The organism is Enterobacter sp. 940_PEND (assembly GCF_001059415.1).
GTDB classification, from domain to species: domain Bacteria; phylum Pseudomonadota; class Gammaproteobacteria; order Enterobacterales; family Enterobacteriaceae; genus Enterobacter; species Enterobacter cloacae_M.
Genome location: NZ_JUMS01000058.1, coordinates 1 through 56843, shown reverse-complemented (window position 1 = coordinate 56843; position 56843 = coordinate 1). Strand labels below are relative to the sequence as shown.

Genomic DNA, 56843 nt, shown 5'->3' with positions numbered 1-56843 from the left:
TTCACGCGCATCTGTTTCATTCTTACTTCTTAACGAAATTAAGTAAGCGAGCGAATTAAAATATGAAAACTTACCTGGCTCAACTTTACTGTCATAATATTTTGAAGATAGTTCACGACTTTTTGCGATCTTGTACGCTTGCGTGACAGGAATAGTCCTTATCAACTGGCTATACAGTTCGCTATTAAAATAAAATTCAGGCACTTCAATTTTGGTTGTTGAATTGGTATCTAATTTTGTGATCACCTTTGCAGGTGATGTCTTCTTCGTATCAGTTCTTTCTTCTTGAATAATTTTAGTATGCGTAACGCGAGAAATTAAAGCCATTCTCTCCAGCTCAGCCTGAGCTTCTTTGGCTATTAACTCTTTACGCAATCTTTCACGCTCCAAAGTCTTCTCATTCAATGGCAGGAAACTACGATTTTCATGGCTAATGGTAAACTGATTCGGCGGGATAGTTTTCTTGAAAGATCTAACCTGAATAGATTTTCTATAATTTTCGCGTGCAACTCTCCTCTCCTGCTTAAATATTGAGCGAGGTTCCTTTAGACTTTGTCCAGGCGTATCCTTAGTTCTATTCCTGATCTCATAATTTAATGATTTAATGATTTCCGAAATTTCTTTCTTCTTCTCGTTAGATGTTACCGGATCGTTTATTTTTTCAGAGTATTCATTTTTTACCCTGATCAATTCAGGTAGAGACATTTCTTGAGCATGAAGTTTTCTTTTGGTTTGTTTTTGCTGTTCTCCAGCACTTGATGCAACAAGTTTGGTGATAGCGCTTTCAGGCTCGCTATTTTTCGCAGCATTCAACAAAGCATCAGCAAGAATACTATTCTTCATCAGCAGTTACCCTTCCTTGAAATCTAACATACAAATCTCTACCAGAGCTTCGCCCATCACGCATCTACACCACCCCTATCGGATTAATCTTAGATTAACCAAGGTGCATACAACGCGCAACTAACAGATTTTGGACAATAGAAGCCATAAAGCCCCGTTAGTGGTACAAGCAACAAGCGGAGCGTAGCGACTTCATCAGATTGTCAGAGGGATCACACCTTATCAGGGTGCTCGTGTACCGTCAGGAGCGTGAGCGAAGCGCTGGCAGAGCCTGCATATCGTGTGCAGGTACGTTTACCACTATACACCTGTTTACGCAGCCACAAGGCCGCACATCGGGCTTAAAATGCGTGTGATCGGTCTGGTGCAAGAGACAATGCCCGGATCAGGCTTTTCCTTCACGTTGTGCTATCGCGGTGTGAGGGCTACAACTGCCGCCGCCGAATAGTTATACTCTTACTTCCATAGTAACTATCCGTGACAACTAACAGTGTACCTTGTGTTGGTAAATCGTCGTTCAATGGTAGAACGAACACGACAACTTATGTTAAGTAAGTTGTTGAAAGCAAAACGAGTTTTATCGAAGTTTTGCCACAAGGGGAGAGATCTGGAGCGGGCGAAGGGAATCGAACCCTCGTATAGAGCTTGGGAAGCTCTCGTTCTACCATTGAACTACGCCCGCTTTGAGGTGCGTAAAGCATTATAGACCTTACGCACCTTCATACAAGCCTCTTCACAACTAACCGGCGATTAAATAATCACTTAGCACTTCGGTTTGCTGCCGGGCGCAGGAAGATAGCGCTGCGGATCGATGGCCGTCGCCTTATAGCGAATCTGGAAATGCAGCTTCACCGCGTCCGTACCGGTGCTGCCCATGGTGGCAATCTTCTGCCCGGCTTTGACGTTTTGCCCGTTGTTGACCAGCATCGTGTCGTTGTGCGCATAGGCCGTGATGTAGTCTTCTCCATGCTTAATCATGATCAGGTTACCGTAGCCGCGCAGCTGGTTGCCGACGTAAACCACCTTCCCGGCGCCGGAGGCATAAACCGGCGTACCGCGTGCAGCCGCGATATCAATACCCTTATTGCCACCTTCAGAGAGCGAGTAAGGGGCGACCACTTTACCGCTGGCAGGCCAGATCCAGCAGCGCTGACCGACCGGCGGCCAGGATGATTGCGGCACCTGATAGGACGGCGTCACTTTGGCGGCTTTGCCTTTCGAAGAGGATTTTTTACCCGATGACGATCCGCCGCTAACCTTCAGCTTCTGCCCCACCTCGATGGTGTAGGGTGGTGAGAGATTATTCAGACGCGCCAGATCCTTCACGCTGGTCCCCGTTGCGCGCGAAATCCGGTACAGCGTATCCCCGCGCTTAACGGTATAGACCGAACCGGAATAGCTGCCCATATCCGAAGATTTGCTCCCTGAACAGCCCGCCAGCAATAGCGTCAGCGTCAGGCAAAAAATGGCGGTGATGGGGTTTCTCGTCAGGCTTCCTGCAAACAAAACAGATCCTCGGTCAGCGTGAATGGCGCACTATGATAACAGCCAAAACGAATATGGGTCATGCCCTTTTCCGCTCTACGCGCCAAACCGTTCGTATAAGAATGCAGTATAATGATCCGGCTGATGGTGCTGAACCACTCGGCATTTTGGCACTGGAGCATGAATGAGTATTCAAGAACACGTTATTTTGGTAAACGACCAGGGAATGGTGATTGGCACTCAGGAAAAATATGCCGCGCACACCTTACATACCCCGCTGCATCTGGCGTTCTCCTCCTGGCTTTTTAACGCAAACGGCGAATGTCTGATCACCCGGCGCGCCTTAAGCAAAAAAGCCTGGCCCGGCGTCTGGACCAACTCCGTCTGCGGCCACCCGCAGTCCGGCGAAGAGACGATACAGGCGATAATTCGCCGCTGCCGCTTTGAAGTAGGCGCTGAGCTAACCGATATCACCGCCGTCGCCCCTGAATTTCGCTATCGGGAAACCGACCCGTCCGGGATCGTGGAAAACGAAATTTGCCCGGTATTCGCCGCCCGCATCACCAATGACGTGACGATAAACGAAGATGAAGTGATGGACTATCAGTGGGTTGAACTGGACGCGCTATTCCGGGCGCTGGACGCGACGCCCTGGGCGTTTAGCCCGTGGATGGTCATGGAAGCGACGACCGCCCGCGAAAAACTCAAAGCCTTCGCGGCGCAATAAAAAAGCCCCTTTCGGGGCTTTTTTAACATCTTAACGCCTTATTTCACCGGGCGCATCGCCGGGAACAGGATCACGTCGCGGATGGTATGGCTGTTGGTGAACAGCATCACCATACGGTCAATACCAATCCCCAGACCCGCCGTTGGTGGCAGACCGTGTTCCAGCGCGGTCACGTAGTCTTCGTCGAAGAACATCGCTTCGTCGTCGCCTGCCGCTTTCGCGTCAACCTGGTCCTGGAAGCGCTGAGCCTGGTCTTCCGCATCGTTCAACTCGCTAAAGCCGTTGCCGATTTCACGGCCGCCGATGAAGAATTCAAAGCGATCGGTGATCTCCGGGTTCTCGTCATTACGACGCGCCAGCGGAGAGACTTCAGCCGGGTACTCGGTAATGAAGGTCGGCTGAATCAGGTGCGCTTCGGCCACTTCTTCGAAGATCTCGGTCACGATACGGCCCAGACCCCAGCTCTTCTCAAGCTTGATACCGATGCTTTCGGCGATCGCTTTCGCAGAATCGAAGTTATCCAGATCGGCCATGTTGGTTTCCGGACGGTACTTCTTGATCGCTTCGCGCATGGTCAGTTTTTCGAACGGCTTGCCGAAGTCGAAGACTTCTTCACCGTAAGGAACCTGGGTGGTACCCAGAATGTCCTGCGCCAGGGTGCGGAACAGGGATTCGGTCAGCTCGATCAAATCTTTGTAATCCGCATACGCCATATAGAGTTCCATCATGGTGAACTCTGGGTTATGACGAACGGAGATACCTTCGTTACGGAAGTTACGGTTGATTTCGAACACGCGGTCGAAACCACCGACCACCAGACGCTTCAGGTACAGTTCCGGCGCGATACGCAGGTACATGTCCAGGTCCAGGGCGTTGTGATGGGTGATGAACGGACGCGCAGACGCGCCGCCTGGGATCACCTGCATCATTGGGGTTTCCACTTCCATAAAGTCGCGGTTCACCATGAACTGGCGGATACCGGCCATGATCTGAGAGCGAATTTTGAAGGTCTTACGGGATTCATCGTTAGAGATGAGATCCAGGTAGCGCTGACGATAGCGCGCTTCCTGATCCTGCAGGCCGTGGAATTTGTCCGGCAGCGGGCGCAGGGCTTTGGTCAGCAGACGCAGCTCGGTGCAGTGGATAGACAGTTCACCGGTCTTGGTTTTGAACAGTTTACCTTTCGCGCCCAGGATATCGCCCAGGTCCCACTTCTTGAACTGCTCGTTGTAGATGCCTTCCGGCAGGTCGTCACGGGAAACGTACAGCTGAATACGGCCGCCCACGTCCTGCAAGGTCACGAAGGAGGCTTTACCCATGATACGACGGGTCATCATGCGGCCTGCAACGGCCACTTCAACGTTCAGCGCTTCCAGCTCTTCGTTCTCTTTAGCGTCGAAGTCAGCGTGCAGTTGGTCTGAGGTGTGGTCACGACGAAAATCGTTCGGGAACGGCACGCCCTGCTCGCGCAGCGCTGCCAGCTTCTCGCGGCGGGTTTTCAGTTCGTTGTTAAGATCGACTACCGCGTCAGCGCCCTGTGCTTGTTGTTCAGACATGTTGGTTCCTCATAACCCTGCTTTCAAACTTGCTTCGATAAATTGGTCCAGGCTGCCGTCCAGCACCGCCTGCGTGTTGCGGGTTTCAACCCCGGTACGCAGGTCTTTGATGCGGGAGTCATCAAGGACGTAAGAACGGATCTGGCTGCCCCAGCCGATGTCGGACTTGTTGTCTTCCATCGCCTGTTTCTCAGCATTTTTCTTCTGCATCTCCAGCTCATAAAGCTTTGCTTTCATCTGCTTCATGGCCTGGTCTTTGTTCTTATGCTGGGAACGGTCGTTCTGGCACTGTGTTACCAGCCCGGTTGGAATGTGGGTAATACGCACCGCTGATTCCGTACGGTTAACGTGCTGACCACCCGCGCCGGATGCGCGATAAACGTCGATACGCAGGTCCGCCGGGTTAATTTCGATATCAATATCTTCATCAACTTCCGGATAAACAAACGCGGAGCTGAAGGAGGTATGACGACGGCCACCGGAGTCGAACGGGCTCTTACGCACCAGGCGGTGAACGCCGGTTTCGGTACGCAGCCAGCCGTAGGCGTAATCGCCAATGATCTTGATGGTGACGGATTTCAGACCCGCAACTTCACCTTCAGACTCTTCGATAATTTCGGTTTTGAAGCCGCGCGCTTCTGCCCAACGCAGGTACATGCGCGTCAGCATGCTGGCCCAGTCCTGCGCTTCGGTGCCGCCAGAACCTGCCTGAATATCGAGATAGCAATCAGCGCTGTCGTATTCGCCGGAGAACATACGGCGGAATTCCAGCTGCGCCAGCTTCTCTTCCAGCACGTCGAGTTCTGCTACGGCTTCGTTAAAGGTTTCTTCGTCGTCGGCTTCGACGGCCAGCTCCAGCAAACCGGAAACATCTTCCAGCCCCTGGGCCATTTGATCCAGCGTATCTACGATAGCTTCGAGAGAGGAACGCTCTTTACCCAGCGCCTGTGCGCGTTCAGGTTCGTTCCAGACGTCCGGCTGTTCCAGCTCGGCGTTTACTTCTTCAAGACGCTCTTTCTTGGCATCGTAGTCAAAGATACCCCCTAAGAACGTCAGAGCGCTCCGTGAGGTCCTGAATACGGTTTTTTACCGGATTAATTTCAAACATGGTCTGTTTTCTTTTATGGACTTGTCAAAATGCGGTGATAAGAGCGGGATTGTACCGAATCCACGCCCTTTTTTATAGAGATTACTGCCGCTAAATTGGCCAGATATTGTCGATGATGATCTGCAGGGTGCGGTTACCGCGAAACTCGTTGATGTCCAGTTTGTACGCCAGCTCGACCTCGCGCACGCCGTTGTCCGGCCAGATGGAGGTATCGACGTTGAAGGCAATGCCGTCCAGCAGCGGTCCACCGCCCACGGGCTCGACCATCACTTTCAGATGACGTTCGCCGACGATGCGCTGCTGCAGCAGGCGGAAACGCCCGTCGAACAGCGGTTCCGGGAACATCTGTCCCCACGGACCGGCATCGCGGAGCATTTGCGCCACGTCCATCGTCATTTCAAGCGGTGAAAGCTCGCCATCGGACACCACTTCCCCCTGCAGCAGGGCCGGATCAATCCAGTCGGTGACCAGTTCACCAAACAGACGCTGAAACTCGTCGAATTTCGCCACTTCCAGAGACAGGCCTGCCGCCATCGCATGGCCGCCGAACTTGATCATCAGACCCGGATACAGCGTATCGAGACGCTCCAGCGCATCGCGCATGTGCAGCCCCTGGATTGAGCGGCCAGAGCCTTTCAGCGTGCCATCACCCGCGGGGGCGAACGCGATCACCGGCCGGTGGAAACGTTCTTTAATACGCGACGCCAGAATGCCCACTACGCCCTGATGCCACTCGGGATGGTACATCGCCAGGCCGCCCGGCAGCGTATCGCCGCTGCGTTCAAGCTTTTCGCACAGGGTCAGCGCTTCGGCCTGCATCCCCTGCTCAATCTCTTTACGGGTCTGGTTCAGCGCGTCCAGCTCGTTGGCCAGCACGCGCGCTTCACCGATGTTGTCGCACAGCAGCAGCGCCACGCCGACGGACATATCGTCCAGCCTTCCGGCTGCGTTAAGACGCGGCCCGAGAGCAAAGCCCAGGTCGCTTGCCGCCAGCTTGAGCGGGTCGCGGTTGGCGATTTCCAGCAGCGCCTTGATCCCTGGACGGCACTTGCCCGCCCGAATGCGGCTTAAGCCCTGCCAGGTCAAAATGCGGTTATTAGTATCGAGCGGTACCACGTCCGCGACGGTGCCCAGCGCCACCAGATCGAGATATTCGGCCAGATTCGGTACGGCAATACCGCGGGAGTCGAACCAGCCCTTATCGCGCAGCAGGGTACGTAACGCCAGCATCAGATAAAACGCTACGCCCACGCCTGCGAGAGATTTCGATGGGAAATCGCAGTCGCGCAGATTGGGGTTAATAATCGCTTCCGCATCCGGCAGCGTTTCGCCCGGCAGGTGGTGATCGGTGACCAGCACCGGGATCCCCAAAGCGTGAGCATGATCGACGCCCGCATGGGAGGAGATCCCGTTATCGACGGTCATGATCATCTGTGCACCACGGGCGTGGGCCTGATCGACCACTTCCGGGCTGAGGCCATAGCCGTCTTCAAAACGGTTCGGTACCAGATAGGTGACGTTATCGCAGCCCAGCGCGCGCAGGCTGAGCACGCTCAGCGCGGTGCTGGTTGCGCCGTCGGCGTCGAAATCGCCCACCACCACAATCCGCGTTCCCTCTCGAAGCGCGTTGTAGAGTATTTCGGTGGCTTTTTCGATACCGCTCAGCTGCTGCCAGGGCAGCATCCCTTTTACGCTGCGTTCAAGATCCTCAGCGCGACGCACGCCGCGGCTGGCGTAGAGGCGCTTAAGCAGCGCCGGGAGATCGTCCGGTAAATCAACGGGTTCAACCGCCTCGCGGCGGCGCAATTTTATTGGGGCTTTCACGCGGATTATTTACCACCAAACTGTTTCTGGTGCGCGTCGAGGAACTCTTTCATCTCTTTCGGTCCCTGATAGCCCGGAACGACATAGCCGTTGCTCAGGACAATCGCAGGCGTACCGCTCACGCCAAACTGCACGCCGAGCGCGTAGTGGTTAGCGATATCAATGTCGCAGGAGGCTGGCTTAACGCCTTTGCCGTTCATGGCGTCATCAAACGCTTTGTTGCGGTCTTTCGCACACCAGATCGCCTTCATGTCCTGCTCTGGCTGGCTCTGCACGCCCGCGCGCGGGAAGGCCAGGTAACGCACGGTGATGCCCAGCGCGTTGTAGTCTTTCATCTCTTCATGCAGCTTGTGGCAGTAGCCGCAGGTGATGTCGGTGAAGACGGTAATGACGTGTTTTTCCTGCGCCGCTTTATAGACGATCATCTCTTTTTCGAGCGCGTTCAGGTTTTTCATCAGCAGCTGGTTGGTGACGTTCACCGGCTGCGCGCCGCTCACGTCGTACATTGGCCCCTGAATAATGTGTTTGCCGTCTTCGGTGACGTACAGCACGCCGCTGTTGGTGAGTACCGTTTTCATGCCGGCAACCGGTGCAGGCTGAATATCGCTACCAGTGACGCCAAGCTTAGCCAGCGACTGTTTGATGGCGGCGTCGTCCGCATGGGCGAAACCGGTAAATGAGGCTGCCAGCAGGGTGAACAGCGCGAAAGTCTTTTTCATATGTGATCCTGTTACAATTCGTCGGCACTCACGCACGAGGGTGGTGCTGTTGGTGTAGCTGCCGCAGGCGTTCCGTCGCGACATGGGTGTAAATTTGCGTCGTGGAAAGATCGCTGTGGCCCAGCAGCATCTGCACCACGCGTAAATCAGCGCCGTGGTTTAACAGATGCGTCGCGAAGGCGTGACGCAATACGTGCGGCGAAAGCTTTTCACTGTCGATACCCGCCAGTGTGGCGTAATGCTTGATGCGATGCCAGAACGTTTGCCGCGTCATCTGCTGGGCGCGCTGGCTCGGAAACAGGACGTCGATAGAAGTACCATTTAGCAGCCACGGACGACCGTGCTCCAGGTACGTTTCCAGCCAGTAAACCGCCTCTTCACCCAGCGGAACCAGCCTTTCCTTATTTCCTTTACCAATGACGCGCACTACGCCCTGACGCAGGCTGATGTCGCTCATCGTCAGACCAACCAGTTCCGAAACGCGCAAGCCGGTAGCATACAATAGCTCAAGCATGGCTTTATCGCGTAACTCCAGCGGCAGGTCAACAGCCGGTGACTGTAATAATCTCTCAACTTGTGCTTCGCTGAGATCTTTCGGCAGCCGCTGCGGGAGCTTAGGAGATGCCAGCAGCGCGCTGGGATCGTCTTCGCGGATCTTCTCACGGTAGAGGTGCTGGAACAGCCGACGCATGGCGCTGAGCAAACGCGCGGAACTGGTAGCTTTGTAGCCCCCTGCGATACGTTCCCCCAGCAGCGCCTGCAGGTCGTCACGCTGCGCGCTCGCAAGGGATAACCCCCGGTGCGCAAGCCATTCCACCAGCATGGTGAGATCGCGACGGTAGGCGCTAAGGGTATTCTCGGCCAGATTTTTCTCCAGCCACAGCGCGTCGAGAAACTGTTCGATCAGTGCGAGATCCTTTTCCACATCAGCCCCTTTGATTTTGCAGTCAGGCCATTATGCCTGATTGCGACCGGTTTCTGGTACACTACGCGCAAAGTCAAAGCAAGTATTGAGATAGTTACGCGATGAATATTGGTCTGTTCTATGGTTCCAGCACCTGCTACACCGAAATGGCGGCAGAGAAAATTCGCGACATCATTGGCCCGGAACTGGTGACGTTGCATAACCTGAAAGATGACGCGGTCGCGCTGATGGAACAGTACGATGTCCTGATTCTTGGCATCCCAACCTGGGATTTTGGTGAGATACAGGAAGACTGGGAAGCCATCTGGGATCAACTCGATTCGGTCAATCTCGACGGCAAAATCATTGCCATGTACGGCATGGGGGATCAGCTGGGCTACGGGGAATGGTTCCTGGACGCGCTCGGCATGCTGCATGACAAGCTGGCGCCGAAAGGAGTATCGTTTATCGGCTACTGGCCAACCGAAGGTTACGAGTTTACCAGTAAAAAACCGATTATCGCCGACGGCGAGCTGTTTGTTGGACTCGCGCTGGATGAAACCAACCAGTACGATCTCAGCGATGAGCGCCTGCAAAGCTGGTGCGAGCAGATTCTGGGCGAAATGGCTGAAAAGTTTAGCTAACGCGCATTACCCCTGCGTCGTTTGTTGCAACAGCATCCGGCGCAGGTCCCGCCACTCGGCAGCATCCATACTGTCAGCCGCCAGCCACAGATGCTGGCAACGCCCGCCGTCCACCTTGCGTAACCGTAACATCATGCCGCAGTTGAGCATCCAGGGCATACCGAGAATATCCCACTCTTTACCCTGCCAGCGCAGGCGGGAATCCATCAGTAATTTAATCTCTCCCTGACGGGCATTAATGCGACGCTGGCTGCGTACGCTGTCAAAAACGACAAACGACAGTAACAGCAGCCACAGCGGCGTATAGCTCAGCGGCCACGGCATCAGTAAAACAAAGGCCGCAACCAGGCCGTGGAGCAATAAAGACATCCACTGCGAGCGCCACGAGACGCGAAGATCAGATTGCCACAGGACCACGTTCCCGATTCCGTGTTTGAATTAATTGCACCATCCGTTGCAACTCGGTGTCGGCGGGTTTGCCGTGGTTCATCAGCCAGTTGAATAAATCCGGATCGTCAGACTCAAGCAGGCGAACAAACAGACGCTTATCATCGTCGCTTAAGCTGTCATACTCATATTCAAAGAAAGGCATGATGGAAATATCAAGTTCACGCATGCCGCGACGGCACGCCCAGTGAATACGGGCCTTGTTGTTAATATCCATGTTCAGTTTCCTGCATTACGTTTGGCAGTCGGTACCCCGTTCAGTGTTCTTTATTTCTCTACGGGGACACCAGCTAGTGTAACGTGTTTTTGACCGTTTCATTACTGGAATATTGCGATCGCCGAGCAGGCTTCCAGAATAATCCCTACAAAGACAGCGGATTACATTATTTTGCGTAGCGCTACGCATAACCGGTTTAGGGCACAAATGGTCTGTTGAAAGCGCTTGCATTGCCTGCAGGCTCTTTTACCATTAGGCATTATCAAAGCGTTAAGCAATTCAGGATATCGTTATGGCATTTACACCATTTTCTCCTCGCCAGCCCGCCGCCTCTGCGCGTCTGCCGCTGACGCTTATTTCTCTTGATGACTGGGCGCTGGCAACGCTCAGCGGTGCCGACGCCGAAAAATATCTGCAGGGCCAGGTGACCGCCGACGTCAGTCAGATGACCGAACACCAGCACCTGCTGGCCGCGCATTGCGACCCAAAAGGCAAAATGTGGAGCAACCTGCGCCTCTTCCGCCGTCAGGACGGCTTTGCTTTTATTGAGCGCCGCAGCCTGCAAGAGGCCCAGCTCAAAGAGCTGAAGAAGTACGCGGTCTTCTCCAAAGTCACTATCGCCCCGGACGACGAACATGTCCTGCTGGGAGTGGCCGGTTTCCAGGCGCGTGCGGCGCTGAAAAATCTCTTCAGCGAACTGCCGGATGCAGAAAAGCAGGTGATCAGCGAAGGCGCGACCTCCATCCTGTGGTTTGAACACCCTGCGGAGCGTTTCCTGTTAGTCACGGATGCGGCAACGGCCGATCGCGTGACTGAAGCGCTGCGCGGCGAAGCGCAGCTCAACAATAGTCAGCAGTGGCTGGCGCTGAATATCGAAGCGGGTCTGCCGGTGATTGACGCAGCAAACAGCGCGCAGTTTATTCCTCAGGCAACGAACCTGCAGGCGCTGGGGGGTATCAGCTTTAAAAAGGGCTGTTATACCGGCCAGGAGATGGTGGCGCGTGCAAAATTCCGCGGAGCTAACAAACGAGCGCTGTGGACGCTGGCGGGCCATGCCAGCCGTGTACCTGAAGCGGGTGAAGACTTAGAGCTGAAGATGGGTGATAACTGGCGCCGCACCGGCACCGTGTTAGCCGCCGTACAGCTGGATGATGGACGTCTTTTGGTACAGGCCGTCATGAACAACGACATGGAAGCCGACTGCGTGTTCCGCGTGCGTGACGATGCGAACACGCTGAGCATCGAGCCGCTGCCGTATTCGTTAGAAGAGTAATCGTATCCAGGTGCCCTCCCTCTCCCTGTGGGAGAGGGCCGGGGTGAGGGCAACCGCCCGCACGGTTTAAAAACTACACCTGCCCCACGTACAAATAGATCGCCAAAAAGTGGCATACGCTGCCGCCGAGCACAAAGCCGTGCCAGATGGCATGGTTGTACGGGATGCGCTTGCAGACGTAGAAAATCACGCCGAGCGAGTACACCACGCCGCCTAAGGCCAGAAGCGTCACGCCCCCTACCGACAGTTTGACCGCCAGTTGATACACCACAATCAGCGACAGCCAGCCCATTGTCAGATAGGTGACCAGTGACAGCACCTTAAACCGGTGCGCGATGGTCAGCTTAAACAGGATCCCCAGCAGTGCCAGGCTCCAGATAACAATCATCAGGCCACGCGACAGCGGTGAGTTGAGCCCCACCAGCAAAAACGGTGTGTAGGTGCCTGCAATCAGAAGATAGATAGCACAGTGGTCAAATTTCTTGAGCCACATCTTGGCCCGCTGATGCGGGATCGCGTGATACAGCGTCGAGGCCAGGAACAGCAGGATCATACTCCCGCCATAAAGACTGTAGCTGGTAATGGCCATCGCGCTGGCATTGGCGTCCACCGCCTGCACCAGCAATAACACTAAACCGACAATCCCAAACACCAGGCCAATGCCGTGGCTGATGCTGTTGGCTACTTCCTCAGCCAGCGAATATCCCTGTGCGATTAATGGTCTACTCACCATACAAAACTCCGGGAAAACAAAAGATGATTATTCATCGCATAACTATGCTAACTGAGAATGATTCCAGTGAACACCTGTTAGCCAAAATAAAGTTAAACATAACGTTTCTAAATTACAATCAGACAGTTACACTTTAATTTCAGCGAACGTGCGTTTCGATTTTAATTATAAACATTTAAAATCAATCACATAAAACTGGTTCTGCCTGGGGTAGATCTCTGAGATCACGTTTTTCAATGCATCCAGGGTCATGTTCTCCTGTTCAGCATGTTTTTGCGTCAATGTATCGAACGTAACGGTTGACGTTCCCGTTACTTCGATGGTGCAAAAATAACCATCATCCTCATAACGCCCCACCCGCAGGATATCGCCAGTTTTGAAATGGGATTCACTTTTATCCCGGATAGTGATGGTTTTACGTCCGGCCAGAATGTCGTCCTGAAAACGCTGAAAAAAAGTGATGTCGTTTGGCTGCATGTTATTATTCCCTGAAGAAAAGTCTGATGAGTGAGTGTAGCCATTGTGAGCATGTTCTCCCATTCCGCCATTGCCAGTCTCAATAACCTGGAGATGATGGTCTACAACTATGTCATAAAAAATCGTGACAAAGTGATGTACATGACCATCCGCGAGCTGGCGGATGCGGCAGACGTCTCAACCACGACTATCCTGCGCTTTTGCCGCAAGCTTAACTGCGAAGGCTATTCTGAATTCCGCGTGCGCTTTAAGCTTTATCTTGAACAGAACGAGCCCCAGCAGGCAAACTTCGGTGCCAGCGAAATTATCAGCTTTTTTAAAAGCGTGAATAATGAAGAGTTCGATGCGTTATTAGATAAGGCGGTTGATATTATTTTAACGTCAGAGCGAATTATATTTGTCGGTGCCGGAACATCGGGTTCGCTGGCAAAATATGGCGCACGCTTCTTTTCTAATATCGGGAAATTCAGTAATCATATTGATGATCCTTATTTCCCGGTCACCAATGATATGGCGAAAAATGCGCTGGCGATTGTGCTTTCTGTCTCGGGCGAGACCGAGGAGATCCTGCGCTTCGCCAGCCAGTTCAGCCTGCATCACTGCAAGGTGCTCTCGATAACCAGCCACGAGCACTCGCGTCTCGCAAAACTGGCGGACTTTAATCTCTCCTGGCATATTCCTCAGACGCGTATTGCAGGCGTCTACGACATCACCACGCAAATTCCCGTCATTTATATTCTGGAATCTCTCGGACGTAAACTGGCGAAGAAAATCACAGAATAAAACACCCTGTTTTTTTGATGTAACAAATCACATTTACTGTGAATTGTTATATCGTGACATTCAATTTCGCTTTGCTAGACTCGATGCCAATAAGCCATTTATTGAGAAGAGCAGCGATGAAAAAATTAACCTTACCAAAAGATTTTTTATGGGGCGGCGCGGTTGCCGCTCACCAGGTTGAAGGCGGCTGGAACACAGGCGGCAAAGGGCCAAGCATTTGTGACGTATTGACCGGCGGCGCGCACGGCGTCCCGCGCGAAATCACCCAGGAAGTAGTGCCGGGTAAATACTACCCAAACCACGAGGCCATCGACTTCCACGGCCACTATAAAGAAGACATCAAGCTGTTTGCCGAGATGGGTTTCAAGTGCTTCCGCACCTCTATTGCCTGGACGCGCATCTTCCCGAAAGGTGACGAAACGCAGCCAAACGAAGAGGGGCTGAAGTTCTACGACGATATGTTCGACGAGCTGCTGAAATACAACATCGAACCGGTGATCACCCTCTCCCACTTCGAAATGCCGCTGCACCTGGTGCAGGAGTACGGTAGCTGGACCAACCGTAAAGTGGTCGATTTCTTTGTGCGCTTCGCGGAAGTGGTTTTTGAGCGCTACAAAAACAAGGTCAAATACTGGATGACCTTCAACGAAATCAATAACCAGCGCAACTGGCGCGCGCCGCTGTTCGGTTACTGCTGCTCGGGCGTGGTCTATACCGAACATGACAATCCGGAAGAGACCATGTACCAGGTCCTGCACCACCAGTTTGTGGCCAGCGCCCTGGCGGTGAAAGCCGCGCGCCGCATCAACCCTGAGATGAAAGTCGGCTGCATGCTGGCCATGGTGGCGCTCTATCCGTTCTCATGCAAACCGGAAGACGTGATGTTCGCCCAGGAATCCATGCGCGAGCGCTATGTCTTTACCGACGTCCAACTGCGTGGTTACTACCCATCCTACGTGCTGAACGAGTGGGAGCGCCGTGGCTTCTCCATCAAAATGGAGGCAGGCGACGAGCAGATCCTGCGTGAAGGTACCTGCGACTACTTAGGTTTCAGCTACTACATGACCAACGCGGTGAAAGCGGAAGGCGGTACCGGCGATGCGATTTCCGGCTTCGAAGGCAGCGTGCCGAACCCGCACGTGAAGGCGTCCGACTGGGGCTGGCAGATTGACCCGGTAGGCCTGCGCTATTCTCTGTGCGAACTGTACGAGCGTTATCAGAAACCGCTGTTTATCGTGGAGAACGGGTTCGGCGCCTACGACAAGGTTGAAGAAGACGGCAGCATCAACGATGACTATCGTATCGACTACCTGCGTGCCCACGTGGAAGAGATGATCAAAGCCGTGACGCACGACGGCGTGGATCTGATGGGATATACGCCCTGGGGCTGCATCGACTGCGTGTCGTTCACCACCGGCCAGTACAGCAAGCGCTACGGCTTTATCTACGTGAACAAGCACGACGACGGCACGGGCGACATGTCGCGTTCCCGCAAGAAGAGCTTCGAGTGGTATAAGGGCGTGATTGCCAGCAACGGCGAGAAACTTTAACGCCGGGCGGCGCTACGATTGATCCCCTCTCCCCTTTGGGAGAGGGTTAGGGTGAGGGGCTTATTTCCCGCCAGCCAACTCAATAAAACTGCCCGTTACGTACGACGCCTTCTCGCTCAGCAGCCAGACAATCGCCTGCGCCACCTCTTCCGGCTGGCCGCCACGCTGCATCGGCAGCAACGATTTCACGCGATCCACCCTCCCCGGCTCTCCGCCGGACGCATGAATATCCGTATAAATCAGACCCGGACGTACGCAGTTGACGCGAATACCCTGCGCCGCCACTTCCAGCGATAGCCCGGTTGTCAGCGAATCCACCGCCCCCTTGGACGCGGCATAATCCACATATTCACCCGGCGCCCCCAGACGCGACGCTGCGGAAGAGACATTCACTATCCCCCCGCCCTTGCCGCCATGCCTGAAGGACATGCGTTTTACCGCTTCCCGGCAGCAGAGAAAGTAGCCCGTGACGTTGGTCGCCAGGACGCGGTTAATGCGCTCAGCGGAGAGGTTCTCGATAGTGGATTGTTCAAACAGAATGCCCGCATTATTGACCAGCGCACGAAGCGGCTCGCCTTCACGATCGAGGCTGTCAAACATCGCCAGCACCTGGGCTTCATCACTGATATCTGCGCGGACGGCAAAGGCTTTACCGCCCGCTTCAACGATCTGGTTGATCACGTCCGTCGCGGCTTTAATGTTGTGATGATAGTTCACCGCCACGGTGTAGCCTTCGCGCGCCAGCTGCAGCGCGGTGGCTTTCCCAATGCCCCGGCTGGCGCCGGTGACCAGTGCTATTGCCATTTTCTTCTCCCAATAAAAAAAGCCGGGTGGCGGCTTCGCCTTACCCGGCCTACGTTACTACACCAACAATATTACTGGTATTCGCTCATCGGCACGCAGGAGCAGAACAGGTTACGGTCGCCGTAGACGTCATCAAGACGCTTCACGGTCGGCCAGTATTTGTTTGCCACGCCTGCCGGGAAGACGGCCAGCTCGCGGGAATAGCCGTGGTTCCACTCGGAGACCATCTCATGCTGGGTATGCGGAGCGTTGACCAGCGGGTTATCTTCCAGCGTCCATTCGCCGTCCTGCACGCGGTCGATCTCCATGCGGATCGCCAGCATCGCGTCGATAAAGCGGTCCAGCTCGGCCTTGCTTTCAGACTCGGTCGGCTCAACCATCAGCGTACCCGCAACCGGGAACGACATGGTTGGCGCATGGAAGCCGTAGTCGATCAGACGCTTGGCGATATCCAGCTCGCTGATGCCGGTCTGCTCTTTCAGCGGACGAATATCGAGGATGCACTCGTGCGCCACGCGACCGTCGCGGCCGGTATAGAGCACCGGGAAGGCGGACTTCAGACGAGTCGCAATATAGTTGGCGTTGAGGATCGCCACCTGGCTCGCCTGCTTCAGCCCTTCCGCGCCCATCATGCGGATGTACATCCAGCTGATTGGCAGGATAGAGGCGCTACCGAACGGTGCCGCAGAGACCGCGCCCTGACGAGTCAGCATGCCTTCAATCTGCACAACGCTGTGGCCTGGGACAAACGGCGCCAGGTGCGCTTTCACGCCGATAGGACCCATGCCCGGGCCGCCACCGCCGTGAGGGATGCAGAAGGTTTTGTGCAGGTTCAGGTGCGACACATCCGCGCCGATAAAGCCCGGAGAGGTAATGCCCACCTGGGCGTTCATGTTCGCGCCGTCGAGGTAAACCTGACCGCCGTACTGGTGCACCACTTCGCACACTTCACGGATAGTCTCTTCGTAAACGCCGTGGGTAGACGGGTAGGTCACCATGATGCAGGAGAGCTTGTCGCCCGCCAGCTCGGCTTTCGCACGCAGGTCGGCCAGATCGATGTTGCCGTTTTTATCGCACGCCACCACCACCACTTCCATGCCCGCCATCTGGGCAGAGGCCGGGTTGGTACCGTGGGCAGAGCTTGGGATCAGGCAGATATCGCGGTGTCCTTCGTTGCGGCTTTCGTGATAGTGACGGATCGCCAGCAGGCCCGCGTATTCGCCCTGCGCGCCGGAGTTTGGCTGCATGCAGAGCGCGTCATAACCGGTCAGCTTCACCAGCCAGTCGGAAAGCTGGTTGATCATCATATGATAACCTTCCGCCTGCTCTGGCGGGCAGAACGGGTGCAGCTCGGAGAATTCAGGCCAGGTGATCGGGATCATCTCTGCCGCGGCGTTCAGCTTCATGGTGCAGGAGCCCAGCGGGATCATCGCCTGGTTCAGCGCCAGATCCTTTCGCTCCAGAGAGTGCATATAGCGCATCATCTCGGTTTCGCTGTGGTAGCGGTTAAACACCGGATGCGTCAGGATCGCATCGTTACGCAGCATGCTTTCCTGAATGGAGCGGCTGTCGAGCGCGACCTCTTTGTCGAGTGCGTCAATGTCCAGACCGTGCGCGTCACCCAGCAACACGCTGAACAGGTTCAGGATATCGTCGCGGGTGGTGCTTTCATCCAGCGTAATGCCGACGGCGTTGTGGATGTCGCTGCGCAGGTTGATCTCTGCTGCATTCGCGCGCGCCAGCACGGCCGCTTTGTCCGCCACTTCCACACACAGGGTGTCGAAGTAGTTAGCGTGGCGCAGCTTAAGGCCTTTCTGCTGCAGGCCGCAGGCCAGAATGTCGGCCAGGCGGTGAATGCGGCTGGCAATGCGCTTCAGACCAGCCGGGCCGTGGAACACGGCGTACAGGCTGGCGATGTTTGCCAGCAGCACCTGTGAGGTACAGATGTTGGAGTTCGCTTTCTCGCGGCGGATGTGCTGCTCGCGGGTCTGCATCGCCATGCGCAGCGCGGTGTTACCGGCAGCGTCTTTTGAGACGCCGATAATACGGCCGGGCATGGAGCGTTTGAATTCATCTTTCGCGCCGAAGAACGCCGCGTGCGGGCCGCCGTAGCCCATCGGCACGCCGAAGCGTTGCGCTGAACCAAAGACAATATCCGCGCCCTGTTTGCCCGGCGCCGTCAGCAACACCAGCGCCATAAAGTCGGCGGCAACGCTGACAACCACTTTGCGGGATTTCAGCTCGGCAATCAGCGCGCCGTAGTCGTGAACTTCACCGGTGGTGCCCACCTGCTGCAGCAGCACGCCAAAGACGTCCTGATGATCCAGCACTTTGTCAGCGTCGTCGACGATCACGTCAAAGCCGAAGGTTTCCGCACGGGTGCGCACGACGTCCAGCGTCTGCGGATGCACGTCCGCCGCCACGAAGAAGCGGTTGGCATTTTTCAGCTTGCTCACGCGCTTAGCCATCGCCATCGCTTCGGCGGCGGCGGTCGCTTCATCCAGCAGAGACGCGGAGGCAATATCCATACCGGTCAGATCCAGCGTCACCTGCTGGAAGTTCAGCAGCGCTTCCAGACGGCCCTGGGAGACTTCCGGCTGATACGGGGTGTAAGCGGTGTACCAGCCCGGGTTTTCCAGCATGTTGCGCAGGATAACCGGCGGCAACTGCACGTTGGTGTAGCCCATGCCAATGTAAGACTTATAGCGCTTGTTCAGGCCTGCGATAGCCTTCAGCTCCGCCAGCGCGGCGAATTCCGTGGTGGCTTCCCCCACCTGAGGCGGCGTGGCAAGCTGGATGTCTTTTGGCACAATCTGGCCGATCAGTGCGTTTAATGAATCCGCGCCAACTGTCTTCAGCATCTCCTGCTGTTGCTGAGCATCCGGCCCAATGTGACGTTCAATGAAGGCGCCACGGTTTTCAAGCTGGCTTAAAGTCTGTGTCATGAGCGATGGTTCCTGAAACGTGCAGTGAATTTAAGTTCCCTCTCCCTCTGGGAGAGGGTTAGGGCGAGGGGAAGATGGGCACCCTCGCCCCTGCCCTCTCCCGAAAGGAGAGGGGGATAAACGATTACTCGTCTTCTAACAGTGCTTCGTACGCGGTCGCATCCAGCAGCGCGGCAACCTGAGATTCGTCGCTGGCTTTGATCTTGAAGATCCAGCCGCCTTCATAAGGCTCGCTGTTCACCAGCTCTGGCGAATCGCTCAGCGCGTCGTTGACGGCAACGATTTCGCCGCTCACAGGGGCATAGATGTCAGATGCCGCTTTTACGGACTCCGCCACGGCGCAGTCGTCGCCCGCGCTAACGGTCGTGCCCACGTCAGGCAGGTCAACAAACACCATGTCGCCCAGCAGCTCTTGCGCGTGCTCGGTGATCCCTACGGTGTAAGTGCCGTCCGCCTCTTTGCGCAGCCACTCGTGTTCTTTGCTGTATTTCAGTTCTGCTGGCACATTGCTCATTGAAGTTCTCCTGATAAAAATGATTAGGCGACCGGCTTACCGGCGCGAACAAAAATCGGTTTGGTCACGTTGACCGGCATTTCGCGGTTGCGGATTTGCACCACCGCCGTTTCGCCAATGCCCGCCGGCACGCGTGCCAGTGCAATACTGTAGCCCAGCGTCGGGGAGAAGGTACCGCTGGTGATCACGCCTTCGCGAGGATTGCCGTCAGCATCGGTAAAGCGCACCGGCAGTTCACCGCGCAGCACGCCCTTCTCGGTCATCACCAGACCCACCAGCTGTTCAGTGCCCTTCTCGCGCTGCATCTCCAGCGCTTCACGGCCAATAAAGTCACGGTCAGCCGGTTCCCATGCAATGGTCCAGCCCATATTGGCGGCCAGCGGAGAGACGCCTTCGTCCATCTCCTGACCGTAGAGGTTCATCCCCGCTTCCAGACGCAGCGTATCGCGCGCGCCCAGACCCGCAGGCTTCACGCCCGCTTCCACCAGCGCACGCCAGAAATCAGCGGCCTTCTCGTTCGGCATGGCAATTTCGTAGCCCGCTTCACCGGTGTAGCCGGTGGTGGCGATAAACAGATCGCCCGCCTGCACGCCGAAGAACGGCTTCATGCCTTCGGTTGCTTTGCGTTGCTCGTCGTTAAACAGAGACGCGGCTTTCGCCTGCGCGTTCGGCCCCTGTACGGCGATCAGCGACAGGTCGTCACGGACGGTGATGTCGATGGCATAAGGTTCGGCGTGTTGGGTGATCCAGGAGAGGTCTTTTTCGCGGGTGGCGGAGTTGACAACGAGGCGGAAGAAATCTTCAGTGAAGTAGTAGACGATAAGGTCATCAATCACGCCGCCCGAGGCATTCAGCATGCCGGTGTAGAGCGCTTTACCCGGCGTCTTCAGTTTGGCGACGTCATTTGCCAGCAGATAACGCAAAAACTCCCGGGTGCGGCTACCGCGCAGATCGACAATCGTCATGTGGGACACGTCGAACATACCGGCATCGGTGCGCACCGCGTGGTGCTCATCAATCTGCGAGCCGTAGTGCAGTGGCATCAACCAGCCATGGAAGTCCACCATGCGGGCGCCGCATAACACGTGTTGTTCGTACAAAGGAGTCTGTTGAGCCATCTTGTCCTCGTTGAAAAATTCACCGTGAAACCCGGTGTCAGCCCCGTTACCTGGCGCCGACGCAAACGTTCTCTTTTACCCGAACTTACCACCGAAACCGGCGGTTAACCATAAGGTAAAACGGGTCATCACATTAGCTTATGACCAAAAAACGCTAAAAAGCCTACAGAGTTATTCACTGGAAAAATGCGATTAACCCCGCACAAAATTAACAATAATCTAACAGGATTTAGCACATGGTGATATTTCGTGCGGAAAAACGGGCCGAATTTCCGTAACATAAAATCTCGTAGATTAGATTTTCTAATGCGAAAAATGACGTGAAATTAGAATATTTCAAACGAGGGAATTTCCCCGGCGCAGAGGCCGGGAAAATAAAGTGTGACGGGGATCGAGATTAGCGTAACCAGTCGGGAAGATCGTTAAGACCCATCGCCTGGCGAAGAAGTTGAGGTTTGACGCCAGGAAGCGTATCAGCCAGTTTAAGACCAATATCGCGCAGCAGTTTTTTCGCCGGATTCGCGCCGGCAAACAGCTCGCGGAAGCCCTGCATGCCCGCCAGCATCATCGCCGCACTGTGCTTGCGGCTGCGCTCGTAGCGACGCAGGTACAGATGCTGACCGATATCTTTGCCTTCGCGGTGCAGGCGACGCAGTTCCTCAACCAGCTCCGCCGCGTCCATAAAGCCAAGGTTGACGCCCTGCCCGGCCAGCGGATGAATGGTATGCGCCGCATCACCGACCAGCGCCAGACGGTGCGCCGCAAACTGACGCGCGTAGCGGCCGGTTAACGGGAACACCTGCCGCTCGCTTTCAAGGGCGCATAAGCCAAGGCGGTTATCAAACGCCATGCACAGCGCCTGGTTAAAGGCATCCAGCGTCGCCTCCTGCATCAGCTGGGCTTTTTCAGGCACCAGGGACCAGACAATCGAGCACAGGTGCGGATCGGCAAGCGGCAGGAATGCCAGAATGCCGTCGTTGTGGAAAATCTGGCGCGCCACGCCGCCGTGCGGCTCTTCGGTACGGATCGTCGCGACCAGCGCGTGATGACGATAGTCCCAGAAAGTCAGCGGGATATCGGCTTTATTACGCAGCCAGGAGTTCGCACCGTCGGCGCCGACCACCAGACGCGCGGTCAGCATGTCGCCGCTCTGCAGGGTGATAAACGCCTCGTTTTCGCCCCATGCCACCTGCTGGATCTGCGCAGGCGCAATCAGGGTCACGTCACTGCACTGCTGTGCTTTCTGCCACAGCGCGTGGTGGATCACCGCGTTTTCGATGATATGGCCCAGATGGCTATAGCCCATGCTTTCATCATCAAAAGCAATATGACCAAAGCTGTCTTTATCCCACACTTCCATGCCGTGATAGCAGCTGGCGCGCTGCGCCACAATATCTGCCCAGACGCCAAGGTGCGTCAGCAATTTCTCGCTGGCGGCATTGATCGCCGAGACGCGGAGTTCCGGCGGGGCATCTGGCGCAACTGCCTGAGGCTGCTTTTGCTCCAGCACCGCCACGCGCAGGCCGCTGCCCTGTAAACCGCAGGCCAGCGCCAGTCCAACCATACCGCCGCCAACGATGGCGACATCAACATTTTGCACGGTGATAACTCCTTAACGCGCGACCCAACCAAGAGTCCGCTGCGCCAGCACGTCACGTGCCGGAATGAATAATTCCATCGCCATCAGCCCGAGGTTGCGACCCGCAACCAGCGGCGCCCAGCGATTGGCAAAGAGATGGACTAAGCCGTCGGTAACGCCGATTGTCGCCTCTTTATCGGCCTGACGTCGCTTCTGGTAATGGCTTAGCACCGGGTATGCGCCACAGTCTTTTTGCTCACCCCACGCCTGAGCAAGGGTTTCCGCCAGGCTCATGACATCACGCAGGCCAAGGTTGAACCCTTGTCCGGCAATCGGATGTAATGTCTGCGCGGCGTTGCCGACCAGCGCCACGCGGTGAGAAACAGATTGCGATGCGGTGGTTAACGACAGCGGATAGACCGCACGTTTCCCCGCATGGGTAATACGCCCCAGCCGCCAGCCAAAGGCTTTCTGCAGCTCGGAACAAAAACGTTCGTCGGACCAGGCTTTAACCTCTTCGGCCTTATCCTGCGGATGGCACCAGACCAGGGAACAGCGTCCGTCCGACATCGGCAGCATTGCCAGCGGGCCATGCTGCGTAAAGCGTTCAAACGCCCTGCCGTGGTGTTCTGCTGCGGTAGAGACGTTGGCAATGACCGCCACCTGGCCGTACGGCTGCTGGCGCCACTCCACGCCGCACTGGGCGCCGAGCGATGAACGCGAGCCGTCCGCGGCGACCAGAAGCTGGCCTTCAAGCACGGTGCCGTTTTCCAGCGTTACGCTGACCGACTCCTCGCTGCGGCTCACGCCGGCCACGCGCGCCGGACAATGCAGCGTGACGCCCGGCGCATCCTGGAGCAGGCGGAACAGACGCAATCCGACGTCGTGCAGCTCAACAACCTGACCCAGCGCGTCAATGCGGTAATCCTGCGCGTCCAGCGTGACAAAGCCAGCATGGCCGCGATCGCTTACGTGAACGGTTTCAATTGCCGTCGCGCAATCGGCGATGGCCTGCCAGATGCCAATACGGGACAGCTGCTGGCAGGTACCCTGCGCCAGGGCAATAGCGCGGGAATCAAAACCGGGATGATTCTTTGCCTGCGGAGCGACGGCTTCCACCAGGTGCACCGCAAGCTGCCCCTTCGTCAAATGCGAAATGGCCAGCGCCAGCGTGGCCCCGGTCATGCCGCCGCCAACGATAATCACGCTCATGCGCGTGCCGCTGCCATCAGCGCCTCGATATCGTCAGCGTTTTTCACGACGCTCGCGGTCAGGTTTTCGTTACCGGTTTCGGTAATAACGATGTCATCTTCAATACGAATGCCAATCCCGCGGTACTCCTCAGGCACGTCGGCATCCGGCGCGATATACAGGCCTGGCTCCACGGTTAACACCATGCCCGGCTCCAGCACGCGCGAACGGTCGGCGCCGTACGCGCCGACGTCATGCACATCCAGCCCCAGCCAGTGGCTCAGGCCGTGCATGAAATACGGTCGATGCGCATTTTCAGCAATCAGGGTGTCTACGTCCCCTTTCAGGATCCCGAGCCTGACCAGGCCGGTAATCATGATGCGCACCACTTCGCCGGTCACTTCCTGCATGGAGGTACCGGGACGATACAGCCTGAGCGCCGTCTCAAGCGATTCCAGGACAATGTCGTAAATGGCGCGCTGTGCCGGTGAGAATTTACCGTTTACCGGGAAGGTACGGGTGATGTCCCCCGCGTAGCCCTGGTATTCGCAGCCGGCGTCAATCAGCACCAGATCGCCGTCGCGCAGCGCGCTTTCGTTTTCGGTGTAGTGCAGAATGCAGCCGTTTTCTCCGCCGCCAACAATGGTGTTGTAGGAGGGATAACGCGCGCCGTGGCGGTTAAATTCGTGGTGAATTTCGCCTTCCAGCTGGTATTCGAACAGCCCGGGACGGCACTTTTCCATGGCGCGGGTGTGCGCCAGGGCGCTGATTTCGCCCGCACGACGCATCAAATTCAGCTCTTCTTCAGACTTGAACAGGCGCATCTCATGCACCACCGGACGCCAGTCCGTCAGCGTGGCCGGCGCGGACAGGTTCTGCCGCGAGCCTTTGCGCAGCTTATCCAGCGCGGTGAAAACAATCTCATCGGCGTAGGCATATTCACCCTGCGCGTGATAGAGCACGTCGAGGCCGTTAAGCAGCTGATAGAGCTGCTGGTTGATTTCGCTAAACGCCAGCGCGCGGTCAACGCCCAGCTTCGCCGGTGCGGCCTCCTGGCCCAGGCGGCGGCCAAACCAGATTTCGGCTGTCAGATCGCGCACGCGGTTGAAAATCACGCTGTGGTTGTGGGTGTCATTGCTCTTAATCAGCACCAGCACCGCTTCCGGCTCGTTAAAGCCGGTGAAGTACCAGAAATCGCTGCTCTGGCGATAAGGATATTCGCTGTCGGCGCTGCGCGTAACTTCGGGCGCAGCAAAAATCAGCGCGGCGCTGCCCGGCTGCATTGTTGCCAGCAGCGCCTGACGGCGGCGCGAATACTCTTGACTCGAGATAACCATGACACCCTCCTGTGCGTTATTTTTCTTAATGTAAGGTTGGCTTGCGGACTTCCGGCTCGGTCGGCTGAGAGCGCGTGAAGTTGTCGTGGCACAGCAGAGCCGCCACGCGCACGTACTCGATAATCTCTTCAAGAGACATTTCCAGCTCTTCCTGGTCTTCGTCTTCATCGTAGCCGAGCTGGGCGATGTTACGCAGGTCGTCGATCGCCTCACCCGCTTCGCCGGTCACTTTATCCAGTTTAGGCTGCGTCACGCCCAGCCCCAGCAGATAGTGGTTTACCCAGCCGGCCAGCGCATCGGCGCGATCGAACACGCTGACGTCGTCGCCTTCAGGCAGATAAAGCTGAAAAAGGAAGCCATCGTCTTCCAGCGAATCGCTGGTTGCGGCGTGCATTTTACGCAGCGCTTCCGCCAGCTCGTGACCAAACGCCAGCCCTTCATTCGTGAGGTCGTGGATCAGCGGCTGCCATGAGCTGTCGCTGTTTCCGCCGCACAGCATGCCACTGATCAGACCGTGCATTTCGGCAGGGGTTAAACCGATTCCCTGCTGGTTCAGTAACTGGTTTAAATCCTTGTAACCAGGCATTTCGTTCTGTATAGACATGAGCATTCGTCATCAAAGGGGGGAAGTTTCATGATATGCTACCACTTTGGACCCTGGTGATACCAGAAAAGGGCTTGTATCTTCACATCAGGGTAGCTATAGTGTCGCCCCTTCGCAGCCCCCGGGGCAGTAAGCGAAGGCAGCGCAGTCAATCAGCAGGAAGGTGGCATGTCTGCACAACCCGTCGATCTCCAGATTTTTGGCCGTTCACTGCGAGTGAATTGTCCGCCTGAACAAAGGGATGCTTTGAATCAGGCAGCGGACGATTTGAATCAGCGGTTGCAAGATCTAAAAGAACGCACTAGAGTCACAAATACTGAGCAGCTGGTTTTCATCGCCGCGTTGAACATCAGCTATGAACTGACTCAGGAAAAAGCGAAGACCCGCGACTACGCGGCAAGCATGGAGCAGCGCATTAAAATGCTCCAGCAGACCATAGAACAGGCATTGCTTGATCAAGGTCGCAATCCCGAAAGACCGGGACCAAAGTTTGAATAACACTTCTCAGTTGACTATGGTAGAGTAACTGTGAAGACAAAATTTCTCTGAGATGTTCGCAAGCGGGCCAGTCCCCTGAGCCGATATTTCATACCACAAGAATGTGGCGCTCCATGGTTGGTGAGCATGCTCGGTCCGTCCGAGAAGCCTTAAAACTATGACGACACATTCACCTTGAACCAAGGGTTCAAGGGTTACAGCCTGCGGCGGCATCTCGGAGATTCCCTCTCTTTTCTTCTACCGACTACCATGACCCAATTCCCTGAAGTTTCTGCTTCACGCCAGGACATCCGTCAGTTAATTCGTCAGCGCCGCCGTGCGTTAACCGCCGATCAGCAAGTGCATTTTGCCCAGCAGGCCGCCGCCCGTATGATGGCGTATCCCCCTGTCGTGATGGCGCACACCGTTGCGCTGTTTCTGTCATTTGATGGAGAGCTGGATACCCAACCGCTGATAGAGCAGCTCTGGCGCGCCGGGAAGAAGGTCTATCTGCCGGTGCTGCACCCGTTCAGCGAAGGTAATTTGCTGTTTCTGCACTACCACCCGCACAGCGAACTGGTGGTGAATCGCCTGAAAATCACCGAACCGAAACTCGACGTGCGCGACGTGCTCCCGCTGTCACAGCTGGATGTGCTGATTACACCGCTGGTGGCGTTTGATGAACAGGGCCAGCGTTTAGGGATGGGCGGCGGTTTTTATGACCGGACGCTGCAAAACTGGCAGCAGTACGGGTTGCAGCCGGTGGGCTATGCGCATGATTGTCAGGGCGTGGAGGCGTTGCCGGTGGAGAAGTGGGATGTGCCGTTGCCGGCGGTGGTGACGCCGTCGAAGTTGTGGGAATGGTGAATCAAACGTGCGGCCTGATGCCCTCACCCCAGCCCACTCCCACAGGGAGAGGGTGAAAACATAAAAAAACGGTAACTATCGTTACCGTTTTGCATTTACCTCGCCACAATTAGTACAGCAGACGCGCGCGAATTGTCCCCTGAATCGCCTTCATGCTCTGCAGCGCTTTCTCGGCAACATCGTCATCCGCTTCGATATCAATAACCACGTAGCCCATCTGCGAGTTCGTCTGCAGATACTGCGCGGCAATATTGACGCCCTGCTCGGCAAAGATCTGGTTAATCGCGGTCAGCACGCCTGGACGGTTTTCGTGGATGTGCAGCAGACGACGACCACCGTGCAGCGGCAGAGACACTTCCGGGAAGTTCACGGCAGAGAGCGTAGAACCGTTGTCGGAATATTTGCTCAGCTTACCCGCCACTTCCAGGCCGATATTCTCCTGCGCTTCTTGGGTAGAGCCGCCAATGTGCGGCGTCAGGATCACGTTGTCGAACTCGCACAGCGGAGAGGTAAACGGATCGCTGTTGGTCGCAGGCTCCGTCGGGAAGACGTCGATGGCCGCGCCCGCCAGATGCTTACGCTTCAGCGCATCCGCCAGTGCCGGGATATCGACAACCGTGCCGCGCGCGGCGTTGATCAGCAGTGAGCCCGGCTTCATCAGCGCCAGCTCTTCCGCACCCATCATGTTTTTGGTGGACGCATTTTCCGGTACGTGCAGGCTCACCACGTCGCTCATGTTCAGCAGGTCAGACAGGTGTTGAACCTGGGTCGCATTGCCCAGCGGCAGCTTGCTTTCGATATCGTAGAAAAACACGTGCATGCCCAGAGATTCCGCCAGAATACCGAGCTGCGTACCGATGTGGCCGTAGCCGATAATCCCCAGTTTTTTACCACGCGCTTCATATGAGCCGGACGCCAGCTTGTTCCACACGCCGCGGTGCGCCTTGGCGTTCGCTTCTGGAATGCCGCGCAGCAGCAGCAGCAGTTCGCCAATCACCAGCTCCGCCACGGAACGGGTGTTGGAAAACGGGGCGTTGAAGACGGGAATACCGCGTTTGGCGGCAGCATTCAGGTCCACCTGGTTGGTACCGATGCAGAAGCAGCCGATAGCCACCAGCTTTTCCGCAGCGGCAATAACCTCTTCAGTCAGGTGAGTACGGGATCGCAGGCCAATGAAGTGGGCATCACGGATGGACGCTTTCAGCTCTTCGGTATCGAGCGCGCCTTTGTGAAATTCGATGTTGGTGTAACCTGCCGCACGAAGGCTATCGATTGCTTTTTGATGCACGCCCTCGACCAGCAGGAATTTAATCTTGTCTTTCTCCAGTGATACCTTTGCCATTTACCCGACCCTGTTTTTGTCTGAACTGATGTTGTGCTGGATATGAATCCGCTGTAGCCAACATATCAAAAAAAACTATTGCAGCAATATGAACGTTTGCGTCAGCACTCTGAAGAAAAGTCATACAGAGCAAAATGTCAGAGGAAAATGCTATGGAAATTTACAAACGCGGCAGGATCGGCAAAAGAGGCGGAAAAACGTGACACAAGTCACCGAATTTAGCTTTTCAAAAATTTTTTAGCGGGGGGAGGACTCCCCCCGTCAGATCATTTTACGATGGTTTTCACGCCGTCAGCGGTGCCAATCAGCGCCACATCCGCGCCACGGTTGGCGAATAGCCCTACGGTCACTACGCCTGGGATAGCATTGATAGCATTTTCCAGCGCAATCGCGTCGAGGATTTCCAGACCGTGAACATCGAGGATCACGTTACCGTTATCGGTGACTACGCCCTGACGATATTCCGGACGACCGCCCAGCTTCACCAGCTGACGGGCAACCGCGCTACGGGCCATTGGGATCACTTCGACCGGCAGCGGGAAATTACCCAGAATGTCGACCTGCTTGGAGGCGTCCGCGATGCAGATAAACTTGTCCGCAACGGAGGCGATGATCTTCTCGCGCGTCAGCGCCGCGCCGCCGCCTTTGATCATCTGCATGTGGCCGTTGATTTCATCCGCGCCATCAACGTAAATCCCCAGACGATCCACTTCGTTGAGATCGAAAACGGTAATGCCGAGGCTTTTCAGCTTTTCCGTGGAAGCATCAGAGCTGGAAACCGCGCCCTCGATTTGCCCCTTCATCGTGCCCAGCGCATCGATAAAGTGTGCCGCGGTTGATCCCGTACCGACACCGACAATGGTACCCGGCTGCACGTACTGGAGAGCGGCCCATCCTACTGCTTTTTTCAGTTCATCCTGCGTCATGATCGTTTTGCCTGTGGTGTGAAAACTCAGGGCGCATTATAGAACACGTCGAATGGAATTCGTCTGCCACGAAGGGAAAATTGTGTCATAGTGCAGAATAAGCAAAATTTAGGAGCCAGCCAGAGCAATGAAACGTCCGGACTACAGAACACTACAGGCACTTGATGCAGTTATTCGTGAACGCGGTTTTGAGCGCGCGGCGCAAAAGCTTTGCATCACCCAGTCCGCCGTATCACAGCGTATCAAACAGCTTGAAAACATGTTCGGCCAGCCGCTGCTGGTGCGCACCGTGCCGCCACGTCCAACCGAGCAAGGGCAAAAGCTTCTCGCCCTGCTGCGCCAGGTTGAACTGCTGGAAGACGAGTGGCTGGGTGACGAACAAACGGGCTCTACGCCGCTGCTGCTCTCTCTGGCGGTCAACGCCGACAGCCTGGCAACCTGGCTGCTGCCGGCCCTTGCGCCGGTATTAGCGGACTCCCCTATCCGCCTGAATTTACAGGTTGAGGATGAAACCCGTACCCAGGAACGCCTGCGTCGCGGTGAAGTGGTTGGGGCGGTCAGTATCCAGCCTCAGGCCTTGCCAAGCTGTCTTGTCGATCAGCTGGGCGCGCTGGACTACCTGTTTGTGGGTTCAAAAGCCTTTGCCGAGCGCTACTTCCCGAACGGCGTCACCCGCGCCGCGCTGCTGAAAGCCCCTGCCGTGGCGTTCGACCATCTGGATGATATGCATCAGGCGTTCCTGCAGCAAAACTTCGATCTGCCGCCGGGCAGCGTGCCGTGCCATATCGTCAACTCGTCTGAAGCCTTTGTGCAGCTTGCGCGTCAGGGCACCACCTGCTGCATGATCCCGCATCTGCAGATTGAGAAAGAGTTGAAAAGCGGTGAGCTGATTGACCTGACGCCAGGGCTGTATCAGCGCCGGATGCTCTACTGGCACCGGTTTGCGCCGGAAAGCCGCATGATGCGCAACGTCACCGACGCGCTGCTGGCGTACGGGCACAAGGTGTTGAGACAGGATTAATCGCTTGAATTCCCTCTCCCTGCGGGAGAGGGTTAGGGTGAGGGCAAATTACTGCGCCTTAGCCGCCTCAGTTTGCTGAGTTTGAGTTGGCTCCAGCTGGAACACCACATCCACCTGATCGTCAAACTGAATGGTTGGCTGCTCGTATGTTTCCTGAGCAGACACCGGGGCTGCATCAGCCTTCATCATCCGTACCATCGGGCTTGGCTGGTAGTTAGAGACGTGGTAACGCACGCTGTAAACCGGGCCGAGTTTGCTCTTAAAGCCAGAAGCCAGCTGTTCCGCCTGGTGAATGGCATCATCAATCGCCGCTTTACGCGCTTCGTCTTTGTATTTTTCCGGTTGCGCAACGCCCAGCGACACTGAACGAATTTCGTTCAGACCCGCCTTCAGCGCGCCATCCAGCAGCGAGTTAAGCTTATCCAGCTGACGCACGGTCACTTCGACGGTACGCACGGCACGGTAGCCTTTCAGGATGCTTTTACCATTCTGGTAGTCATAATCGGGTTGAGTACGCAGGTTCGCGGAGTTGATATCTTTTTTACCGACTCCGTTCTGCTCAAGGAAAGAGAGGTATTGCGCAACACGATCGTCAGCCTGCTTCTTGGCAGATGCCGCATCTTTCGCAGACACATTGACTTCAATTGCCAGCGTTGCGACATCAGGTACCGCGTCCACGCTTGCGGTGCCTGAAGTGACGATGTGCGGGCCATCCGGCAGTTCACTTGCCTGCACCGACACCGCACCAAAACTTACTAATGCCGCCAGGGCCATCACCTTAAACTTCACTGTTATTCCTCCATGTTGCGAATAGTGCCCATTAACAGGGCGCATGCCAGCAAGCTTAGCGGGTCTTGCTCAGTTGTCCATAAGACAAGGATTAGTTGAACAATTCCTGAACGTGGTGAATCCCCTCTTTTGCCAGCTGAAAAGCTATAAACCACATCACCAGCCCTACCAGAGTGTTGATGATGCGCTGGGCTTTGGCCGTACGCAGACGAGGAGCCAGCCATGCAGCCAGAATGGCGAGGCCGAAGAACCAGAGGAAAGAGGCGCTAACCGTACCCAGCGCAAACCAGCGTTTCGGCTCAACGTCCAGCTGCCCGCCGAGGCTGCCCAGCACCACGAAGGTGTCCAGATAAACATGCGGATTAAGCCAGGTGACCGCCAGCATAGTAACGATAATCTTCCAGCGGCCCTGCTTCATGACTTCCGCGCTCGCCAGTTCGAGGTTGCTGCTCATCGCCGTTTTCAGGGCACCAAAACCGTACCAGAGCAGAAACGCCACGCCGCCCCAGGTGACCAGCGCCAGCAGCCAGGGAGACTGCATGAGCAATGCGCTGCCGCCAAAAATTCCGGCACAGATCAGCAGTAAATCGCTTACCGCACACAGCAGGGCAATCATCAGATGATACTGGCGGCGAATGCCCTGGTTCATCACAAACGCATTTTGCGGGCCAAGGGGAAGGATCATGGCCGCACCTAAGGCAAGCCCTTGAAAATAATAAGATAACATAACGAAATTCTCACAGTATTGTTCTTGAAGGAGACTATACTGCGCGAATTACATTAGAGGAAATTGATAATATTAATTGGGGATTAGCAGCACTTATAAGAATAAAGCCCGGTGGCGCTAGCGCTTACCGGGCCCGCGGGGGAAGTTATTCGGCTTCTTTGACTTTTTTGACGTTTACGTCCATCTGAGGGTACGGGAAGCTGATGCCGTTGGCATCGAAGTCGCGCTTAATGCGCTCCAGCACGTCCCAGTACACGTTTTGCAGATCGCTGCTTTTGCTCCAGATACGCACCACGAAGTTAATGGAGGACGCGCCCAGTTCGTTCAGGCGAACCGTCTGCTCTTTGTCTTTCAGAATACGATCGTCTGAAGCAATGATATTAGTAATCAGCGACTTCACCTGATCGATGTCGGAGTCGTATGCCACGCTGATAATCAGTTCGTTACGACGCACCGGTTCACGGGAGAAGTTAATAATGTTGCCTGCAATGATTTTCCCGTTCGGCACGACCACGATGCGGCCATCCACGGTACGCATGGTCGTAGAGAAAATCTGCACCTGCAGCACGGTCCCGGCAATGCCGCCAAGGTCAACGTATTCGCCGGAGCGGAACGGACGGAAGGTGACCAGCAGAACGCCTGCCGCCAGGTTTGAAAGCGAACCCTGCAGCGCCAGACCAATAGCCAGGCCGGCGGCACCGAGAACGGCAATCACGGAGGCGGTTTGCACCCCAACACGGCCCAGCGCGGCAATCAGCGTGAAGGCGATAATGCCGTAGCGCACCAGTGCGGAGAGGAAGTCAGCCACCGTGGCGTCAATGTGACGGGCCAGCATTACGCGATTAACCGCGTTCGAAACGATACGCGCCACAATCATCCCGACGATGATGATGGCAATCGCCGCGACAATGTTCACGGCATAGCTCAGCAGCAGGGCCTGGTTGCGCACCAGCCAGTTACCGGCGTTATTGATGCTGTCTACAACATCGAGTTGTTCCATTTATTCTTCCTTTTGTTAAACCAAAACACAAAATCCATCCCCCATGGAGACAGGCAGGTCAGTAAAGGGTAAACAAAAAGCACCGGCTTTGCCAAACAGATCACAAAAACAGGTCTGACAGGGTATTGAAAAAGCATAAAAAAAGGCCCGCATTTGCGGGCCTTCTGATGCTGTTAGCAGCTCAAATTACAGAACGTCGATTGCGTTCAGTTCTTTGAAAGCCTGCTCCAGACGGGTCACCATGGACGTCTGGGCTGCGCGCAGCCATACGCGTGGATCGTAGTATTTCTTGTTCGGCTGGTCTTCGCCTTTCGGGTTGCCCAGCTGGCCCTGCAGGTAAGCTTCGTTCGCTTTGTAGTACTGCAGGATACCGTCCCAGGTTGCCCACTGGGTATCGGTATCGATGTTCATTTTCACAACGCCGTAGCTTACGGAGTCTTTGATTTCCTGAGCAGAAGAACCGGAACCGCCGTGGAAGACGAAGTTCAGGCTATTGTGCGGCAGGTTGTGTTTCTTAGAAACGTATTCCTGAGAATCACGCAGGATAGTCGGGGTCAGAACCACGTTACCTGGTTTGTAAACGCCGTGGACGTTACCGAAGGACGCTGCGATGGTGAAGCGTGGGCTGATTTTGCTCAGCTCGGTGTAAGCGTAATCAACGTCTTCTGGCTGGGTGTACAGTGCAGAAGCGTCCATGTGGCTGTTGTCCACGCCGTCTTCTTCACCACCGGTGCAACCCAGTTCGATTTCCAGGGTCATGTCCATTTTGGCCATGCGCGCCAGGTATTTGGAGCAGATTTCGATGTTTTCGTGCAGTGACTCTTCAGACAGGTCGATCATGTGAGAAGAGAACAGTGGCTTACCGGTAGCCGCGAAGTGTTTTTCACCCGCGTCCAGCAGACCGTCGATCCACGGCAGCAGTTTCTTCGCGCAGTGGTCAGTGTGCAGGATAACTGGAACACCGTAGTGCTCAGCCATCTGGTGTACGTGGTGCGCACCAGAGATAGCGCCCAGGATTGCAGCACCCTGAGGAATGTCAGTTTTCACGCCTTTACCTGCGATGAACGCAGCGCCGCCGTTAGAGAACTGAACGATAACTGGCGCTTTAACTTTAGCGGCAGTTTCCAGTACGGCGTTGATGGAGTCGGTACCCACGCAGTTCACTGCTGGCAGAGCGAAGTTGTTTTCTTTAGCTACCTGGAACACTTTCTGTACGTCATCACCAGTGATAACGCCAGGTTTTACGAAATCAAAAATTTTAGACATGTTGCTTAGTCCTGTATCTTCGGCCGTTAGAAAAGGTGCGAGCTCTTAAAAGCGCGCTGAAAATTGGGCAGGTTTCCCTGCCCTTGAATGGCTTACTTCTTAGCGCGCTCTTCGAGCATTGCTACTGCTGGCAGTACCTTGCCTTCCACGAATTCGAGGAATGCGCCGCCACCAGTGGAGATGTAGGAGATCTTGTCAGCGATACCGAACAGGTCGATTGCTGCCAGGGTGTCACCACCGCCTGCGATAGAGAACGCTTCGCTGTCTGCGATAGCGTTAGCAACGATTTCAGTACCTTTGCGGAAGTTCGGGAATTCGAACACGCCAACAGGACCGTTCCACAGGATAGTTTTTGCGTTTTTGAGGATTTCAGCCAGTTTCTGTGCAGAAACGTCGCCCAGGTCCAGAATCTGCTCTTCATCTTTGATGTCGTTGACAGATTTCAGGGTCGCGGTTGCGGTTTCGGAGAACTCGGTCGCGACGCGAACGTCAGTTGGAACCGGGATATCACAGGTACCCAGCAGGCGTTTGGCTTCGTCAACCAGGTCTGCTTCGTACAGGGATTTGCCCACGTTGTGGCCCTGAGCGGCAACGAAGGTGTTCGCGATACCACCGCCAACGATCAGCTGGTCAGCGATTTTAGACAGGGAATCCAGAACGGTCAGTTTGGTGGAAACTTTAGAACCACCAACGATAGCGACCATCGGACGAGCAGGTTCTTTCAGTGCTTTACCCAGCGCTTCCAGTTCGTCAGCCAGCAGAGGACCGGCACACGCAACGTCTGCGAATTTACCGATACCGTGGGTTGACGCCTGAGCACGGTGAGCCGTACCGAATGCATCCATCACGAACACGTCGCACAGTGCAGCGTATTTTTTGGACAGAGTTTCGTCGTCTTTCTTTTCGCCTTTGTTGAAGCGAACGTTTTCCAGAACAACCAGTTCACCGGCTGCCACTTCAACGCCGTCCAGGTAATCTTTAACCAGGCGAACCGGGTTGGACAGTTTGTCTTTCAGGTAATTAACCACTGGCAGCAGAGAGAACTCTTCGTTGTACTCGCCTTCAGTTGGACGACCCAGGTGGGAGGTGACCATCACTTTCGCGCCCTGCTTCAGAGCCAGTTCGATGGTTGGCAGTGATGCACGGATACGCGCGTCGCTGGTCACTTTGCCATCTTTAACCGGCACGTTCAGATCGGCACGGATGAAAACGCGTTTACCAGCCAGATCCAGATCGGTCATCTTAATTACAGACATGGTGAATCCTCTCGTTGATTCTTAAAGTTTTGCAGACGCACAATGCGTCTTACCTGAAACCTTGAGCGGCCATTGCTAACGTGGTGTCGAGCATTCGGTTAGCAAAGCCCCATTCGTTATCACACCAGACCAGCGTCTTGATCAGGTGTGCGCCACTGACCCTCGTTTGCGTGCCATCGACGATGGCGCTGTGCGGGTCGTGGTTAAAATCTACTGAGACCAACGGTAATTCCGTATAGTCAACTATACCATGAAATGCCCCCTGTGCCGCTTTTTGCAGCAACAGGTTGACTTCACAGGCTTTTACCGGTTTTTTCACCGTCACGCTAAGGTCAATTACAGTGACGTTAATCGTCGGGACACGCACGGCAATCGCTTCAAACCGGTCATTAAACTGCGGAAAAATACGGGTGATCCCTGCCGCCAGTTTCGTATCCACCGGAATGATTGACTGGCTCGCCGCGCGAGTGCGTCGTAAATCCGGGTGGTAGGCGTCAATCACCTGCTGATCGTGCATGGCGGAGTGAATTGTGGTCACGGTGCCGGATTCAATGCCATACGCATCGTCTAACAGTTTGATGACCGGAATAATGCAGTTAGTGGTACAGGAGGCGTTGGAAACAATGCGGTGTTCGGCCTGCAGCTCATGCTGGTTGACGCCAAACACGACGGTCGCGTCGAGGTCGTTACTGCCGGGATGAGAAAACAGGACTTTTTTCGCGCCTGCAGCAAGATGCGCTTCGCCATGTTCGCGGTTGCCGTACACGCCGGTACAGTCAAGCACCACATCCACACCCAGTTCACGCCAGGGTAGCCCGGAGATGCTGTTCTCATGCAGCACGCGAATAGCGTCGTCACCAACAAAAAGTCGATCTCTTTCCTGGCGTACGTCCCAGGCAAAGCGTCCGTGGCTGGTGTCATATTTCAACAAATGCGCCATGCCCGTAGCATCCGCCAGTTCATTGATTGCCACCACGGTTATTTCCGCCCGACGTCCAGATTCATATAAAGCACGAACCACGTTACGTCCGATGCGACCGAAGCCATTAATCGCTACGCGTACGGTCATAGATCTCCTGCAAAGCAATCCCTGAGTTTGAGGTGGCTGAAAGAGTAATCCAGCTACGCCCGAAGGGGAATCCTTGCTGTCACAAACTGCGATTGATTGGTCAATTGTCGAACATTTAATCGACTGAAACGCTTCAGCAAGAATAAGCGAATCGGGGAATAAAAGGAATGTCTGTCCAGATGAATAAGCGCGCTATATGACTTGCGTCACATTTTAAGTGGAATAATGCCGGCAAGGTAAAAGCAAAACGGTAACCGAGAGGTTACCGTTTTTTAGTGTTTGCACCCTCTCCCGTGGGAGAGGGCTCGGGTGAGGGCATCAGCCCGCACCGTACAACCGATTACAGCAGTTCTTTCGCTTTCGCGACAACGTTCTCAACGGTGAAGCCGAACTCTTCGAACAGCTGTTCTGCAGGAGCAGATTCACCGAAGGTGGTCATACCTACGATAGCGCCGTTCAGGCCCACGTATTTGAACCAGTAGTCAGCGATACCCGCTTCCACTGCCACGCGAGCGGAAACCGCTTTAGGCAGCACGGATTCACGGTAAGCGGCATCCTGCTTGTCGAACGCGTCGGTAGACGGCATGGAAACCACGCGCGCTTTCACGCCTTCGGCAGTCAGTTTTTCCCACGCTGCAACCGCCAGTTCAACTTCAGAACCGGTGGCGATGAAGATCAGCTCCGGCTGGCCCGCGCAATCTTTCAGCACGTAACCACCGCGAGCGATGTTCGCCAGCTGCTCTGGCGTACGCTCCTGCTGTGCCAGGTTCTGACGGGAGAGGATCAGCGCGGTTGGACCGTCCTGACGCTCAACGCCATATTTCCACGCCACCGCGGATTCAACCTGGTCACATGGACGCCATGTGCTCATGTTCGGGGTCACGCGCAGGGAAGCCACCTGCTCTACCGGCTGGTGAGTTGGACCATCTTCGCCCAGACCGATGGAGTCGTGGGTGTAGACCATCACCTGACGCTGTTTCATCAGCGCGGCCATACGCACGGCGTTACGTGCGTATTCAACGAACATCAGGAAGGTAGAGGTGTACGGCAGGAAACCGCCGTGCAGGGAGATACCGTTGGCAATCGCGGTCATACCGAATTCACGTACACCGTAATGGATGTAGTTACCGGCAGTATCTTCGTTGATTGGCTTAGAACCAGACCACAGGGTCAGGTTAGATGGCGCCAGGTCAGCGGAGCCACCCAGGAATTCTGGAAGCCATGGGCCGAACGCTTCAATCGCATTCTGAGACGCTTTTCGGCTCGCGATTTTAGACGGGTTCGCCTGCAGCTTAGCGATGAATTCGTTCGCTTTCGCGTCGAAGTCAGACGGCATTTCACCTTTCATACGACGGGTGAATTCAGCCGCTTCCTGCGGGAACGCTTTCGCATAGGCAGCGAATTTCTCGTTCCAGGCCGCTTCTTTCGCCTGGCCTACTTCTTTTGCATCCCACTGAGCGTAGATCTCAGATGGGATTTCGAATGCAGGGTGTTTCCAGCCCAGCGCTTCGCGGGTCAGTGCGATTTCCGCATCACCCAATGGCGCGCCGTGGGAGTCGTGAGTACCCGCTTTGTTCGGGGAGCCGAAGCCGATGATGGTTTTGCACATCAGCAGGGACGGTTTGTCCGTCACCGCGCGCGCTTCTTCCACTGCACGTTTAATCGAGTCAGCATCGTGACCATCAACGCCACGCACTACGTGCCAGCCGTAGGCTTCGAAACGTGCTGCGGTGTCGTCGGTGAACCAGCCTTCAACGTGACCGTCGATGGAGATACCGTTGTCGTCATAGAACGCAACCAGTTTGCCCAGCTTCAGGGTACCTGCCAGGGAGCACACTTCGTGAGAAATGCCTTCCATCATGCAGCCGTCGCCCATGAACGCGTAGGTGAAGTGGTCTACGATGTCGTGACCAGGACGGTTGAACTGCGCCGCCAGCGTCTTCTCGGCAATCGCCATACCCACAGCGTTAGCAATACCCTGACCCAGCGGGCCGGTGGTGGTTTCTACGCCAGCGGTGTAACCCACTTCCGGGTGACCTGGAGTTTTGGAGTGCAGCTGACGGAAGTTTTTCAGCTCTTCAATTGGCAGATCGTAGCCGGTGAGGTGCAGCAGGCTATAGATCAGCATTGAGCCGTGGCCGTTGGACAGCACGAAGCGGTCGCGGTCAGCCCATGACGGGTTCTGCGGGTTGTGGTTCAGGAAATCACGCCACAGGACTTCGGCGATATCAGCCATACCCATAGGAGCCCCTGGGTGGCCGGATTTGGCTTTCTGTACTGCGTCCATGCTCAGCGCACGAATAGCATTAGCAAGCTCTTTACGTGAGGACATTTTAACTCCAGATCGGACTGTTAAAGGCCATGCCCTTGACGACAGCGCGTTTTGGGCTACGCCGGAAAAAAGTGCCAACAATGTAACCCAAGCCGCAAGTCATGTACATGGAGCATTCTTTTGCTTGTTAAGAAATCTCTGGATCATGCTCGCATGTTGCGCAATCTGCTCGCCCGGCCCTGCAGATATTCCTTATACTTAGCCCGACACCGGCTTCGCTGACGGTGCCCTTTTCGGATTTTATTCAGTTTAACGAGTACGGAAGCAACCTAATGAAAATGCGTGCAATAGTGCTGGCCCTGGGTACAACGCTCCTGCTGAGCGGCTGTCAGAATATGGATTCTAACGGTCTGATGACGTCAGGCGCAGAGGCCTTTCAGGCCTATTCCCTGAGCGATGCGCAGGTGAAAGCGCTGAGCGACCAGGCCTGTAAAGATATGGACGGAAAAGCCACGCTTGCGCCGGCTAACAGTACCTACACGCAGCGTCTGAATAAGATTGCTTCCGCGCTGGGCGACAACATCAACGGCCAGCCGGTGAACTACAAGGTGTACATGGCGAAAGACGTGAACGCCTTCGCGATGGCGAACGGCTGTATCCGCGTCTATAGCGGACTGATGGACATGATGACCGACAACGAAGTGGAAGCGGTGATCGGCCACGAAATGGGCCACGTTGCCCTGGGCCACGTGAAGAAAGGGATGCAGGTTGCCCTGGGCACCAATGCCATCCGCGCAGCGGCGGCCTCAGCGGGCGGTATCGTTGGCAGCCTGTCGCAGTCACAGCTTGGCGACGTGGGTGAAAAGCTGGTTAACTCTCAGTTCTCACAGCGTCAGGAGTCCGAGGCGGATGACTACTCATACGATCTGTTGCGCAAACGCGGCATTAATCCATCAGGCTTAGCCACCAGCTTCGAAAAACTGGCCAAGCTGGAAGCCGGACGCCAAAGCTCCATGTTTGACGATCACCCGGCCTCAGAAGAACGCGCACAGCATATTCGCGACCGTATGGCCGCAGACGGAATTAAATAATTTCAGAAGGAGGCAATTTTGCCTCCTTTTTATTTCGCATGAATTGTTAACTTAACAGCACGTATCGATAACACCCCTGAAAGCCCCGCCAAATCTGCCCTATCGCATTGAAATGTCTGGTCACATAATTATTGCAAAGGTCTCTTTTTCCGGTAATTATCACGCCCGCAGTTATTCAAATTACTATATCCAGACAGAGACGTTCCCTCCGTGAAAAAAGAATTATCATTAATTGCTTTAAGCTTATTTGCCGCATTACCTGCCGCTGCAAGCCAGCAATCCGACAGCCAGGGTTTTATTGACGACAGCCATCTGGACCTGTTTTTACGCAATGCGTATATCAGCCGCGACTACCATCAGGGCCAGCAGGACAAAGCCGAATGGGGTCAGGGGATCATCGCCACCTTTGCATCCGGCTATACCGAAGGGCTGGTGGGCTTTGGTGTAGACGGTATTGCTCAATACGGCGTGCGCCTGGACGGCGGCCGTGGCAAAAGCGGCGCAGGCGGCATCGACTTCTTTAAACAGGAAGATGATGGCCGGGCAAAATCCGATCTGGCAAAGTTTGGCGCCACCGCCAAAATGCGCATCTCGAATACCGTACTGAGCTACGGGAATCAGCGCCCTGAGCTGCCCATCGTGAATGCCGACAGCTCCCGCCTGCTGTTTGAAAGCTATACCGGCACCATGCTGACCTCAAAAGAGATCGACGGTCTGGAAGTCAACGCTGGTTACTTCACCGACGAGCAGCGTAAAAGCGATGACCGCCACGACAGCGGGCTGAAGAGCCTCTCCTTCGGCGGTGCGAGCTATCAGTTTAACGACCAGTTCAGCGGCGCGCTGTACGCCTCTCATAATGAAGAGGTAATGAACAAGCAATACCTGGGCATGAACTTCAAACAGCCGTTCAGCACCGGGCAGCAGCTGGTACTCGACTTCAACGGCTATAACTCCCGTCTGGACCAGGGTTACGCGGACAGCCTCGACACGGGCCGCAGCAACACCATCTGGAGCCTGGCGGCGAGCTACATCTGGGACATTCACACGTTCAAAGTGGCGTACCAGCAGAGCAGCGGCAGCACCGGCTACAACTACGGCGGCTATCGCGACAAGGGCGGCGTGGGTGACGGCGGTAACACCATCTGGCTGGCGAACTCCTACTGGTCTGATTTTAACGGCGAAGATGAACGTTCCTGGCAGGCATCCTACGGTCTGGACTTTGCCGGCCTTGGCTTACCGGGCCTGAGCTGGACCACCGCCTACGTGCGCGGCGATAACATCAAAACCTCTGAAACCAGCAACGGCAAAGAGCACGAGTGGTTTAACCAGATCCAGTACCAGGTGCAGGATGGTCCGGCGAAGGATCTGAAGCTGAAACTGCGCTACTCCGTCCTGCGCGTCTCCAGCAACGCCAGCGAGTACAACGTGGGCGGGGACGAGATCCGCGCTTACGTGGAATACCCGTTTAACGTGTTCTAAAGGCAATAAAAAACCTCTCAGTAGAGAGGTTTTTTTTCACGCAAGGCGAGGCTTATTCGCCTTTTTTGGCTGCCTGAATGTAGAGCATTTCCAGCGCCAGAGTCGCTGCGGCCAGCGCGGTGATCTCGGACTGGTCGTACGCAGGGGCCACTTCCACCACGTCCATCCCGACAATGTTCAGATCCTTCAGGCCGCGCACCAGCTTAATGGCACGATCTGAGGTCAAACCGCCGATGACCGGCGTACCGGTGCCCGGTGCAAATGCCGGATCCAGACAGTCGATGTCGAAGGTCAGATACACGGGCATATCACCCACGATCTGCTTCACCTGAGCGATGATGTCGTCGACGCCGCGATCGTTAACCTGGCCCGCATCCAGCACGGTGAAACCGTTGTCTTTGTCGAACTCGGTACGAATACCGATCTGCACCGAGTGGTTCGGGTCGATCAGACCTTCGTTCGGCGCGGTGAAGAACATTGTGCCGTGGTCGAACTCGCAGCCGTTCGCGTAGGTGTCGGTATGCGCATCGAAGTGCACCAGCGCCATTTTACCGAAGTGCTTCGCGTGGGCGCGCAGCAGCGGCAGGGTCACGAAGTGGTCGCCGCCGAAGGAGAGCATGCGCTTACCGGCAGCCAGCAGCTTCTCGGCGTGCGCCTGCAGCTTCTCGCTCATCTCACGCGCGTCGCCGAAGGCGTACACCAGGTCACCGCAGTCCACCACGTTCAGGCGCTCGCGCATGTCGAAGTTCCACGGGAAGCGGTTATGCTCCCAGGCCAGGTTAGTGGAAACCTGACGGATCGCTGCCGGGCCGTGACGACCACCCGCGCGGCCAGATGTTGCCATATCGAACGGCACGCCGGTGATCACCCAGTCAGCGTTGCTGTCGTACGGCTGGAAGTTCATCGGAAGGCGTAAAAAACCAAACGCGTTAGATACCAGAGAGTTATCGTACTGATGACCTAAAGTGCTCATGTCCTGACCTCTTTTAAAGTCGATACATTAAAAACAGATGAAAAAAAATCCCCTCCGCGTCGTTAAACCCGACGAGGAAGGGATTGATTCGTAAATCGCTTATTGGGGCGAATTATCGCCGGTAATGCATACGGGTTCAAGTGAGTATAGCATTCTGCCGGATGACGGCTTCGCCTTATCCGGCCTACGTTCGTAGGCTAGGTAAGCGCAGCGCCACCGGGCATCAGCGACTTAGCGGTCTGATGCCCTCACCCCGCCCCTTTCCCACAGGGAGAGGGAGGTTTTCCTACTCGTCTTCCAGGTAGGTATACCCGTACAGACCCGCTTCAAACTCTTCCAGGAACTGCTGCTGGAGCGCATCGTCCAGCCCGGTATTTTTGACCTGGTCGCGGAACTGGGTGAGCAGTTTTTTCGGATCCAGCTGAACGTATTCCAGCATGTCCGCCACGGTGTCCCCTTCATCGGACAGCTCGATTTCCACGTTGCCGTCAGGGAACACGAACACGTCCACCGCTTCGGTATCACCAAACAGGTTGTGCATGTTGCCGAGGATCTCCTGATACGCGCCGACCATAAAGAAGCCCAGCATCGGCGGGTTCTCCGGGTCGTATTCCGGCATTGGCATCGTCGTTGCGATACCGTCGCCGTCGACGTAGTGGTCGATGGCGCCGTCGGAGTCACAGGTGATGTCCAGCAGCACCGCACGGCGTTCCGGGGCATGGTTCAGCCCTTCCAGCGGCAGAACCGGGAAAAGCTGGTCGATACCCCAGGCATCCGGCATCGACTGGAACAGCGAGAAGTTGACGTAAATCTTATCCGCCATACGCTCCTGCAGCTCGTCGATAATCGGACGGTGCGCGCGGTTGCTCGGGTCGAGTTGTTTCTGCACTTCATGGCACATGTTCAGGTAGAGCTGCTCCGCCCAAGCGCGCTCCTGCAGGCTGAAGGTGCCTGAAGAATAACCCACGTGAATGTCATGCAGATCCATCTGGCTGTCGTGCAGCCATTCGCGCAGGGAACGACGCGTGCCCGGCTCGTGCATCTCCTGCCAGGTTTCCCACATGCTTTGCAGGGAACGCGGGGCATCGTCTGCCGGAGGCGTTGCCTCGGAGATTTCGCTACGCTCAACGCCGATGATGTTAGAAACCAGCACCGTATGGTGCGCGGTGACCGCGCGACCGGATTCGGTGATCACCGTCGGGTGCGGCAGGCCGTTCTCTTCACAGGCATCGCCGATCGCCCAGATGATGTTGTTCGCGTATTCGTTCAGGCCGTAGTTCACGGAACAGTCAGACTGCGAGCGGGTCCCTTCGTAGTCCACGCCCAGGCCGCCGCCCACGTCGAAACACTGAATATTCACACCGAGCTTGTGCAGCTCAACGTAGAAACGCGCGGATTCACGCACGCCGGTGGCGATGTCGCGAATATTGGCCATCTGCGAGCCGAGGTGGAAGTGCAGCAGCTGAATGCTGTCCAGACGACCGCGCTCGCGCAGGATTTCCACCAGCTGCAGCACCTGGTTTGCCGCCAGGCCGAACTTGGATTTCTCGCCGCCGGAGGACTGCCATTTACCGGAACCTTGTGACGCCAGACGCGCACGCACGCCAAGGCGCGGCACCACGTTCAGACGTTCGGCCTCTTCCAGCACGATGGCGATTTCGGTCATCTTTTCGATGACCAGATAGACCTTGTGGCCCATCTTTTCGCCAATCAGCGCCAGACGAATGTATTCACGATCTTTATAGCCGTTACAGACGATCACTGAACGGGTCATGCCCGCATGCGCCAGAACCGCCATCAGCTCCGCTTTGGATCCTGCTTCCAGGCCCAGCGGCTCGCCGGAATGGATCAGGGATTCAATCACGCGGCGGTGCTGGTTGACCTTGATCGGGTAAACCAGGAAATAGTCGCCTTTATAACCGTAGGACTCACGCGCGCGCTTGAACGCGGCGTTAATAGAACGCAGGCGATGTTGCAGGATCTGCGGGAAGCAGAACAGTGCAGGCAAACGCTGGCCCTGAGCCTCACGGGCTTTCACCAGTTTCGCGAGATCCACGCGCGCTTCAGGGACGTCCGGATCCGGGCAGACGCTGATGTGGCCCAGTTCGTTAACGTCGTAGTAGTTATTGCCCCACCAGGCAATATTATAAGTGCGCAGCATCTTGCTGGCTTCCTCGGAGCTCATCGCAACCTCCTGCATAGAACGTAGTACACCCTGTTCGCCCGCTGACGAAGGCGAAAAAGAAGACATGTCGTCAGACATAGCGAACCTCAACTCTTTGTAATAAGTGTAAAACAGTTGACTACTATCGCAGCGTTATACGGCGATAACAACCCATAAACGGCTCCGTTTCCCAGCAGAGTATGCTGAAAACCAGACCGTGCGACCGGTTTCTTATTCATATCATTGTAAAACACGTATCCGAACTCTGTATGACAAGGTTCGGCGAAACCACGAGAAAACTCTTGTATTAACAAGAGCGCCCTTGTTCAGTTTTCACAAAGCGTGACCGGCCCTGGAATCCTGAGAAGCGCCGAGATGGGTATAACATCGGCAGGTTTGCAGACTAGAAATGCGGGTTGCGGGAATCAAATGCGCGCCAGAACGGCTGCGCTGAATGTGCGGAAAACGATGGTTCATTATCTCGTATCACCTCCACGGCCGCCTCTGCTGAAACGGACCACAAGCCAAAGCTAAAAGTTCACTGCTTAACCCGGCTGGAAGTGGCGACACGATGAGTTCATCGAGCGCTTATTTTATATGAGCCGCGCGCCGCGTTTTATACCGAGAACAGGGGTAAAAAGCAAAAGATAAATGTGCGTGTTGCCGGGGCCGTCAGGAATTATTGCCAGCCGCAATTTCAACTGAGTGAGAGGTTAGTCAAAAAAAACTGGAAATCGGGCGAAGAAGTGACCTAAAATAGCCATCCAGATGTTAATCCATCTATACTGATTAACACTCATACTGCCAGTGTCAAAAACCTGCAGGCCTTGGTAGAATTATCTCCTTTGGCTATTCCACACAGCAGCTTGAGCTAACCAAATTCCTCTTAGGTGAAATAAAACATGGCAAAACACCTGTTTACGTCCGAGTCCGTATCAGAAGGACATCCTGATAAAATTGCTGACCAAATCTCCGATGCGGTGCTGGATGCGATCCTGGCGCAGGATCCAAAAGCGCGCGTAGCGTGCGAAACCTATGTCAAAACCGGCATGGTTCTGGTTGGCGGTGAGATCACCACCAGCGCATGGGTTGATATCGAAGAGATCACCCGTAATACGGTGCGTGAGATCGGCTATGTGCATTCTGATATGGGCTTTGATGCCAACTCCTGCGCGGTTCTGAGCGCGATTGGCAAACAGTCTCCAGACATCAACCAGGGCGTTGACCGTGCCGATCCGCTGGAACAGGGCGCGGGCGACCAGGGCCTGATGTTCGGCTATGCAACCAACGAAACCGACGTGCTGATGCCAGCACCGGTCACCTACGCACACCGTCTGGTGCAGCGTCAGGCTGAAGTGCGTAAAAACGGCACCCTGCCGTGGCTGCGCCCTGATGCGAAAAGCCAGGTCACTTTCCAGTACGACGACGGTAAAATCGTCGGTATTGACGCGGTGGTTCTGTCTACCCAGCACGCCGAAGATATCGATCAGAAATCCCTGCAGGAAGCAGTGATGGAAGAGATCATCAAGCCGGTTCTGCCGACCGAATGGCTGAGCTCTGCGACCAAATTCTTCATCAACCCAACCGGACGCTTCGTTATCGGCGGCCCAATGGGTGACTGCGGCCTGACCGGTCGTAAAATCATCGTTGATACCTACGGCGGCATGGCGCGCCACGGTGGCGGTGCGTTCTCCGGTAAAGATCCGTCTAAAGTTGACCGTTCTGCGGCGTACGCGGCGCGTTATGTGGCGAAAAACATCGTTGCTGCCGGTCTGGCTGATCGCTGTGAGATCCAGGTTTCCTATGCTATCGGCGTAGCTGAGCCAACCTCCATCATGGTTGAAACCTTTGGTACCGAGAAAGTGCCTTCAGAACAGCTGACTCTGCTGGTGCGCGAGTTCTTCGACCTGCGTCCATACGGCCTGATTCAGATGCTGGATCTGCTGCACCCAATCTACAAAGAAACCGCTGCATACGGTCACTTTGGTCGTGAACATTTCCCATGGGAAAAAACCGACAAAGCCGCCCTGCTGCGTGAAGCTGCCGGTCTGAAGTAATCGACTGACATCTGCGTGATAAAAGGCCAGCCTTCGGGCTGGCCTTTTTTTGTCGGGTGACGCCGCAAAGGCGCAAATATGGAACCGATTACACCGCACCGGATGCGTCTCGCTTTCAGAATATTCTCTTTGCATGATCGCCTTTCTTCTGCTGTTACATCTCCTTTCAGTTAAGTCTGAAATATGTTCTTTCGCGATGCATATCACCTCGTTTACCTCTATATTTTCAAAGCTTTAATTATTTTTACGGTTGCACCTTAGTGTAACCGATTACACCTATGTGATTAATCTCACATATTTTTACGAGTCACTCACCTACCCTTTACATCAATAAAACTGATAACCCAACTGGAGGGCATAATGCCTGACAATAAAAAACAGGGGCGTACGTCCAACAAGGCGATGACATTCTTCGTCTGTTTCCTCGCCGCCCTGGCAGGATTACTTTTTGGCCTGGATATCGGCGTCATTGCCGGTGCATTACCTTTCATCACTGACGAGTTCCAGATCAGCGCTCATACCCAGGAGTGGGTGGTCAGCTCCATGATGTTTGGCGCTGCCGTCGGGGCGGTCGGCAGCGGCTGGCTCTCCTTCAAGCTCGGGCGTAAAAAGAGCCTGATGATCGGCGCGATCCTGTTCGTTGCCGGTTCACTCTTCTCTGCCGCTGCGCCTAACGTTGAGGTCCTGCTGGTTTCCCGCGTGCTGCTCGGCCTGGCCGTGGGCGTGGCGTCCTATACCGCCCCGCTTTACCTGTCTGAAATCGCGCCGGAGAAAATCCGCGGCAGTATGATTTCGATGTACCAGCTCATGATCACCATCGGTATTTTGGGCGCGTACCTTTCCGATACCGCGTTTAGCTACAGCGGCGCATGGCGCTGGATGCTCGGCGTGATCATCATCCCGGCCATTCTGCTGCTGATTGGCGTCTTCTTCCTGCCGGACAGCCCGCGCTGGTTCGCCGCCAAACGTCGATTCCACGATGCCGAACGCGTGCTGATGCGCCTGCGCGATACCAGCGCCGAAGCGAAAAACGAGCTGGAAGAGATCCGCGAAAGTCTGAAGGTCAAACAGTCCGGCTGGGCGCTGTTTAAAGAGAACAGCAACTTCCGCCGCGCGGTGTTCCTTGGCGTACTGCTTCAGGTGATGCAGCAGTTCACCGGGATGAACGTCATCATGTATTACGCGCCAAAAATTTTTGAGCTGGCGGGCTATACCAACACCACCGAACAAATGTGGGGGACCGTCATCGTGGGTCTGACCAACGTGCTGGCGACCTTTATCGCCATCGGTCTGGTGGACCGCTGGGGACGTAAGCCAACGCTGACGCTGGGCTTCCTGGTGATGGCAGCCGGTATGGGTGTCCTCGGTACCATGATGCATGTGGGCATTCACTCACCAACCGCCCAGTACTTTGCGGTCGGCATGCTGCTGATGTTTATCGTCGGGTTTGCGATGAGCGCTGGCCCGCTGATTTGGGTGCTGTGCTCTGAGATCCAGCCGCTGAAAGGGCGTGATTTTGGTATCACCTGCTCTACCGCAACCAACTGGATTGCCAACATGATCGTCGGCGCAACGTTCCTGACCATGCTCAATACCCTGGGCAACGCGAACACCTTCTGGGTCTACGCAGGTCTGAATATCTTCTTTATTGTGCTGACAATCTGGCTGGTTCCAGAAACCAAACACGTTTCTCTGGAACATATTGAACGTAACCTGATGAAAGGTCGTCCGCTGCGCGAAATCGGCGCCCACGACTGATCCTCACGCGGGAGGCGCCTCTTGCGCCTCCCCGCTTCGCGCTTTATGCTCTGCCCCTATGAAAGCACCCCGTCTCCCCATCGCCCTTCAGCAAGCCGTTATGCGCTGCCTGCGGGAAAAACTCGCCCAGGCAAACCTGAAGCTCGGCCGTAATTACCCTGAACCTAAGATCGTTTATCAGCAGCGCGGAACCGCGGCGGGTACCGCCTGGCTCGAGCCATATGAGATCCGCCTTAACCCGGTGCTTATGATGGAAAACCAGCAGGCGTTTATCGAGGAAGTGGTACCGCACGAGCTGGCGCATCTGCTGGTGTGGAAACACTTCGGACGCGTCGCGCCCCACGGCAAGGAGTGGAAGTGGATGATGGAAGCGGTGCTCGGCGTTCCGGCACGCCGCACCCATCAGTTCGAACTGGAATCGGTGCGTCGCAATACCTTCCCCTACCGCTGCCAGTGTCAGCTGCACCAGCTTACCGTCCGCCGCCATAATCGCGTGGTGCGCGGCGAGGCAACCTACCACTGCGTCAAATGCGGCGAGCCGCTGGTTGCGGAATAATCATCTGAACTTTCAGGAACTTTCCTGATCTGACTGATTGCATACGGGAACAACATTCGTTACGTTGCGGGCTCGTTTTGACACGGAGTGTAAGATGTCCCGTAATTTTTCTCTCGCGGTCGCCTTTCTGACGACGGTGCTCTCAGGCCATGCTCTGGCCGACGGTATCAACAGTTTTTCCCAGGCCAAGGCAGCAGGCGTGAAGGTAAACGCCGATGTGCCGGGCGATTTCTACTGCGGCTGTAAAATTAACTGGCAGGGTAAAAAAGGGGTCGTTGACCTTGAGTCCTGCGGCTATAAGGTGCGTAAAAACGAAAATCGCGCCAGTCGCATTGAATGGGAACATGTCGTTCCGGCCTGGCAGTTTGGCCACCAGCGCCAGTGCTGGCAGGATGGCGGACGTAAAAACTGCGCCAAAGATCCGGTTTATCGTCAGATAGAAAGCGATATGCATAACCTGCAGCCTGCCGTAGGTGAAGTGAACGGCGACCGGGGTAATTTCATGTACAGCCAGTGGAACGGTGGCGAAGGCCAGTACGGCCAGTGCGGTATGAAGGTTGATTTTAAAGAGAAAGTTGCCGAGCCCCCTGCCCGCGCGCGCGGCAGCATTGCCCGCACCTACTTCTATATGCGTGACCGTTACGACCTCAACCTCTCCCGCCAGCAGACGCAGCTGTTCAACGCCTGGGACAAGCAGTACCCGGTGACGGAGTGGGAATGCCAGCGCGACGAACGTATCGCCAGAGTCCAGGGGAATCACAACCCTTACGTCCAGCGGGCTTGCCAGGCGCAAAAGAGCTAACCTACACTACGGCAATTAGCTTATATCGCATGACACATGGAATTTCTGACTATGCGCATTCCCCGCATTTACCATCCTGAACTGATTACCGCAGGCCGCGAAATCGCCTTGTCTGATGACGCCGCCAACCACGTTGGCCGCGTGCTGCGCATGGGCGCAGGCCAGGCAATACAGCTGTTCGACGGCTCGAACCAGGTTTTCGACGCGGAAATCACGCGGTCTGATAAAAAAAGCGTACACGTTAACGTCCTGCGTGGCGAAGTGGATGATCGGGAATCACCGCTGCACATCCATCTGGGCCAGGTGATGTCGCGCGGCGAGAAAATGGAGTTCACCATACAGAAATCCATTGAACTGGGTGTAAGCCTCATTACGCCACTTTTTTCTGAGCGCTGCGGCGTTAAACTGGATGCGGAACGTCTGAACAAAAAGATCCAGCAGTGGCAGAAAATCGCCATTGCGGCTTGCGAACAGAGTGGCCGCAACCGTATTCCGGAGATCCGCCCGGCGATGGATCTGGAGGACTGGTGTGCAGAAGAGGAAAGCGGGCTGAAGCTCAATCTTCATCCGCGCGCCAGCGCCAGCATCAATACGCTGCCCCTGCCCGTTGAGCGCGTACGCCTGCTGATTGGCCCCGAAGGCGGCCTGTCGGCGGACGAAATTGCGATGACGGCACGTTACCAGTTTACTGATATTCTGTTGGGACCTCGCGTTCTGCGCACTGAGACAACGGCACTCACGGCCATTACCGCGCTACAGGTACGGTTTGGCGATCTGGGTTGAAGCATTAACGGAGAAGAACATGATCAAGCTCGGCATCGTGATGGACCCCATCGCAAACATTAACATCAAGAAAGATTCCAGCTTCGCCATGCTGCTGGAAGCGCAGCGTCGCGGCTATGAACTCCACTATATGGAGATGAACGATCTTTACCTGATCAACGGTGAAGCTCGCGCCCGCACCCGCATCGTTAACGTCGAGCAGAACTACGACAAATGGTACGAGTTCGGCACCGAGCAGGATATTGCCCTGGCCGATCTCAACGTCATCCTGATGCGTAAAGATCCGCCGTTCGACACCGAATACATTTACAGCACCTACATCCTTGAGCGTGCAGAAGAGAAAGGCACGCTGATCGTCAACAAGCCGCAGAGCCTGCGCGACTGCAACGAGAAGCTCTACACCGCCTGGTTCTCTGACCTGACGCCGGAAACACTGGTGACCCGCAGCAAAGCGCAGCTGAAGGAATTCTGGCAGAAGCACGGCGATATCATCATGAAGCCGCTGGACGGCATGGGCGGCGCGTCGATTTTCCGCGTTAAGGAGAGCGACCCGAACATTGGCGTGATTGCCGAAACGCTGACCGAACTGGGCACGCGTTACTGCATGGCGCAGAACTATATTCCGGCGATTAAAGACGGCGATAAACGCGTTCTGGTGGTAGATGGCGAACCGGTTCCTTACTGCCTGGCGCGTATCCCGCAGGGTGGCGAAACTCGTGGGAACCTGGCAGCCGGTGGCCGCGGTGAGCCGCGCCCGCTGACCGAAAGCGACTGGGAAATTGCCCGCCGCGTTGGCCCGACGCTGAAAGCCAAAGGCCTGATCTTCGTTGGCCTGGATATCATCGGCGATCGTCTGACCGAAGTGAACGTCACCAGCCCGACCTGCATTCGTGAAATTGAAGCGGAATTCCCGATTTCGATCACCGGAATGCTGATGGACGCTATCGAAAAACGTTTACATAAATAACCTAACAATACTATTAGTGACAGCGCCTGTGTTTGTCCCCATACTGGGCGCTGTCGCTTTTTAAACCAGGAAACAGTACCTCTGACAATGAATTTACAGCATCACTTTCTTATTGCCATGCCTGCTCTCCAGGACCCGATATTTCGCCGCGCCGTGGTTTATATTTGTGAATACAATGAAGACGGCGCGATGGGTATTATCATCAATAAACCACTGGAAAATCTTCAGGTTGAAGGAATTCTGGACAAGCTGAAAATACCGGCTGAAGCGCGACTGCCAGAAATCCGGCTTGATAAACCGGTGATGCTGGGTGGACCTCTTGCAGAAGATCGCGGCTTTATCCTGCATACGCCGCCGGTATTCTCTTCAAGCATTCGAATTTCGGATAACACCGTTATCACGACCTCGCGCGACGTGCTTGAAACGCTGGGCACCGCAGAGCAGCCTTCTGAAGTGCTGGTGGCGCTGGGCTATTCGTCGTGGGAGAAAGGCCAGCTTGAGCAAGAGATTCTCGATAACGCCTGGCTTACGGCGCCTGCGGACATGAATATCCTGTTTAAAACCCCTATCGCCGATCGCTGGCGTGACGCGGCGAAGCTGATTGGCATTGATATCCTGACCATGCCTGGCGTAGCGGGGCACGCCTGATGAGCGGAACGCTTCTGGCCTTCGATTTTGGTACCAAAAGCATTGGCGTCGCCGTGGGGCAGCGCATCACCGGTACCGCGCGTCCGCTTACGGCCCTGAAGGCCAATGACGGCACGCCAGACTGGAATCTTATCGAGCGTCTGCTCAAAGAGTGGCAGCCGGATGATGTTATTGTTGGGCTGCCGCTGAACATGGACGGCACAGAACAGCCGCTTACCGCCCGAGCGCGTAAGTTCGCCAATAAAATCCATGGCCGCTTTGGCGTCTCCGTGAAGCTGCACGACGAGCGTCTCAGCACCGTCGAAGCGCGTGCGGGCCTGTTTGAGCACGGCGGCTTCCGTGCGCTCAACAAGGGCAGCGTGGACTCTGCTTCCGCCGTGATTATCCTCGAAAGCTATTTCGAGCAGGGCTTTTAAGCACGGGGGCCTACAGCCGGCCCTGCGCCCGTCTCTCCGCCAGGCTCTGGTCAAAGTTCTGCATTCCTGCCTGCTGACCGGTTTGAATGATCCCGGGCAGTTGCCACGTTTTCCCTTCACGAATCAAATTCGCCGCCGCCGCAGTGTTCACCAGCAGTTCATACAACGCGACGCGCCCGCCCTGCAGATCGGGAAGCAGCCTCTGCGCCAGCACCGCTCGCAGGCTGCCGCCCAGCTGGTTACGCACCGGATCTTTCTCCTGCGCCGGGAACGTATCGACCAGCCGTTCAATCGCCTGCGATGCCCCGCGCGTATGCAGCGTCGCCAGCACCAGGTGTCCGGTTTCCGCCGCCGTCAGCGCCAGGCGGATCGTTTCGCTGTCGCGCAGCTCCCCCAGCAGAATAACGTCCGGATCCTGGCGTAAGGCGCTGCGCAGCGCTTCAGCAAATGACGGGCTGTGCTGGCCTATCTCCCGCTGCTGGATCAGACAACGTTCGCTCTGGTAGATAAACTCCACCGGATCTTCAAGCGTGAGGATATGGCCGTCAGCATGGTGGTTGAGAAAATCGACCATCGCCGCCAGCGTAGTGGATTTGCCGCTGCCGGTCGCCCCCGTGACCAGAATCAGCCCGGCGTCATTGGACAACAGTTCCGGGATCGCCCGCGGCGCGCCCAGCGAAGAGAGCTGTGGGCAGCTACGCGGCAGCAGCCGCAGCGTCACAGAGACACCTCTCATCTGCTTAAAGGCACTGCCGCGCAGCCGCTGGCCCCCCGTCACCGTCGAGGCAAAATCCACCTGCCCCTTTGCCCACCATATCCCCTGCTGCTCATCGTTGAGCCACGCTTTCAATAACGCTCCGACATCGGGAGGCGGAAAAGGAGCGGGTTCAAGCCGACCTAATCTGCGCCAGCGCGGTGGCGAATCACTGCACAGGTGTAGATCGGAGACATTATGCTTTACACTAAGAGCCACAATTTCTTCCACATCCATAGACTACTCCTCGGAAAATGAACGACATTGCGCATAACCTGGCACAGGTCCGGGACAAAATCTCAGCCGCCGCAGCGCGCTGCGGCCGTGCTTCAGAAGAAATTACGCTGCTTGCAGTCAGCAAAACCAAGCCTGCGAGCGCCATCGCAGAAGCTATTGATGCAGGCCAGCGGGCGTTTGGTGAAAACTACGTGCAGGAAGGCGTGGATAAAATTCGCTACTTCCAGGAACAGGGGAATACGGATCTGCAGTGGCACTTTATTGGCCCCCTGCAGTCGAACAAAAGCCGTCTGGTAGCAGAACACTTCGACTGGTGCCACACCATCGATCGCCTGCGTATTGCTACCCGCCTGAATGACCAGCGTCCGGCAGAAATGCCAGCGCTTAACGTGCTGATTCAGGTCAACATCAGCGATGAAAACAGCAAGTCCGGCATTGCTCTGAGTGAGCTGGATACGCTGGCCGCAGACGTGGCCGAACTGCCGCGCTTGACCCTGCGCGGGCTGATGGCAATTCCTGCGCCTGAGTCAAGTTATGAAAGGCAGTTTGCCGTGGCACAGCAAATGGCTGTAGCATTTGAGGCGCTTAAAGCGCGCTATGAAACGGTAGACACGCTTTCTCTGGGCATGTCGGATGATATGGAAGCCGCCATCGCGGCAGGCAGCACTATGGTGCGCATCGGTACGGCAATTTTCGGTGCGCGCGACTACTCAAAATAATAAGGAAACCTGAGGAACGCCATGAAGACGTTGACTTTCCTGCTCTCAACAGTGCTTGAGCTGTATACGATGGCGCTTTTGCTGCGCGTCTGGATGCAGTGGGCCCGCTGTGATTTTTATAATCCGTTCTCGCAGTTTGTCGTGAAAATCACGCAACCTGTTGTCGGACCGCTGCGCCGCATTATCCCGGCGATGGGTCCCATCGACAGTTCGTCTCTGCTGGTGGCGTTTATTCTGAGCGTTATCAAAGCGATCGTGCTGTTTATGGTCATCACCTTCCAGCCGATTATCTGGATTGCTGCGGTCCTGATTTTAATCAAAACCATCGGCCTGCTGATTTTCTGGGTGCTGCTGGTCATGGCCATCATGAGCTGGGTAAGCCAGGGCCGTAGTCCGGTAGAATATGCGCTGATCCAACTGGCCGAGCCGCTGCTGCGCCCGATTCGCAACCTGCTGCCTTCGATGGGCGGTATTGATTTCTCGCCGATGATCCTGGTTCTGCTGCTGTACGTGGTTAATATGGGGATCGCTGAGCTGTTACAGTCCACGGGCGATATGCTGCTGCCGGGGCTGTGGATGGCGCTATGAGTGCCGTAAGCACCTGCGCTGACGGGCTGGTTTTGCGGCTGTATATTCAGCCGAAAGCCAGCCGTGACGGTATTGTTGGGCTGCATGGCGACGAATTAAAAGTCGCCATCACCGCCCCACCGGTTGACGGCCAGGCGAACGCGCATCTGACCAAATATCTGGCAAAACAGTTTCGCGTCGCCAAAAGCCAGGTCATCATTGAAAAAGGTGAACTTGGGCGACATAAACAGGTGAAAATCCTTAATCCGCAATCTATCCCGACGGAAGTCGCGGCTCTGAAAGAACAGGACTAAAGCATGCAGAAAGTTGTTCTCGCGACCGGCAACGCCGGTAAAGTGCGCGAGCTGGCCTCGCTATTAAATGATTTTGGGCTCAACGTGGTTGCCCAGACCGATCTGGGCGTCGAGTCCGCCGAAGAGACAGGTCTGACGTTTATCGAAAACGCGATCCTGAAAGCGCGCCACGCCGCCCAGGTCACCGGCCTGCCCGCGATTGCCGATGACTCCGGCCTGGCCGTGGATTTTCTCGGCGGTGCGCCGGGGATTTACTCTGCGCGCTATTCCGGCGTTGACGCCACCGACCAGCAGAATCTGGAAAAACTGCTTGTCGCCCTGAAAGACGTACCGGACGAACAGCGCACCGCGCAGTTCCACTGCGTTCTGGTTTATATGCGCCACGCGGAAGACCCGACGCCTATCGTCTGCCACGGCAGCTGGCCGGGCGTGATTACCCATGAAGCAGCTGGCAACGGCGGCTTTGGCTACGACCCGATTTTCTTTGTCCCGACCGAGGGCAAAACCGCTGCGGAACTGACCCGCGAAGAGAAAAGCGCGATTTCCCACCGTGGACGCGCGCTGAAACTGTTACTGGAAGCACTGCGTAATGGCTAATTTGCCGCCTCTGAGTCTGTATATTCACATCCCGTGGTGCGTGCAGAAATGCCCGTACTGCGATTTCAACTCGCACGCGTTGAAGGGCGAAGTGCCGCACGATGACTACGTTGCGCATCTGCTGGCCGACCTGGATGCCGATGTACCTTACGCACAGGGACGTGAAGTTAAGACCATTTTCATTGGTGGCGGTACGCCGAGCCTGCTGTCAGGCCCGGCGATGCAAACGCTGCTGGACGGCGTGCGTTCGCGCCTGAACCTGGCGGCGGATGCTGAAATTACGATGGAAGCCAACCCCGGCACCGTTGAGGCCGACCGTTTTGTCGAGTATCAGCACGCGGGCGTGAACCGCATCTCCATCGGCGTGCAGAGCTTTAGCGAACCAAAGCTAAAACGTCTGGGGCGCATTCATGGCCCGGAAGAGGCGAAGCGCGCGGCAAACCTGGCGACCGGTCTTGGCCTTCGCAGCTTCAACCTCGATTTGATGCACGGCCTGCCGGATCAGTCGCTGGAAGAGGCGCTGGACGACCTGCGCCAGGCGATCGAACTGAACCCGCCGCACCTGTCGTGGTATCAGCTCACCATTGAGCCAAACACGCTGTTCGGTTCCCGCCCGCCGGTGCTGCCGGACGACGACGCGCTCTGGGATATCTTCGAGCAGGGTCACAGGCTTCTAACCGCTGCGGGCTATCAGCAGTATGAAACGTCCGCGTATGCGAAGCCGGGCTATCAGTGCCAGCACAACCTGAACTACTGGCGCTTTGGCGACTACCTGGGAATTGGCTGCGGCGCGCACGGCAAGGTGACCTTCCCGGACGGGCGCATTCTGCGCACCGCCAAAACCCGCCACCCGCGCGGATACATGGAAGGCCGCTACCTGGAGCGTCAGCACGACGTTGAGGCGGCGGATAAACCGTTTGAGTTCTTCATGAACCGCTTCCGTCTGCTGGAAGCCGCGCCGCGCGCGGAATTTGCGCGTTACACCGGGCTGCCGGAGTCGGTGATTCGCCCGCAGATCGACGAGGCGCTGGCCCAGGGGTATCTCACCGAGAGTGAGGAATACTGGCAGATCACCGAGCACGGCAAGCTGTTCTTAAACTCCCTTCTTGAGCTGTTCCTCGCCGAAGAATCCTGAAGGCTTATTCAGGATTTAGCATCCCGCTCTGCCGGCTGAGGAAAAGGCTGGCAGAGTGTGGGGATGGAAAAATCAAAACAACTCCGCAAACAAATGACGCCCGAAGAATTACTCCTCTGGTATTTGCTCAGGGGTCGTCGCTTCTTTGGGTATAAGTTTCGTCGGCAGATGCCTATTGGTCCGTACATCGTGGATTTCGCCTGCTTTAAGGCGAAGCTGATCGTTGAGCTGGACGGGGGTCAGCATCAGAACAAAGAGAAGTATGATTCACGACGTACCGAGTTTTTGAATGCGAACGGATGGGAAGTCTTACGGTTCTGGAATAACGAATTCAGGGCTAATGAGGAGGAGGTGTTGATAGCTATTCTGCAACGACTGCAATGCCTGATGCCCTCACCCTAACCCTCTCCCACAGGGAGAGGGAACGATTAC

General features: G+C 55.7%; 57 protein-coding genes, 1 tRNA gene and 1 other RNA gene (1 of these 59 running past the window's edge). 25 read left to right on the top strand and 34 right to left on the bottom strand.

Annotated elements, in window-relative coordinates:
• The 3 genes from ADJ24_RS09240 to actS form a co-directional block, all read right to left on the bottom strand.
• Positions 1 to 843, bottom strand: the 5' portion of a protein-coding gene (locus ADJ24_RS09240; RefSeq protein ID WP_023309091.1) for an HNH endonuclease signature motif containing protein. Its footprint begins 540 nt before the window's first position; the window shows 843 of its 1383 coding nt (coding positions 1-843); the start codon lies at positions 841 to 843; its stop codon lies off the left edge, out of view.
• A gap of 608 nt (positions 844 to 1451) precedes the next feature.
• Positions 1452 to 1525, bottom strand: a tRNA-Gly gene (locus tag ADJ24_RS09235).
• Positions 1526 to 1605: 80 nt separating this feature from the next.
• Positions 1606 to 2349 (bottom strand): amidase activator ActS, encoded by a 744-nt coding sequence (actS, locus tag ADJ24_RS09230; RefSeq protein WP_023309092.1) that lies wholly within the window; start codon positions 2347 to 2349, stop codon positions 1606 to 1608.
• 163 nt (positions 2350 to 2512) lie between these two features.
• On the opposite strand from actS, the gene idi reads away from it, so the two are divergent.
• Complete coding sequence (gene idi / locus ADJ24_RS09225; RefSeq protein WP_023309093.1) at positions 2513 to 3055, top strand: isopentenyl-diphosphate Delta-isomerase; 543 nt, start codon at positions 2513 to 2515, stop codon at positions 3053 to 3055.
• Between the two features lie 38 nt (positions 3056 to 3093).
• Here the strand turns inward: idi and lysS are convergent, their stop codons facing one another.
• The 5 genes from lysS to xerD all read right to left on the bottom strand — a co-directional run bounded on the left by lysS (position 3094) and on the right by xerD (position 9187).
• Positions 3094 to 4611: a lysine--tRNA ligase gene (gene lysS, locus ADJ24_RS09220; protein ID WP_048702309.1), complete on the bottom strand. Its 1518-nt coding sequence runs from the start codon at positions 4609 to 4611 to the stop codon at positions 3094 to 3096.
• Between the two features lie 9 nt (positions 4612 to 4620).
• A protein-coding gene (prfB, locus tag ADJ24_RS09215; protein ID WP_096151315.1) for a peptide chain release factor 2 occupies positions 4621 to 5719 on the bottom strand; the annotation gives its coding sequence in 2 pieces (ribosomal slippage) (positions 4621 to 5643 and positions 5645 to 5719; 1098 coding nt in all).
• Positions 5720 to 5809: 90 nt separating this feature from the next.
• On the bottom strand, positions 5810 to 7543 hold the full coding sequence (gene recJ, locus ADJ24_RS09210; RefSeq protein WP_023309096.1) for a single-stranded-DNA-specific exonuclease RecJ: 1734 nt from the start codon (positions 7541 to 7543) through the stop codon (positions 5810 to 5812).
• A 5-nt stretch (positions 7544 to 7548) separates the two neighbouring features.
• Positions 7549 to 8262 (bottom strand): bifunctional protein-disulfide isomerase/oxidoreductase DsbC, encoded by a 714-nt coding sequence (dsbC, locus tag ADJ24_RS09205; protein WP_023309097.1) that lies wholly within the window; start codon positions 8260 to 8262, stop codon positions 7549 to 7551.
• A gap of 28 nt (positions 8263 to 8290) precedes the next feature.
• On the bottom strand, positions 8291 to 9187 hold the full coding sequence (gene xerD, locus ADJ24_RS09200) for a site-specific tyrosine recombinase XerD (protein WP_023309098.1): 897 nt from the start codon (positions 9185 to 9187) through the stop codon (positions 8291 to 8293).
• A gap of 101 nt (positions 9188 to 9288) precedes the next feature.
• On the opposite strand from xerD, the gene fldB reads away from it, so the two are divergent.
• Positions 9289 to 9810, top strand: a complete 522-nt coding sequence (gene fldB / locus ADJ24_RS09195) for a flavodoxin FldB (RefSeq protein WP_023309099.1) — start codon at positions 9289 to 9291, stop codon at positions 9808 to 9810.
• A 6-nt stretch (positions 9811 to 9816) separates the two neighbouring features.
• On the opposite strand, the gene ADJ24_RS09190 is transcribed toward fldB, so the two are convergent.
• Entirely contained in the window at positions 9817 to 10227 is a 411-nt protein-coding gene (locus tag ADJ24_RS09190; RefSeq protein WP_021242050.1) for a protein YgfX, read from the bottom strand.
• Positions 10208 to 10474 carry an FAD assembly factor SdhE gene (sdhE, locus tag ADJ24_RS09185; protein WP_010435322.1) on the bottom strand — a complete coding sequence of 89 codons (267 nt, stop codon included), beginning with the start codon at positions 10472 to 10474 and terminating at the stop codon, positions 10208 to 10210. Before sdhE ends, ADJ24_RS09190 begins: the two co-directional genes overlap by 20 nt.
• 292 nt (positions 10475 to 10766) lie before the next feature.
• Here sdhE and ygfZ point away from each other — a divergent pair, with 292 nt between their 5' ends.
• A complete protein-coding gene (gene ygfZ / locus ADJ24_RS09180) occupies positions 10767 to 11747 on the top strand; it encodes a tRNA-modifying protein YgfZ (protein ID WP_023309100.1) in 981 nt (326 codons plus the stop codon).
• A 73-nt stretch (positions 11748 to 11820) separates the two neighbouring features.
• On the opposite strand, the gene trhA is transcribed toward ygfZ, so the two are convergent.
• Both trhA and yqfB read right to left on the bottom strand, forming a co-directional pair.
• Positions 11821 to 12480 (bottom strand): PAQR family membrane homeostasis protein TrhA, encoded by a 660-nt coding sequence (gene trhA / locus ADJ24_RS09175; RefSeq protein ID WP_023309101.1) that lies wholly within the window; start codon positions 12478 to 12480, stop codon positions 11821 to 11823.
• Between the two features lie 165 nt (positions 12481 to 12645).
• On the bottom strand, positions 12646 to 12957 hold the full coding sequence (gene yqfB / locus ADJ24_RS09170) for a N(4)-acetylcytidine aminohydrolase (RefSeq protein ID WP_023309102.1): 312 nt from the start codon (positions 12955 to 12957) through the stop codon (positions 12646 to 12648).
• 51 nt (positions 12958 to 13008) lie between these two features.
• Between yqfB and ADJ24_RS09165 the strand changes: the two genes are divergently transcribed.
• Positions 13009 to 13740, top strand: coding sequence for a MurR/RpiR family transcriptional regulator (locus ADJ24_RS09165; RefSeq protein WP_032667928.1), 732 nt, complete (start codon positions 13009 to 13011; stop codon positions 13738 to 13740).
• A gap of 116 nt (positions 13741 to 13856) precedes the next feature.
• The gene (gene bglA, locus ADJ24_RS09160; protein WP_023309104.1) at positions 13857 to 15290 is read left to right on the top strand and encodes a 6-phospho-beta-glucosidase BglA; all 1434 of its coding nucleotides are present in this window, start codon (positions 13857 to 13859) and stop codon (positions 15288 to 15290) included.
• A gap of 60 nt (positions 15291 to 15350) precedes the next feature.
• Here the strand turns inward: bglA and ADJ24_RS09155 are convergent, their stop codons facing one another.
• From ADJ24_RS09155 to ADJ24_RS09120, 8 genes are all read right to left on the bottom strand, one after another.
• Positions 15351 to 16094 carry an SDR family oxidoreductase gene (locus tag ADJ24_RS09155; protein ID WP_023309105.1) on the bottom strand — a complete coding sequence of 248 codons (744 nt, stop codon included), beginning with the start codon at positions 16092 to 16094 and terminating at the stop codon, positions 15351 to 15353.
• Between the two features lie 71 nt (positions 16095 to 16165).
• Positions 16166 to 19039, bottom strand: coding sequence for an aminomethyl-transferring glycine dehydrogenase (gene gcvP, locus ADJ24_RS09150; protein ID WP_023309106.1), 2874 nt, complete (start codon positions 19037 to 19039; stop codon positions 16166 to 16168).
• Between the two features lie 124 nt (positions 19040 to 19163).
• Positions 19164 to 19553, bottom strand: coding sequence for a glycine cleavage system protein GcvH (gene gcvH, locus ADJ24_RS09145; RefSeq protein ID WP_008499718.1), 390 nt, complete (start codon positions 19551 to 19553; stop codon positions 19164 to 19166).
• A 23-nt stretch (positions 19554 to 19576) separates the two neighbouring features.
• Positions 19577 to 20671 (bottom strand): glycine cleavage system aminomethyltransferase GcvT, encoded by a 1095-nt coding sequence (gene gcvT / locus ADJ24_RS09140; protein ID WP_023309107.1) that lies wholly within the window; start codon positions 20669 to 20671, stop codon positions 19577 to 19579.
• A 397-nt stretch (positions 20672 to 21068) separates the two neighbouring features.
• Positions 21069 to 22271: an FAD-dependent 2-octaprenylphenol hydroxylase gene (gene ubiI, locus ADJ24_RS09135; protein WP_023309108.1), complete on the bottom strand. Its 1203-nt coding sequence runs from the start codon at positions 22269 to 22271 to the stop codon at positions 21069 to 21071.
• 12 nt (positions 22272 to 22283) lie between these two features.
• Positions 22284 to 23462, bottom strand: a complete 1179-nt coding sequence (gene ubiH / locus ADJ24_RS09130) for a 2-octaprenyl-6-methoxyphenyl hydroxylase (protein ID WP_023309109.1) — start codon at positions 23460 to 23462, stop codon at positions 22284 to 22286.
• On the bottom strand, positions 23459 to 24772 hold the full coding sequence (gene pepP / locus ADJ24_RS09125) for a Xaa-Pro aminopeptidase (protein ID WP_123244558.1): 1314 nt from the start codon (positions 24770 to 24772) through the stop codon (positions 23459 to 23461). Before pepP ends, ubiH begins: the two co-directional genes overlap by 4 nt.
• Positions 24773 to 24803: 31 nt before the next feature.
• Positions 24804 to 25382 (bottom strand): YecA family protein, encoded by a 579-nt coding sequence (locus ADJ24_RS09120; protein ID WP_023309111.1) that lies wholly within the window; start codon positions 25380 to 25382, stop codon positions 24804 to 24806.
• A gap of 168 nt (positions 25383 to 25550) precedes the next feature.
• On the opposite strand from ADJ24_RS09120, the gene zapA reads away from it, so the two are divergent.
• The 3 genes from zapA (at position 25551) to ADJ24_RS09110 (ending at position 26726) form a co-directional block, all read left to right on the top strand.
• Positions 25551 to 25880, top strand: coding sequence for a cell division protein ZapA (zapA, locus tag ADJ24_RS09115; protein WP_006811891.1), 330 nt, complete (start codon positions 25551 to 25553; stop codon positions 25878 to 25880).
• A gap of 41 nt (positions 25881 to 25921) precedes the next feature.
• Positions 25922 to 26105: non-coding RNA, 6S RNA (gene ssrS, locus ADJ24_RS23730), on the top strand.
• A 24-nt stretch (positions 26106 to 26129) separates the two neighbouring features.
• A complete protein-coding gene (locus ADJ24_RS09110) occupies positions 26130 to 26726 on the top strand; it encodes a 5-formyltetrahydrofolate cyclo-ligase (RefSeq protein WP_023309112.1) in 597 nt (198 codons plus the stop codon).
• A gap of 109 nt (positions 26727 to 26835) precedes the next feature.
• On the opposite strand, the gene serA is transcribed toward ADJ24_RS09110, so the two are convergent.
• Positions 26836 to 28068 (bottom strand): phosphoglycerate dehydrogenase, encoded by a 1233-nt coding sequence (serA, locus tag ADJ24_RS09105; protein ID WP_023309113.1) that lies wholly within the window; start codon positions 28066 to 28068, stop codon positions 26836 to 26838.
• Between the two features lie 266 nt (positions 28069 to 28334).
• Positions 28335 to 28994, bottom strand: a complete 660-nt coding sequence (gene rpiA / locus ADJ24_RS09100) for a ribose-5-phosphate isomerase RpiA (protein WP_014885151.1) — start codon at positions 28992 to 28994, stop codon at positions 28335 to 28337.
• A gap of 127 nt (positions 28995 to 29121) precedes the next feature.
• Here rpiA and argP point away from each other — a divergent pair, with 127 nt between their 5' ends.
• The gene (gene argP / locus ADJ24_RS09095; protein WP_008499727.1) at positions 29122 to 30015 is read left to right on the top strand and encodes a DNA-binding transcriptional regulator ArgP; all 894 of its coding nucleotides are present in this window, start codon (positions 29122 to 29124) and stop codon (positions 30013 to 30015) included.
• Between the two features lie 48 nt (positions 30016 to 30063).
• On the opposite strand, the gene ADJ24_RS09090 is transcribed toward argP, so the two are convergent.
• The 7 genes from ADJ24_RS09090 to tkt form a co-directional block, all read right to left on the bottom strand.
• A complete protein-coding gene (locus ADJ24_RS09090; RefSeq protein WP_023309114.1) occupies positions 30064 to 30804 on the bottom strand; it encodes an oxidative stress defense protein in 741 nt (246 codons plus the stop codon).
• A 91-nt stretch (positions 30805 to 30895) separates the two neighbouring features.
• Positions 30896 to 31531, bottom strand: coding sequence for an arginine exporter ArgO (argO, locus tag ADJ24_RS09085; protein ID WP_021242063.1), 636 nt, complete (start codon positions 31529 to 31531; stop codon positions 30896 to 30898).
• 145 nt (positions 31532 to 31676) lie between these two features.
• On the bottom strand, positions 31677 to 32531 hold the full coding sequence (locus tag ADJ24_RS09080; protein ID WP_023309115.1) for a small-conductance mechanosensitive channel MscS: 855 nt from the start codon (positions 32529 to 32531) through the stop codon (positions 31677 to 31679).
• 186 nt (positions 32532 to 32717) lie between these two features.
• On the bottom strand, positions 32718 to 33797 hold the full coding sequence (fbaA, locus tag ADJ24_RS09075) for a class II fructose-bisphosphate aldolase (protein WP_008499731.1): 1080 nt from the start codon (positions 33795 to 33797) through the stop codon (positions 32718 to 32720).
• Between the two features lie 92 nt (positions 33798 to 33889).
• Positions 33890 to 35053 (bottom strand): phosphoglycerate kinase, encoded by a 1164-nt coding sequence (pgk, locus tag ADJ24_RS09070; RefSeq protein ID WP_023309116.1) that lies wholly within the window; start codon positions 35051 to 35053, stop codon positions 33890 to 33892.
• Positions 35054 to 35102: 49 nt separating this feature from the next.
• Positions 35103 to 36122: an erythrose-4-phosphate dehydrogenase gene (gene epd / locus ADJ24_RS09065; RefSeq protein ID WP_023309117.1), complete on the bottom strand. Its 1020-nt coding sequence runs from the start codon at positions 36120 to 36122 to the stop codon at positions 35103 to 35105.
• A 340-nt stretch (positions 36123 to 36462) separates the two neighbouring features.
• Positions 36463 to 38454 carry a transketolase gene (gene tkt, locus ADJ24_RS09060; RefSeq protein ID WP_023309118.1) on the bottom strand — a complete coding sequence of 664 codons (1992 nt, stop codon included), beginning with the start codon at positions 38452 to 38454 and terminating at the stop codon, positions 36463 to 36465.
• Positions 38455 to 38726: 272 nt separating this feature from the next.
• On the opposite strand from tkt, the gene ADJ24_RS09055 reads away from it, so the two are divergent.
• Both ADJ24_RS09055 and ADJ24_RS09050 read left to right on the top strand, forming a co-directional pair.
• A complete protein-coding gene (locus ADJ24_RS09055) occupies positions 38727 to 39485 on the top strand; it encodes a M48 family metallopeptidase (RefSeq protein ID WP_021242066.1) in 759 nt (252 codons plus the stop codon).
• A 210-nt stretch (positions 39486 to 39695) separates the two neighbouring features.
• Complete coding sequence (locus ADJ24_RS09050) at positions 39696 to 40964, top strand: OprD family outer membrane porin (RefSeq protein WP_023309119.1); 1269 nt, start codon at positions 39696 to 39698, stop codon at positions 40962 to 40964.
• Positions 40965 to 41016: 52 nt separating this feature from the next.
• Here ADJ24_RS09050 and speB read toward each other — a convergent pair whose 3' ends face one another.
• From speB to ADJ24_RS25850, 4 genes are all read right to left on the bottom strand, one after another.
• Positions 41017 to 41937: an agmatinase gene (speB, locus tag ADJ24_RS09045; protein WP_023309120.1), complete on the bottom strand. Its 921-nt coding sequence runs from the start codon at positions 41935 to 41937 to the stop codon at positions 41017 to 41019.
• A gap of 286 nt (positions 41938 to 42223) precedes the next feature.
• Positions 42224 to 44200: a biosynthetic arginine decarboxylase gene (gene speA / locus ADJ24_RS09040; RefSeq protein ID WP_023309121.1), complete on the bottom strand. Its 1977-nt coding sequence runs from the start codon at positions 44198 to 44200 to the stop codon at positions 42224 to 42226.
• A gap of 8 nt (positions 44201 to 44208) precedes the next feature.
• A complete protein-coding gene (gene yqgB / locus ADJ24_RS24075; RefSeq protein ID WP_127341063.1) occupies positions 44209 to 44340 on the bottom strand; it encodes an acid stress response protein YqgB in 132 nt (43 codons plus the stop codon).
• Positions 44341 to 44434: 94 nt separating this feature from the next.
• Positions 44435 to 44578 (bottom strand): hypothetical protein, encoded by a 144-nt coding sequence (locus tag ADJ24_RS25850; protein ID WP_419095425.1) that lies wholly within the window; start codon positions 44576 to 44578, stop codon positions 44435 to 44437.
• A 425-nt stretch (positions 44579 to 45003) separates the two neighbouring features.
• Here ADJ24_RS25850 and metK point away from each other — a divergent pair, with 425 nt between their 5' ends.
• The 8 genes from metK (at position 45004) to ruvX (ending at position 52088) form a co-directional block, all read left to right on the top strand.
• Complete coding sequence (gene metK, locus ADJ24_RS09035) at positions 45004 to 46158, top strand: methionine adenosyltransferase (protein ID WP_008499745.1); 1155 nt, start codon at positions 45004 to 45006, stop codon at positions 46156 to 46158.
• Positions 46159 to 46518: 360 nt separating this feature from the next.
• Positions 46519 to 47916 carry a galactose/proton symporter gene (gene galP, locus ADJ24_RS09030; protein WP_023309123.1) on the top strand — a complete coding sequence of 466 codons (1398 nt, stop codon included), beginning with the start codon at positions 46519 to 46521 and terminating at the stop codon, positions 47914 to 47916.
• A gap of 58 nt (positions 47917 to 47974) precedes the next feature.
• Positions 47975 to 48472, top strand: coding sequence for a SprT family zinc-dependent metalloprotease (locus ADJ24_RS09025; protein ID WP_048955538.1), 498 nt, complete (start codon positions 47975 to 47977; stop codon positions 48470 to 48472).
• A 94-nt stretch (positions 48473 to 48566) separates the two neighbouring features.
• Positions 48567 to 49274 carry a deoxyribonuclease I gene (gene endA / locus ADJ24_RS09020; RefSeq protein WP_023309125.1) on the top strand — a complete coding sequence of 236 codons (708 nt, stop codon included), beginning with the start codon at positions 48567 to 48569 and terminating at the stop codon, positions 49272 to 49274.
• Between the two features lie 51 nt (positions 49275 to 49325).
• On the top strand, positions 49326 to 50057 hold the full coding sequence (rsmE, locus tag ADJ24_RS09015) for a 16S rRNA (uracil(1498)-N(3))-methyltransferase (protein WP_023309126.1): 732 nt from the start codon (positions 49326 to 49328) through the stop codon (positions 50055 to 50057).
• A 19-nt stretch (positions 50058 to 50076) separates the two neighbouring features.
• On the top strand, positions 50077 to 51024 hold the full coding sequence (gene gshB, locus ADJ24_RS09010; RefSeq protein WP_023309127.1) for a glutathione synthase: 948 nt from the start codon (positions 50077 to 50079) through the stop codon (positions 51022 to 51024).
• An 87-nt stretch (positions 51025 to 51111) separates the two neighbouring features.
• Entirely contained in the window at positions 51112 to 51672 is a 561-nt protein-coding gene (locus tag ADJ24_RS09005; protein ID WP_008499752.1) for a YqgE/AlgH family protein, read from the top strand.
• Complete coding sequence (gene ruvX, locus ADJ24_RS09000) at positions 51672 to 52088, top strand: Holliday junction resolvase RuvX (protein WP_021242076.1); 417 nt, start codon at positions 51672 to 51674, stop codon at positions 52086 to 52088. The genes ADJ24_RS09005 and ruvX overlap by 1 nt, the downstream gene beginning before the upstream one ends.
• A gap of 10 nt (positions 52089 to 52098) precedes the next feature.
• Here ruvX and ADJ24_RS08995 read toward each other — a convergent pair whose 3' ends face one another.
• Positions 52099 to 53079, bottom strand: a complete 981-nt coding sequence (locus tag ADJ24_RS08995; RefSeq protein ID WP_023309128.1) for a type IV pilus twitching motility protein PilT — start codon at positions 53077 to 53079, stop codon at positions 52099 to 52101.
• Positions 53080 to 53096: 17 nt separating this feature from the next.
• Between ADJ24_RS08995 and ADJ24_RS08990 the strand changes: the two genes are divergently transcribed.
• From ADJ24_RS08990 to ADJ24_RS08965, 6 genes are all read left to right on the top strand, one after another.
• Positions 53097 to 53798, top strand: a complete 702-nt coding sequence (locus ADJ24_RS08990; RefSeq protein ID WP_023309129.1) for a YggS family pyridoxal phosphate-dependent enzyme — start codon at positions 53097 to 53099, stop codon at positions 53796 to 53798.
• Between the two features lie 21 nt (positions 53799 to 53819).
• Positions 53820 to 54386: a YggT family protein gene (locus tag ADJ24_RS08985; RefSeq protein WP_023309130.1), complete on the top strand. Its 567-nt coding sequence runs from the start codon at positions 53820 to 53822 to the stop codon at positions 54384 to 54386.
• Positions 54383 to 54679 (top strand): DUF167 family protein YggU, encoded by a 297-nt coding sequence (gene yggU / locus ADJ24_RS25000; RefSeq protein ID WP_023309131.1) that lies wholly within the window; start codon positions 54383 to 54385, stop codon positions 54677 to 54679. The genes ADJ24_RS08985 and yggU overlap by 4 nt, the downstream gene beginning before the upstream one ends.
• A gap of 3 nt (positions 54680 to 54682) precedes the next feature.
• Entirely contained in the window at positions 54683 to 55276 is a 594-nt protein-coding gene (locus tag ADJ24_RS08975; RefSeq protein WP_023309132.1) for an XTP/dITP diphosphatase, read from the top strand.
• Entirely contained in the window at positions 55269 to 56411 is a 1143-nt protein-coding gene (gene hemW, locus ADJ24_RS08970) for a radical SAM family heme chaperone HemW (protein ID WP_048702306.1), read from the top strand. The genes ADJ24_RS08975 and hemW overlap by 8 nt, the downstream gene beginning before the upstream one ends.
• A 63-nt stretch (positions 56412 to 56474) precedes the next feature.
• Complete coding sequence (locus ADJ24_RS08965) at positions 56475 to 56813, top strand: endonuclease domain-containing protein (RefSeq protein WP_023309134.1); 339 nt, start codon at positions 56475 to 56477, stop codon at positions 56811 to 56813.
• Positions 56814 to 56843 lie beyond the last annotated feature (30 nt).

Bases quoted from the DNA above. Each gene is read 5' to 3' on its own strand.
- epd (WP_023309117.1), bottom strand. From the start codon at position 36,122: ATGACCGTACGCGTAGCGATTAATGGCTTCGGTCGCATCGGACGTAAC.
- gcvH (WP_008499718.1), bottom strand. From the start codon at position 19,553: ATGAGCAATGTGCCAGCAGAACTGAAATACAGCAAAGAACACGAGTGG.
- idi (WP_023309093.1), top strand. From the start codon at position 2,513: ATGAGTATTCAAGAACACGTTATTTTGGTAAACGACCAGGGAATGGTG.
- fldB (WP_023309099.1), top strand. From the start codon at position 9,289: ATGAATATTGGTCTGTTCTATGGTTCCAGCACCTGCTACACCGAAATG.
- ADJ24_RS08985 (WP_023309130.1), top strand. From the start codon at position 53,820: ATGAAGACGTTGACTTTCCTGCTCTCAACAGTGCTTGAGCTGTATACG.
- rsmE (WP_023309126.1), top strand. From the start codon at position 49,326: ATGCGCATTCCCCGCATTTACCATCCTGAACTGATTACCGCAGGCCGC.
- ADJ24_RS09025 (WP_048955538.1), top strand. From the start codon at position 47,975: ATGAAAGCACCCCGTCTCCCCATCGCCCTTCAGCAAGCCGTTATGCGC.
- ruvX (WP_021242076.1), top strand. From the start codon at position 51,672: ATGAGCGGAACGCTTCTGGCCTTCGATTTTGGTACCAAAAGCATTGGC.
- lysS (WP_048702309.1), bottom strand. From the start codon at position 4,611: ATGTCTGAACAACAAGCACAGGGCGCTGACGCGGTAGTCGATCTTAAC.
- argP (WP_008499727.1), top strand. From the start codon at position 29,122: ATGAAACGTCCGGACTACAGAACACTACAGGCACTTGATGCAGTTATT.
- yggU (WP_023309131.1), top strand. From the start codon at position 54,383: ATGAGTGCCGTAAGCACCTGCGCTGACGGGCTGGTTTTGCGGCTGTAT.
- tkt (WP_023309118.1), bottom strand. From the start codon at position 38,454: ATGTCCTCACGTAAAGAGCTTGCTAATGCTATTCGTGCGCTGAGCATG.
- ygfZ (WP_023309100.1), top strand. From the start codon at position 10,767: ATGGCATTTACACCATTTTCTCCTCGCCAGCCCGCCGCCTCTGCGCGT.
- gcvT (WP_023309107.1), bottom strand. From the start codon at position 20,671: ATGGCTCAACAGACTCCTTTGTACGAACAACACGTGTTATGCGGCGCC.
- metK (WP_008499745.1), top strand. From the start codon at position 45,004: ATGGCAAAACACCTGTTTACGTCCGAGTCCGTATCAGAAGGACATCCT.
- ADJ24_RS09110 (WP_023309112.1), top strand. From the start codon at position 26,130: ATGACCCAATTCCCTGAAGTTTCTGCTTCACGCCAGGACATCCGTCAG.
- endA (WP_023309125.1), top strand. From the start codon at position 48,567: ATGTCCCGTAATTTTTCTCTCGCGGTCGCCTTTCTGACGACGGTGCTC.
- galP (WP_023309123.1), top strand. From the start codon at position 46,519: ATGCCTGACAATAAAAAACAGGGGCGTACGTCCAACAAGGCGATGACA.
- ADJ24_RS09005 (WP_008499752.1), top strand. From the start codon at position 51,112: ATGAATTTACAGCATCACTTTCTTATTGCCATGCCTGCTCTCCAGGAC.
- speB (WP_023309120.1), bottom strand. From the start codon at position 41,937: ATGAGCACTTTAGGTCATCAGTACGATAACTCTCTGGTATCTAACGCG.
- ADJ24_RS08965 (WP_023309134.1), top strand. From the start codon at position 56,475: ATGGAAAAATCAAAACAACTCCGCAAACAAATGACGCCCGAAGAATTA.
- ADJ24_RS09165 (WP_032667928.1), top strand. From the start codon at position 13,009: ATGTTCTCCCATTCCGCCATTGCCAGTCTCAATAACCTGGAGATGATG.
- ADJ24_RS25850 (WP_419095425.1), bottom strand. From the start codon at position 44,578: ATGAACCATCGTTTTCCGCACATTCAGCGCAGCCGTTCTGGCGCGCAT.
- ADJ24_RS08990 (WP_023309129.1), top strand. From the start codon at position 53,097: ATGAACGACATTGCGCATAACCTGGCACAGGTCCGGGACAAAATCTCA.
- argO (WP_021242063.1), bottom strand. From the start codon at position 31,531: ATGTTATCTTATTATTTTCAAGGGCTTGCCTTAGGTGCGGCCATGATC.
- ADJ24_RS09155 (WP_023309105.1), bottom strand. From the start codon at position 16,094: ATGGCAATAGCACTGGTCACCGGCGCCAGCCGGGGCATTGGGAAAGCC.
- pgk (WP_023309116.1), bottom strand. From the start codon at position 35,053: ATGTCTGTAATTAAGATGACCGATCTGGATCTGGCTGGTAAACGCGTT.
- hemW (WP_048702306.1), top strand. From the start codon at position 55,269: ATGGCTAATTTGCCGCCTCTGAGTCTGTATATTCACATCCCGTGGTGC.
- ADJ24_RS09120 (WP_023309111.1), bottom strand. From the start codon at position 25,382: ATGTCTATACAGAACGAAATGCCTGGTTACAAGGATTTAAACCAGTTA.
- ADJ24_RS08995 (WP_023309128.1), bottom strand. From the start codon at position 53,079: ATGGATGTGGAAGAAATTGTGGCTCTTAGTGTAAAGCATAATGTCTCC.
- rpiA (WP_014885151.1), bottom strand. From the start codon at position 28,994: ATGACGCAGGATGAACTGAAAAAAGCAGTAGGATGGGCCGCTCTCCAG.
- serA (WP_023309113.1), bottom strand. From the start codon at position 28,068: ATGGCAAAGGTATCACTGGAGAAAGACAAGATTAAATTCCTGCTGGTC.
- gcvP (WP_023309106.1), bottom strand. From the start codon at position 19,039: ATGACACAGACTTTAAGCCAGCTTGAAAACCGTGGCGCCTTCATTGAA.
- speA (WP_023309121.1), bottom strand. From the start codon at position 44,200: ATGTCTGACGACATGTCTTCTTTTTCGCCTTCGTCAGCGGGCGAACAG.
- bglA (WP_023309104.1), top strand. From the start codon at position 13,857: ATGAAAAAATTAACCTTACCAAAAGATTTTTTATGGGGCGGCGCGGTT.
- ADJ24_RS09055 (WP_021242066.1), top strand. From the start codon at position 38,727: ATGAAAATGCGTGCAATAGTGCTGGCCCTGGGTACAACGCTCCTGCTG.
- yqgB (WP_127341063.1), bottom strand. From the start codon at position 44,340: ATGAATAAGAAACCGGTCGCACGGTCTGGTTTTCAGCATACTCTGCTG.
- ADJ24_RS09080 (WP_023309115.1), bottom strand. From the start codon at position 32,531: ATGGAACAACTCGATGTTGTAGACAGCATCAATAACGCCGGTAACTGG.
- fbaA (WP_008499731.1), bottom strand. From the start codon at position 33,797: ATGTCTAAAATTTTTGATTTCGTAAAACCTGGCGTTATCACTGGTGAT.
- dsbC (WP_023309097.1), bottom strand. From the start codon at position 8,262: ATGAAAAAGACTTTCGCGCTGTTCACCCTGCTGGCAGCCTCATTTACC.
- sdhE (WP_010435322.1), bottom strand. From the start codon at position 10,474: ATGGATATTAACAACAAGGCCCGTATTCACTGGGCGTGCCGTCGCGGC.
- zapA (WP_006811891.1), top strand. From the start codon at position 25,551: ATGTCTGCACAACCCGTCGATCTCCAGATTTTTGGCCGTTCACTGCGA.
- trhA (WP_023309101.1), bottom strand. From the start codon at position 12,480: ATGGTGAGTAGACCATTAATCGCACAGGGATATTCGCTGGCTGAGGAA.
- ubiH (WP_023309109.1), bottom strand. From the start codon at position 23,462: ATGAGCGTGATTATCGTTGGCGGCGGCATGACCGGGGCCACGCTGGCG.
- ADJ24_RS08975 (WP_023309132.1), top strand. From the start codon at position 54,683: ATGCAGAAAGTTGTTCTCGCGACCGGCAACGCCGGTAAAGTGCGCGAG.
- yqfB (WP_023309102.1), bottom strand. From the start codon at position 12,957: ATGCAGCCAAACGACATCACTTTTTTTCAGCGTTTTCAGGACGACATT.
- gshB (WP_023309127.1), top strand. From the start codon at position 50,077: ATGATCAAGCTCGGCATCGTGATGGACCCCATCGCAAACATTAACATC.